The organism is Pseudarthrobacter sp. YAF2, from assembly GCF_052113345.1.
In the GTDB taxonomy this organism is placed as follows: Bacteria; Actinomycetota; Actinomycetes; order Actinomycetales; family Micrococcaceae; genus Arthrobacter.
This window is the reverse complement of record NZ_JBFRDA010000010.1, coordinates 110,421-166,761: the sequence shown is the minus strand read 5'-3', so window position 1 is coordinate 166,761 and position 56,341 is coordinate 110,421. Positions and strand designations below refer to the sequence as shown.

The following is a 56,341-nucleotide window of genomic DNA, read 5'->3' as shown; positions in this document are numbered from 1 at the left end:
CCGGCCGCGGCGTCCACCGTGGCCAGGCTGAACGCGTGTGGCTGCTGCTCCCCCGCATCCAGCGCCTCGTCCAGCCATTGTTTGAACAGCAGTGCCGGATCCTGCGGCGCGTTGTCCGGGTCGAAAGTGGGCAGGTCCGCCGGGAAGTCGGGCAGCGTGCGAAGGAACTTGCGGAACGTTTCGCTCATGGCGCCATGCTATCGGGGGCATGCCGGGCAAACGGCGCTCACCCCCCAACGCCCACCCCCAACGCCCGCTCAGATATGGCAGTGAAATTCCCAACGCCTGCTCAGGTCCTGCAGGTAAAACGCCAACGCCCGCTCACTTTCTTAGGGAAAGTGAGCGGGCGTTGCCCCGAATGGTGCAGGAAGTGAGCGGGCGTTGCCTTAGCCGGCGTACTCGCGCACGCCGGCCAGTTCGCCTTCCAGCGCAACCAGCTGGCGTTCGACGGCGGCCGGTGCCGTGCCGCCTTGGGAGTTGCGGCTGTTGAGCGAGCCCTCGGTGGAGAGGACCGTGCGGACCTCGGGCGTGAGGTGCTCCGAGATGGCGGCGTATTCCTCGTCTGTCAGGTCCCAGAGTTCGACGCCGCGGCTTTCCGCCTGCTTGACCGCGGCACCGGAGAGCTCATGCGCTTCACGGAACGGCACACCCTGGCGGACCAGCCATTCGGCAATGTCCGTGGCCAGCGCGAAGCCCTGCGGAGCCAGCGATTCCATCCGCTCCGTGTTGAACTTCAAGGTGGCGATCATGCCGGACACCGCTGGAAGCAGCAGCTCCAGGGTGTCGGCGGCGTCGAACACCGGTTCCTTGTCCTCCTGGAGGTCACGGTTGTATGCCAGCGGCAGGCCTTTGAGCGTGGCCAGCAGCCCGGTGAGGTTGCCGATCAGCCGCCCCGCCTTGCCCCGGGCGAGCTCGGCCACGTCCGGGTTCTTCTTCTGCGGCATGATGGAGGACCCCGTGGAGTAGGAGTCATGCAGCGTGACGAAGGAGAATTCCTTGGTGGCCCAGAAGATGACTTCCTCGGAGATCCGGGACAGGTCCACGCCGATCATCGAGCAGACCCAGGCGAACTCGGCGAAGACATCGCGGGACGCGGTGCCGTCGATCGAGTTGTGGGTCGCGGAGAAGAAGCCCAGGTCCGCAGCCACGGCCTCCGGGTCCAGGCCCAACGAGGAACCGGCCAGCGCGCCTGACCCATAGGGTGAAACGCCTGCGCGCTTGTCCCAGTCCTGGAGCCGCTGCACGTCGCGCAGCAGGGCCCAGGCATGGGCCAGCAGGTGGTGGCTGAGCAGGACCGGCTGGGCGTGCTGCAGGTGGGTGCGGCCGGGCATGGCAACACCGTGGTGCGCCTTGGCCTGCTCCACCAGGGCGTCAACAGTGGCCAGGACGCCACGGGCGATGATGCGGGCATGGTCGCGCAGGAACATCCGGCCCAGGGTGGCAACCTGGTCGTTGCGGGAGCGGCCCGCGCGGAGCTTGCCGCCAAGCTGGGCACCGGCCCGTTCGATCAGGCCGCGCTCCAGCGAACCGTGCACGTCCTCGTCCGACTCGGCCGGGAGGTACGCGCCGGAGGCGACGTCCTCATCCAGCTGCGTGAGGGCAGCGAGCATGCCTTCCAGCTCCGCGTCATCCAACAGCCCGGCCTTGTGCAGCACGCGGGCGTGCGCCTTGGACCCGGCGATGTCATAGCGGGCCAGCCGCCAGTCAAAGTGCGTGGACTTGCTCAGCGCCGCGAGGGCGTCCGCGGGGCCGCCAGCGAACCGGCCACCCCACAGCGCACCTGTGTTTGTAGCTTCGGTTTTTTGGGTTTCGACAGGCTCAACCACCGAAACTTACTTCCCTGCGACGCGGATGTCGCGGCCGGAGGCAACCTTGGCGGACATGCCCCACAGCTCGATGAAGCCCTTGGCCTGGGACTGGTCGAAGGTGTCACCGGTGTCGTAGGTGGCCAGCGAGAAGTCATACAGCGAGGTGTCGGAGCGGCGGCCGTTGACGATGGCCTGGCCGCCGTGCAGGGTCATGCGGATGTCGCCGGAGACGTACTTCTGGGTGTCCTCGATGAAGGCGTCCAGGGAGCGCTTCAGCGGAGAGAACCACTGTCCGTCGTAGACCAGCTCGGCCCAGCGCTGGCCAACGGTGGCCTTGAAGCGGGCCTGCTCGCGCTCCACGGTGATGTCTTCGAGGTGCTTGTGCGCGGTGATCAGCGCCATGGCGCCGGGGGCCTCGTAGATTTCGCGGGACTTGATGCCCACCAGGCGGTCCTCCACGACGTCGATGCGGCCCACGCCCTGGGCGCCGGCGCGGCGGTTGAGTTCCTTGATGGCCTGCAGCGGGGTGACCTTGACGCCGTCGATCGCAACCGGAACGCCGGCTTCGAAGGAGATGGTGACCTCATCCGGTGCCGGCGGGAACTCGGGGGTGGCGGTGTAGTCGTAGATGTCCTTGGTGGGGGCGTTCCAGATGTCCTCGAGGTAGCCGGTCTCCACGGCGCGGCCCCAGACGTTCTGGTCGATCGAGTACGGGTTCTTCTTGGTGGTCTCGATGGGCAGTCCCTTTTCCTCGGCGAAGGCGATGGCCTTGTCGCGGGTGAGGGCGAGGTCGCGGACAGGTGCGATGCACTTCAGGTCCGGACCCAGGGTCTGGATGCCCACTTCGAAGCGGACCTGGTCGTTGCCCTTGCCGGTGCAGCCGTGGGCCACGGTGGTGGCGCCGAATTCGCGGGCAGCCTTCACCAGGTGCTTGACGATGACCGGGCGGGAGATGGCGGACACCAGGGGGTAGTGGCCCTGGTAGAGGGCGTTGGCCTTCAGCGTGGGCACGCAGTATTCGTTGGCGAATTCGTCGGAGGCGTCGGCGACGTACGCCTCGACTGCACCGCAGCCCAGGGCACGCTGGCGGATGGTTTCCAGCGATTCGCCGCCCTGTCCGACGTCGACCGCCACGGCGATGACCTCGGCACCGGTGGCTTCACCGATCCAGCCGATGGCGACGGACGTGTCCAGGCCGCCGGAGTAGGCCAGCACAATGCGTTCAGTCACTTTAGATGCTCCTTGTTGGGGTTGGTTGATGATTTGTCTTCAAGCTTATTGCCCGGCTTCCTCGGCCAGTTGCAGGAAACGTGCTGCGAGGTCCGGGCCGCCCAGCGGGTCACGGGAGACCAGCAGGACAGTATCGTCACCGGCAATGGTGCCCAGGATGGACGGCATCACCGAATGGTCGATCGCCAGGGCCAGGAAGTTCGCGGCGCCGGGCGGGGTCCGCAGGACTGCGATGTTGGCGGATGCTTCTGCCGTGACCAACAGTTCGCTGCACAGCCGCGCCAGCCGCGCGTCCAGGATTTCCTGGGTTACGCCGCTCTTCGCGGCCCGTTCACCGCCCTCGCCGGGCACCGCGTAGACCAGCACGCCTTCCTTGCCGCGGACGCGGACGGCGCCCAGTTCCACCAGGTCCCTGGACAGGGTTGCCTGGGTGACCTGCACGCCGTCGTCCGCCAGCAATGCCGCAAGCTCGGCCTGCGAACGAACGGACTGCCCCGTGAGGATGGCTGTGATGCGCGCCTGCCGGGCGGTCTTGGTGGCTGGGCTGCTGCCCGGGGCGGACGGCTGGGCGGACACTAGAACGTGCTCTCCCCGGTGCCTTCAACGGGAGAGAGGCCGTCCACGAACGCGAGGCCGGACCGGTGCATCAGCCAGGCCATGAGCGCCTTCTGGGCGTGCAGGCGGTTTTCCGCCTCGTCCCAGACGATTGACTGGGGTCCGTCAATGACGTCCGCGGAGATTTCGTAGCCGCGGTAGGCGGGCAGGCAGTGAAGCACGACGGCGTCTGCCGCGGCGAGTGCCATGGCGCCGGAGTCCACGGAGTACTCCCGGAACAACTGCATCCGGGCTTCCTTCTCGGCTTCCTGGCCCATGGAAACCCAGGTGTCGGTGGCGACGACGTCCGCCCCCTGCAGGGCTTCCTTCGCATCGGAAGTGATGAGCACGGAGCCGCCGGTTTCTGCCGCCCGTTCCTTCGCGGCCGCCACGATCTCCGCGGCCGGCAGGTAGCCTTCCGGACCGGCAATGCGGACGTGCATCCCCGCCGTCACGCCGGCCAGGAGGTAAGAGTTGGCCATGTTGTTCGCGGCGTCGCCGAGGTAGCTCATGGTGAGCCCCTTCAGTTCGCCCTTGTGTTCCTTCACGGCGAGCAGGTCGGCCAGGAGCTGGCAGGGGTGGTAGTCATCGCACAGGGCGTTGATGACCGGGACCTTGGAGTTCTCCGCCATGGCCACCAGGCCGGCATGCGCTCCAGTGCGCCACACGATGGTGGAGACCATGCGTTCCAGGACCTTGGCGGTGTCCTCCACGGATTCCTTGTGCCCGATCTGCGCCTCGCCCGGATTGATGATGAGGGCGTTGCCGCCCATGTCCGCGATGCCGGTGGCGAAGGAAACCCGGGTCCGGGTGGAGGTCTTGTCGAAGATGACGGCCACTGTCTTGCGGCCGCTGCGCTCAGCGGCGAACGGCTGCACGCTGTAGGGGGCGGCCTTCATGCGCGCGGCGAGATCCAGGACCTCTGCCTGCTCGGCGGGGCTGAGGTCGGTGTCCTTGAGGAAGTGCCGGGTTGCGGTGGTCACTGGGCGTCCTTAGCTGTCTGGAGGATTGCCGGGAAAGCGGCGAGGAAGGTGTCCGCCTGGGCCGTGGTGAGGATCAGCGGGGGTGCCAGGCGGATGGTGCGCGGGCCGGGGCTGTTGACGATGAAGCCTGCGTCGAGGCCGGCCTGCACGACGGCGGGGGCGACGTCGGCGTCAAGGTCGAAGCCGATCAGCAAACCTTCGCCGCGGACTTCCGTGACGCCGGGGATTGCCGCCAGCGCGGACCGCAGGTGCTCCCCCACAGCGGTGGCATTAGCCAGGACGTTCTGGCTTTCCAGCGCGTGGAGGGTGGCCAGGGCGGCCGCGGTGGCCACCGGGTTGCCGCCGAACGTGGTGCCGTGCTGGCCGGCGGACAACAACGACGACGTCTGCTCACCGAAGGTGATCAGGGCACCGATGGGGAAGCCGCCGCCGAGTCCCTTGGCCAAGGTGACGGCGTCGGGGACGATCCCGGCATCCTCGCTGGCGAGCCACTTGCCGGTGCGTCCGATGCCGGTCTGGACCTCGTCCAGGATCAGCAGCGCTCCGGCCTTGCTGGTGGCCTCGCGAGCGGCCTTCAGGTAACCCGGCGGCAGCGGGCGGACGCCGGCCTCGCCCTGGATGGGCTCCAGGAAGACGGCGGCCACGGTTTCATCCACGGCGGCCTCCAGGGCGGCAATGTCGCCGAACGGAATATGCACCACGCCGCCGGGCAGCGGCTCGAACGGTGCCCGGTAGGCCTCCTTGGCAGTGAGCGCCAGGGCTCCCATGGTCCGGCCGTGGAAGGCGCCCTCGAGCGCGATGATCTTGGTCCGCTTAATCGCGGCGTCACCCGTGTTGCGGCGCGCCAGCTTGAAGGCGGCCTCGTTCGCTTCCGTGCCGGAGTTGCTGAAGAACACCTTGGACCCGGCAGGAGCGTGGGTCAGCTCCAGGAGTCTCTCGGCCAGGGCCACCTGGGTGGGGCTGGTGAAGAAGTTGGAGACGTGGCCAAGGGTTGCCAGCTGGCTGGCGATGACCGACGTCACGAAGGGGTGGGCGTGGCCCAGCGCGTTCACGGCGATGCCGCCCAGCAGGTCCAGGTATTCCTTGCCGTCGGCGTCCCACACGAGGCAGCCGGCGCCTCGGACCAGGACGCGCTGGGGTGTGCCGAACACGTTCATCAGCGAGGTGGAGTAGCGGGAGAGCCACTCGGAGCCGGCGTGGCCGGTGGTTTCCACCAGCTCAGTGACTGATGCCTTTTCAACCGTGTTCATGCGTTGGTCTCCTCGTCCGGGACTACCTGGGTGCCGATGCCCGCCGTCGTAAATGTTTCAAGAAGCATGGAGTGGGCGAGGCGCCCGTCCACGATGTGTGCCTGTTCAACGCCCTCGTCAACGGCCTTGAGGCAGGCGGCCATCTTGGGGATCATCCCCGATTCGAGCCTGGGCAGCATTTCCCGCAGCTCCGACACTGTGAGGGAGGAAATCAGCGAAGACTTGTCCGGCCAGTTGGCGTAGAGGCCTTCAACGTCGGTCAGGATGACCAGCTTGGAGGCTCCCAGCGCCGAGGCAACGGCGGCCGCTGCGGTGTCCGCATTGACGTTCAGGACCTGCCCTGTGGGCTGGAACCGCGCGGTCCCTGCCACGCTGTCTCCGCCGTCGACAATTTCCGGGGCGACGGTGGAAATCACCGGGATGCGGCCCGCCGCGAGGATGTCAACGATTCCGGCGGGGTCGACGCCGACCACTTCGCCCACCAGCCCGAGGTCGACGTCTTCGCCGTCCACCACGGTGCCGGTGCGGACGGCGCGCAGCAGCCCGCCGTCTTCGCCGGACATGCCGACGGCGTAGGGTCCGTGGGAGTTGATAAGGCCCACCAGTTCACGTCCCACCTGGCCGGTGAGGACCATGCGGACCACGTCCATGGCTTCGGGGGTGGTGACGCGCAGGCCGCCCTTGAACTCGGATTCGATGCCCAGCCGCCCCAGCATGGAGTTGATCTGCGGGCCGCCGCCGTGGACCACTACTGGGTGGATGCCCACATGGTGGAGGAAGACGATGTCTTCGGCGAAGGCGCGGCGGAGATCGTCGTTGACCATGGCGTTGCCGCCGTACTTGATCACCATCGTGGTGCCGGCGAACCGCTGGATCCAGGGCAGGGCCTCGATCAGGGTGGCGGCCTTGTCCTGAGCAGCGGACATGCTGGTGGTTTCGCGCGTCTGGGTGTTCATGCTCTCACTTTCCGCAGCGGTTCCTGCCGGGAGCGCGGGCTCCTAGCTGGAGTAGGCGCTGTTCTCATGGACGTAGTCGTGGGTGAGGTCGTTGGTCCAGATGGTGGCTTCGGCGTCGCCTGCCTGCAGGTCGATCTCCACCAGGACCTCGCGCGGTTCCAGGTCAACCAGGGACCGGTCGTCACCGATGCTGCCGTTGCGGCAGATCTGGATGCCGTTCATGGCCACGTTGAGCTTGTCCGGCTCGAACGCAGCGTCCGTGGTGCCCACGGCGGAAAGCACGCGGCCCCAGTTCGGATCCTTGCCAAAGATGGCGGCCTTGAACAGGTTGGAGCGGGCCACGGAGCGGCTGACCGTTTCGGCGTCGGCTTCGCTGGCGGCGTTGAAGGTGCGGATGGCGATGTCGTGGCTGGCGCCCTCGGCATCACCAATGAGCTTGCGGGCAAGCTCGGCGCACACCTGGGTGAGGCCGGCACCAAAGGCCTGGGCGGAGGGCACGGCGCCGGAAGCGCCGGAGGACAGGAGTACCACGGTGTCGTTGGTGGACATGCAGCCGTCCGAGTCCGCCCGGTCGAAGGTGACGCGCGTGGCGTCGCGGAGGACGACGTCGAGCATTTCGGCCTCCACTACGGCATCCGTGGTGAGGACCACCAGCATGGTGGCCAGTCCGGGAGCGAGCATGCCGGCACCTTTGGCGATACCGCCGATGCTGAATTCCTGGCCGTCGGCGTCGGTGCCGATGAACAGCGCCGACTTGGGTACGCTGTCGGTGGTCATGATCGCGGTGCCTGCCGCCGGACCGCCGTCGGCGCTCAAGGCTGCCGCCGCCGCCTCGACGCCCGGCAGGATCTTGTCCATCGGCAGCTGCTCACCGATCAGTCCGGTGGAGCAGACAAAGACGTCGGTGGCCGAGATCCCCAGGACCTCTGCCACTTTCTCCGCGGTGCTGTGGGTGTTCTGGAAGCCGGTGGGGCCGGTGCAGGCGTTGGCTCCGCCGGAGTTCAGGATGACTGCGTCCACGCGGCCGTCGGAGACAACCTGGCGGGACCAGTGGACGGGGGCGGCTGCCACCCGGTTGCTGGTGAACACGGCGGCGGCAGCCTTGGCCGGACCGTCATTGACCACGAGTGCGAGGTCCGGGTTGCCGGAGGCCTTGAGGCCGGCGGTGACGCCGGCGGCCCGGAATCCCTGGGGTGCGGTGATGGTCACGGGGCTACTCCCTGCAGGTTGAGGCCGTCGGTTTCCGGCAGGCCGAGTGCGATGTTCATGGATTGGACGGCGCCGCCGGCAGTGCCCTTGGTGAGGTTGTCGATCACGCAAGTCACGATCACGCGTCCGGTGTGGGCGTCGAAGGCGAGCTGCATGGCCGCGTGGTTGGAGCCCTGGACGGACTTGGTGGCAGGCCACTGGCCCTCGGGCAGCAGGTGGACGAACGGCTCGTCGTCGTACGCGTCCGTCCAGGCCTGCCGCAACTGGGCCGACGTAGTGCCGGCCTTGACCTTGGCGGTGGCGGTGGTGAGGATGCCGCGGCTCATCGGAGCGAGCGTGGGGGTGAAGGACACCGTGACCCGCTCCCCCGCCGCGTTGGACAGTCCCTGCTCGATTTCCGGCGTGTGCCGGTGTCCGCCGCCTACGCCGTAGGGGCTCATGGACCCCATGACTTCCGAGCCGATCAGGTTGACCTTGGCAGCCTTGCCCGCGCCCGAGGTGCCGGAGGCGGAAACGATGACGACGTCGTCGGGTTCCAGCAGGTGGGCGGCGAACCCGGGAGTGAGCGCCAGCAGGGCGGAGGTGGGATAGCAGCCGGGGACGGCGATACGCTTGGCGCCCTTCAGGGCCTCGCGCTGGCCCGGCAACTCCGGAAGTCCGTAGGGCCAGGTCCCGGCGTGGGCCGAGCCGTAGAACTTTTCCCACGCCGCCGGGTCTTCGAGGCGGTGATCGGCGCCGGCGTCGATGACCACCGTGCCTTCCGGCAACTGGGCCGCGATTTCAGCCGAGGCCCCGTGCGGGAGCGCGAGGAAGACGACATCGTGGCCGGAGAGGTTCTCCACGGTGGTGTCTTCCAGGATCCGGCTCGCCAGTCCATGCAGGTGCGGCTGCAGTTCGCCCAGCCGCGAACCGGCGTTGCTGTGTGCTGTGATCGCGCCGATGGTCACACCGGGGTGTCCGGCGAGGAGGCGGAGGACCTCTCCCCCGGCGTAGCCGCTGGCTCCCGAAACCGCAACAGAAATAGTCATGCTTCGACTATACAGCAATAGTTATGCATTGATACTGATATTTATGCATGCTTCATCGGGGTTGGTTGTTCCGCGTACTTGTCCTGCCGGCACGGGGTGTCCCTAGGATGGACTTCGGCAGCCGGGGCCGGAGGTACCGGGACCCGGGAAAGGAGCGCCATGACGCACGCAATCGTCGCACGGCAGGCAGGCGGACCGGAAGTCCTCGAATACGCCGGGGTTGAGCCTCCCACACCCGGCCCGGGGCAGCTGCTGTTCAAAGTGGGCGCAGCCGGCGTTAATTTCATCGATACCTACAAGCGCAGCGGCGTCTACAAGGTGCAGTATCCCTTCACTCCGGGATCTGAGGCGGCGGGCACGGTGGAGGCGGTGGGTGAAGGGGTCACCGGATTCGCGGTCGGCGACCGGATTGCCACGGCCGAAGGCATCAACTGCTACGCGGATTACGCGCTGGTGGATGAAGACGCCGCCCTGCCGGTACCGCGGGGCCTGGATGTCTTTACCGCCGCGGCGCTTCCCCTGCAGGGCATCACGGCCCATTACCTGATGAACTCCACCTTCAAGGTGGAAGCCGGCCACAAGGTCCTGCTCCACGCCGGCGCCGGGGGTGTTGGACTGCTGCTGACCCAGCTGCTCAAGGCCCGGGGTGCGGAGGTGTTCACCACGGTGTCCACGGATGCGAAGGAAGAATTGGCGCGCAATGCCGGCGCAGACCACGTGCTGCGGTACGACAGGTTCGCGGAACGCGTCCGGGACATCACGAGCGGCACCGGCGTGGACGTGGTGTACGACGGCGTGGGCAAGGACACCTTCGACGGTTCCCTCGCCGCCTTGCGCGTCAGGGGCATGCTGGTGTTGTTCGGTGCCGCATCGGGCCCCGTCCCGCCGGTCGACCCGCAGCGCCTTAACGCCGCAGGCTCCTTGTTCCTGACCCGCCCCACCATGGGCCACTACCTCCGGGACGCCTCGGAGCGGCGCTGGCGCTCGGACGAGGTATTCGCCGCGGCAGCGGATGGCAGCTTGAAGGTCCGGATCGGCGCCCGCTACCCTTTGTCGCAGGCCGCACTCGCGCACCGCGACCTTGAGGGCAGGAAGACCACCGGAAAAGTCGTCCTGGTTCCGTAGCCGCGGGCGAGGTGAACGTCGGGCAAACGCCCGGACGGCCGCAAATGGCGCGTCCGGGCGCGGCGGACACCTTTTGTTCATCTTCTCCCGGGAAAATGCTCGGGTGACCCAGCAGCAGGTCCCCTTCGGGGATGACCATCCCGGTGCAGCGCCGGCCAGCACCGTCCGCCAGGATCCTGCGGCGTCCGCAGCCGAGCCGCCGGCAGAAGACCCCGTCCAGGGCCTTGGCTTCTACGCGCCCCAGCTGCCCGGGGCCGCGGCTGCACCCCCGGCCCGGACGCTGATCGATGTCCTGCGGGACACTGCGGCCCGTTTTCCCGATGCCTCGGCGCTGGACGACGGCCGTACTTCGCTCAGCTACGCCCAGCTGCTGGATGCTGTCCGTGCCACCGGCCGCCGCCTGCACCAGGCCGGGCTGGGCGCCGGGGACAGGATTGGCATCCGGATCCCCTCCGGCACCAACGAACTGTACGTTTCCATCCTCGCCGTGCTCCTGGTGGGAGCCGCGTATGTCCCTGTGGACGCCGACGATCCCGAGGAACGTGCGCGGCTGGTGTTCGGCGAGGCCAACGTGGCAGCCGTCTTGGGGGCGGGCGGTTCGATAGAACAGGGGCCGGCCGGGCAGAGCCGCAGCGGACCATTCAACGGCGCGCGGCCCCCGGAACTTGGCGACGACGCCTGGATCATCTTTACCTCCGGTTCCACCGGAACACCCAAGGGCGTGGCGGTCCGGCACCGGTCCGCGGCAGCTTTCGTGGATGCGGAGGCCAGGATTTTCCTCCAGGACGATCCCCTCGGCCCGCAGGACCGGGTCCTGGCCGGGCTTTCGGTCGCCTTCGACGCTTCCTGTGAGGAAATGTGGCTCGCATGGCGGCACGGCGCCTGTCTGGTGCCCGCACCGCGCGCCTTGGTCCGGACCGGCATGGACCTCGGGCCCTGGCTGATCAACCACGGCATCACCGCCGTTTCAACCGTGCCCACGCTCGCCGCACTCTGGCCAGCGGAGTCCCTGGAGAACGTCCGGCTCCTGATTTTCGGCGGCGAGGCCTGCCCGCCCGAACTAGCCGGGCGCCTGGCGGTGGAAGGCCGTGAAGTCTGGAATACCTACGGCCCAACGGAGGCAACGGTCGTGGCCTGCGCAGCACCCCTGGGTGCACCCGGCCCCGTACGGATCGGGCTGCCGCTGGACGGCTGGGACCTGGCCATCGTTGACGGGAACGCGGTACCGGTAGCCGAAGGCGGAGTGGGCGAACTTATCATCGGCGGCGTTGGCCTCGCCCGCTACCTCGACCCTGCCAAGGACGCGGAGAAGTACGCCCCCATGCCCAGCCTGGGGTGGGACCGGGCGTACCGTTCCGGTGACCTGGTGCGCTTCGAGCAGGCCGGCCTGATCTTCCAGGGCCGGGCTGACGAACAGGTGAAGCTCGGCGGCCGCAGGATCGAGCTGGGCGAGATCGACGCGGCCCTCCAGTCCCTTCCCGGCGTGGCCGGTGGTGCCGCCGCGGTCCAGACCACAGCCGCCGGAAACCAGGTTCTGGTGGGCTACCTGGCGCCCGCTGCCGGGGTGGCCCTCGACCTTTCGGTTGCCCGTGAGCAGCTGATGGCAAGCCTCCCGGCCGCCTTGGTTCCCATGCTCACCGTGGTGGATTCCCTGCCGACCAAGACCAGCGGCAAAGTAAACCGGCACGACCTCCCGTGGCCCCTGGCCGGCGCAGGCGCCGCGGAGGCAAATGCCGCACCCCTGAACATCCCGGATGACGCCGCCTGGATCCTGGAGCAATGGAGCAACGTGCTCGGCAGCCCCGTGACCTCACTGGACGCGGATTTCTTCGCGTACGGCGGCGGTTCACTCTCGGCCGCCCAGCTGGTCTCGGCCCTGCGGGTGCGCTACCCCACCATCACCGTGGCCGACATCTACGCCACGCCGCGCATAGGTGCGCTGGTGGAGGTGGCACGCCAGTCCCGTCCGGGCGGTTCGGCCGGCCCGGCACCGGAGCGCTCCGTGCGGCCGACTGCCAGGAAGTCGCAGGTCTTCCAGACCCTGATGGGTGTGCCGCTGCACATCCTTGTGGGCATGCGGTGGCTGACCTACCTCATGGCCCTGAACAACCTGCTGGCCGGGATTGCCGGCCTCACTGCCGCGCCCACCGTCTCGTGGTGGTGGGTGGGGGCGTCCTGGCTGGTGTTCGTCAGCCCGGCCGGGCGGATGCTGCTGGCCATCGCAGCCGCCCGGTTCCTGCTCCGCGGGGTGGAACCGGGCATCTATCCCCGGTCCGGGCGCGTCCACCTGCGGCTGTGGCTCGCGGAACAGATCCAGGACCTCGCCGGTGCCATCAGCCTCGCCAGTGCGCCCTGGGTGCCGTATTACGCCCGGGCGCTGGGGGCGCAGATCGGCCGGGACGTCCAGCTGCATTCACTGCCGCCCGTCACGGGGATGCTGACGCTGGGCAGCGGAGCCAACGTTGAACCTGAAGTGGACCTTTCGGGCTGGTGGATCGACGGCGACGACGTCCACATTGGAGCCATCCGCATTGGCCGCGGCGCCAGCGTGGGTGCCCGCAGCACACTGATGCCCGGCGCCTCGATCGGGGCCGGGGCGCAGGTGGAAGCCGGCTCGGCGGTCCTGGGGAAGGTCAAGGCAGGCCAGCTGGCGGCAGGGTCACCGGCCCGCCGGCTGGGCAAGGCCAGGCACAGCGTGCCGGCTGCCCCGGCCCAGGGCAGGTTCGCCGCACGGGCCTGGTTCGTCGGCTTTGCGCTGGCCTCGGCGTGCCTGTCCATCATCCCGTACCTGTCTGCGGCTGCCGCTCTATGGGTCGCGTTCGCCTTCATCCAGGGCAGTACGTCGCTGACCGAAGCTCTCCCCCGGCTGTTGCCGGCCCTTGCCCCGGCATCGCTGGTGTGGTTTGCCACGAACGCCGTCCTGGTGCTGGCCGCCACGCGCCTGCTGTCGGTTGGGATCGCGGAGGGCTACTACCGGATCCGCAGCCGGGTGGGGTGGCAGATCTGGGCCACCGAGCGGGTGCTGGACCTGGCCAGGGACCTGCTTTTCCCCATTTACGCGAGCTTGTTCACACCCGTGTGGCTCCGGCTGCTGGGCGCGAAGGTCGGAAAGAACGTCGAGGCCTCCACCGTGCTGCTGATACCGAAGATGACCACGGTGGGCGAGGGCGCCTTCCTCGCCGATGACACCATGGTGGCCTCTTACGAGCTCGACGGCGGCTGGCTGCGGGTGGCACCGGCAAAGATCGGCAAGCGGTCCTTCCTCGGCAATTCCGGGATGACCGCCCCCGGCCGCAACGTCCCCAAGAACTCGCTGGTGGCCGTCCTGTCCGCGACGCCGGCAAAAGCCAAGGCGGGCACCTCCTGGCTGGGGAGCCCGCCGGTCCGGCTGCGGCGGACCGCGATCGCATCCGACGGTTCCCGCACCTTCCAGCCCCCGGCGCGGCTGAAGGTGGCCCGTACCCTGTGGGAGCTGTGCCGGTTCCTGCCGGTGATGCTCACGGTCGCCATTGCGGCCGGCACCATGCTGGCCTTCGACTGGATCGCAGCGACGTTGGGCTACGCCGCCGCGGCCCTGCTCACCGGCGTGGTCATGCTGCTGGCGGGCCTTGTCGCCGCAGCCGCGTCCGTCGTCGCCAAATGGATCCTGGTGGGCCGGATCCGCCCCGGCGAGCACCCGCTCTGGAGCTCGTTCATCTGGCGGAACGAAGTGGTGGACAGCTTCATCGAACTGGTCTCCGCACCGTGGTTTGCGCGGGCGGCTTCGGGAACACCGGCGCTGGTCTGGTGGCTGCGTGCGCTCGGCGCGAAGATCGGCAGCGGCACATGGTGCGAAAGCTACTGGCTGCCCGAGGCCGACCTGGTGACCCTTGGCCGGAACTCCACCGTGAATCGGGGCTGCGTGGTGCAGACGCACTTGTTCCACGACCGTGTGATGAGCATCGACGCTGTTACGCTCGAGGACGGGGCCACCATGGGCCCGCACGGGGTCATCCTTCCCCAGGCCAGCATCGGCGCCGGCGGAACAGTGGGGCCGGCTTCCCTGGTGATGCGCGGCGAAGCAGTTCCCGCCGCGACGTACTGGATGGGCAACCCCGTCAGTCCGTGGAGCGGCCCCGGATCGCCGTCTGCTAACCGAAGGTCCCCATGAGTTCTTCAGCATCAGCCGCCCACGGCAGCGTTTACGCGGCCGGCGGTGCTGCCCCTGATCCGTACCTGCCCGGCGCCGGGACCAATGCCTTCCGGGTGGAGCGGTACGAACTGGACTTGGACTACCGGGTGGCCAGCAACCGGCTCAGCGGCAAGGCTGTGCTGCATGGCCTCACGTGTGTGCCGGCGTCGGCCATTGTGCTGGATCTTGCAGGGCTGCGCGCCACGAAAGTGCTGCTGGATGGCCGCAAGCCGTTGCGGTTCAGCCAGCGGGCAGGACAACTTGTGGTCTCGCCGCAGAACCCCTTCGAGCCCCGGCAGGCGTTCACGCTGGAGGTGCGCTACGAAGGCAATCCGCGGCCACGGCGGGGCCCGTGGGGTGAGGTGGGCTGGGAGGAACTGACGGACGGCGTCCTGGTGGCCGGCCAGCCCAACGGGGCGCCCTCATGGTTCCCGTGCAACGACCACCTCCGGGACAAAGCCAGCTACCGGTTCACGGTGACCACGGACGCGAACTACCGCGTGGTGTGCAACGGCGTGCTGCAATCGCATACTGCCCGTTCCAGCCGGGAAACCTGGGTTTACGAACAGGCCGACCCCATGCCCGCCTACTTGGCCACCGTGCAGATCGGCAGGTATGCGCTCCTGGAACTGGACAGCGGACGGCACGGCACCCCCGTTCCGCAGACCGTGGCCGTCCCCCACGCACTCACGGACCGGGCACGTTCCGGCCTGGCACTCCAGCCGGCCATGATGCGCACGTTTAGCAGTTGCTTTGGCCCATACCCTTTTCCGGGGTACGTCGTGGTGGTCACCGAGGACGAACTGGAAATCCCGCTTGAGGCGCAGGCCATGTCCATCTTTGGCCCCAACCACCTGGGCCTGGACTGGGAGTCCCAGCGCCTGATCGCCCATGAGCTCTCACACCAGTGGTTTGGCAATGCCCTGACGGCGGCCAGCTGGCAGGACATCTGGTTGCACGAGGGCTTCGCCTGCTACGCCGAATGGATCTGGTCCGAGGAAGCCGGCGTCATGACCGTGGCGGAGCGGGCCGAGGCTGCCTGGCGCCGGCTGGCCGCCGAAGAACAGGACATCCTGGTGGGAGACCCCGGCCCCGAACGCATGTTCGATGACCGCGTCTACAAACGGGGCGCGCTGGCTGTCCATGCCGTCCGGATGGCCGTGGGCGACCTCGCCTTCTTCGCCGTCCTGCAGGACTGGACCGCCGGCCACCGGCATGGCTCGGTCACCACGCAGGACTTCATCATGGCGGCCAGCCGGACAACATCAGTGGATGCCGAATCCCTGCTGCACCCTTGGCTCTACGAGGAGCCGCTGCCGCCGCTGCCGGCGGCCTGACCAGGCCCGGAGAGCGCGACGGCGGCGGCCAGATAGGCGGGCAGCCCGGTTTCCGCGGGGCCAAGGTCGCGCAGGCCGGCACGTTCCAGGACGTCCACGGAAGACGGCGCAGTCCTGAGTCCCTCACCGATCATCTTCAGCCAGGCTTCCTTGCGGGCCCAGAGCCTGGCCCTTGCGGCGGGCAGGAGATCCGCCGTGAGGTCCCGGAGGGCCAGCCGCTCCGCGGGTGCCAGCGCCAGGGCGTCGAACCCGTCGAAACCGGTGCGGGAAGGGTCCTCGATGTCAATTCCGAGACGGGTTTCCACGGCCGCGTCCACCACAGCAGCCAGCAGCGTCCAGCCGCCGGCCCGGGACAGGCTCAGGGCCATCGGCAAGGGAGCGCCCCGATAGGTGTATCCCGGCCTGCCGTGGCCCAGCTCCGGCCCGGCACCGCAGCGCGGGCAGCCGTAGGCCGCGGCGAGGTCCGCTGCGGACACCGCCATCAGTTCGGCTGCGAAGACCCGTTGGGCCACCCGCCCGGCCAGGAAGACCGTCCCGGCGGCAGGCTCCATAGCCTTGGCCCGCGCCAGCTCGACGCCGTCCAGGAGGCGTTCCGCGTCGCTTCGCAGCGCGGCGGCTTCCCCAGGCAGCACGAAGGGCGGGACTGCACGCATTTCTTGTTGCGTCATGACCCGCCCTTCCGGAGACTGCGAACAGAAACTAGCGCTGCACGGCTCCGAAGCGTTCCGCGGCAAGGGCCACGGCGCTTTCGCGCGCGGCCGAGGCTTCGTCAGCGGTCAAGGTGCGGTCCGCGGCCCGGAAACGGAGCCCGAAGGCCAGCGATTTCTTCCCGTCCTCAATGCCCTTGCCGGCGTAGACGTCGAACAGGGCAACGTCCTCCAGCAGCTCGCCGGCGCCTTCGCGCAGGGCGGCAAGAACCTCGTCCGCCGGGACGTCGGCCGGGACCACGAGCGCCACGTCCTGGGTTGCCACCGGGAAGGTGGAAATGTGGCGGGCAACAATCACGTCCGGTGCGGCCTCGAACAGGGCGTCGGCATTCAGTTCCAGCGCCACCGAACGCGCCGGCATGTCCGAGGCTGCCAGCAGCTTGGGGTGCAGCTCACCCGCGTAGCCCACCACTTCCCCGGTGCGCAGCGCGAGCTTGGCCGTGCGGCCCGGATGGAACGCCTGGTGGCTGCCCTGGCTGACCACCAGGTCAACGCCAAGGACGTCCCCCGCAAGGCGGGCAACATCCAGCGCATCCGCCCAGTCCCACATCCGCGGGGTATGGGCAGCGGCGGCCGGAGAGTCGTGGCCCGTGAGGACCGCGGCGACGTGGAAGGGCTGGTCCGGGACGCCGTCGTAGAGTGCATCGAGCACCTCATCGGCAGGCTTGGCGCCCAGCGGCGGGATGGACGCGGTGCCCATGGTTTCGCCGGGCAGGAACACCAGGCCCGATTCGAAGAGGGCAAGGTCGCGGAAGCCGCGGGAGTGGTTCCGCTTGGCCACCTCGATCAGGCCGGGAAGGATCGAGGTCCGCAGGTAGCCCTGCTCCTCACTGATCGGGTTGGCCAGCTTGACGGCGCTCCGGGGGGCGCCTTCCTCGGCGGTGCCGAAGGTGTCGTTGGCCGCCTTGGACACGAAGGGGTAGGACAGGACCTCGGTGAGGCCGGCATCCGCCAGGGCCTGGATCAGGCGCCGGCGCTGCTGCTGGACGCGGGTGAGGCCGCGGCCGGGAGGGGCCACGGGCAGCGTGGCGGGGATCTTGTCGTAACCCACCAGCCGGGCGATTTCCTCGGTCAGGTCTTCCTTGGTTTCCAGGTCGCTGCGCCAGCTGGGCGGCGTAACGGTCCACCCGGCGTCGTTCTTCACCACGATGGCGCCGAGGTCCCCAAGCGAGGTGACGATCTGCGCTTCGGTGAAGTCGACCCCGATGCGGGCGGCGGCGAAGCCGGCCGGCAGCTCGATGGTGACGGTTTCCGGGGCGGTGCCGACGTCGGTTCCCGCCTCATCAGCGGTTCCTCCGGCCAGTTCCACCAGGAGGTCCACCACGCGCTGCGCAGCGATGCCCGCAACCTGCCAGTCGACGCCGCGCTCGAAGCGCTTGGACGCCTCGGACGGCAGCTTGTGCCGGCGCCGCGAACGTCCGATGGATACGTAGTCGAAGTGCGCCGCTTCGACCAGGACGTTCGACGTCGAACTGCTCACCTCGGTGGCGGCCCCGCCCATGACGCCCGCGATGCCGATGGCGCCGGAGTCATCGGTGATCAGGAGGTCCTCGGTGTCAAGGGTGCGCTCCTTACCGTCCAGGGTGGTGATCTTCTCCCCTGCCCCCGCGCGCCGCACCACGATGTCACCGGAGAGTTTGTCCAGGTCGTAGCAGTGCGTGGGCTGGCCCAGTTCGAGCATGACGTAGTTGGAGATATCCACCGGCAGCGAGATGGAGCGGATGCCCGCGAGCCGCAGCCGGGACACCATCCACAGCGGGGTGGGCCGGGTGGCGTCCACGCCGCGGACAGTCCGGGCCACGAAGCGGTCGCAGCCGGGCTTGCCGTAAATGGGGGCGTCGTCGTTGAGCTTGACGCCGTAGCCGCCGGACAGCTCGGCCGGGGCGTTGACCCTCTCTGCGGGGTCCGTGAAGGCGGTACCGGTGGCGTGCGCGTACTCACGGGCCACTCCGCGGATGGAGAACGCATAGCCGCGGTCCGGGGTGACGTTGATTTCCGCAGCCTCGTCGTACAGGCCCAGCAGCTCCATGGCGTCCGTGCCCACTTCCGGGTCCAGCCCGATGCGGGACAGCACCAGGATGCCGTCGTGGTCCTCGCCGATACCCAGTTCGCGGACGGAGGCGATCATGCCGGCGGAGAGGTGTCCGTAGGTCTTTCGGGCGGAAATGTGGAAGTCTCCGGGCAGCACGGCGCCCGGCAGGGTGACCACCACTTTGTCGCCCTCAACGAAGTTGTGGGCGCCGCAGATGATGCCTTGGACACCGGAGGGATCAATGCCGTCTCCGGTGAGGGTCTGCTCCTGCCCCTCGGGGACAACGCGGACCTGGCACCAGTTGATGGTTTTGCCGTTGGTCTGGGTTTCCTTGACGAGGCTCAGGACCTGGCCAACCACGATGGGCCCCCGGAGGGTGTCCGTGGGGCGGTGGACCGCTTCCTCTTCGAAACCGACCTTGACCAGCTCTGCCATGACGTCTTCGGCCGTTGCACCGGCCGGTACTGCCGCGAATTCACGCAGCCAGGAAAGTGGGATACGCACGCCTAGATCTCCATCCCGAATTGCTCGCTGAACCGTACATCGCCTTCGATCATTTCCCGCATGTCTCCTACTTCGTTGCGGAACATCAGGGCACGCTCGATGCCCATGCCGAAGGCAAAACCTGAATAGACATCCGGGTCGATACCTGCGGCGCGCAGGACGTTGGGGTTGACCATGCCGCAGCCGCCCCACTCGATCCAGCGCGGGCCGCCCTTGGCGCCGGGGTGGAAGATGTCCAGTTCGGCCGAGGGCTCGGTGAACGGGAAGTAGTTGGGCCGAAGCCGGACCTTTGCCTCGTCGCCGAACATCTGGCGGGTGAAGTGCTCCAGCGTCCCCAGCAGGTCTGCCATGGACAGGCCCTTGTCGATGGCGAGTCCCTCGAACTGGTGGAACACGGGGGTGTGCGTGGCATCGAGTTCGTCAGTGCGGAACACCTTGCCCGGGCACAGCACATAGATGGGAACGTCACGCTCCAGCATGGAGCGGACCTGCACCGGCGACGTGTGCGTGCGCATCAGCAGGTGGGCTTCGGGCGGCTCCACGAAGAAGGTGTCCTGCATTTCGCGGGCCGGGTGGTCCGGCTTGAAGTTCAGCGCATCGAAGTTGAACCACTCCGATTCGACCTCGGGGCCCTCGGCGATCTCCCAGCCCATCCCGACGAAGATGTCCGCGACGCGGTCCTGCAGCGTGGACAGCGGGTGGCGGGCGCCGGCACGACGGCGGCGCGGAGCGGCCGTGACGTCTACGGTTTCCTCGGCCAGGATGCGGGCATCGTTCTCGGCTTCCAGGACGGCGGTCCGGTCGGCGAGCGCCTTGTTGACCCGGCCGCGGGCGGCACCCAACAGCTTCCCGGCGAGCGCCTTCTGGTCCTTGGGCAACCGGCCGATCTCACGGTTGGCAAGGCTCAGCGGCGACTTCTCGCCGCTGTGGGCAAGCCGCACCGACTTCAGCTCGTCAAGGGTGGCCGCACCGGCAATGGCGGTGATGGCCTGGTCTATAGCGGCGTTGATGGCGGCCTCATCCGTGGGGTTCGGAATGGCGGCGCCCGGCAAAGTTTCAGTCATCTACTGTTCTTAGCTACGAGTCGTGGCTGCCGGCGGCCGGGGCAGCCGTACGCGGTTTCCCGCTCGGCGCGTCCGTCGCTGGCAGGTCATGGATGAATGCGCTGAACGTCAGTTCATTCAATGACCAGGTCAGGGCTCGCCGGCAGGACCGGCGGCCACTGCCCTCCAGTCTAGTTGAACCCTCCGGCTACCATGGCCTCATGACTTTGCGGCAGCGCGCGGGTATCCAACACGGCCCGACGACGGCCCAGCGGCTCAGGCGGGCAGCGAACCTCCTTAACGGGAGCACCCTGGCCGGGCTCGCCGTCGCCCTCGCCGCACGGACGCGGATGAGTCGAGGACCGCACGGCCTTGTCATTGCGGCCGGGTACCGCTGGCGGCTTCCGGCCGCCCGCGCCTTCACGCTGGGCAACGTGGTGTTGTACCGCGGTTCGGCTGTTGACCTGTTGTCCCGGCCGGCGCTGCTGGGTCATGAGGAACGGCACTGCAGCCAGTACGCCTGGTGCCTTGGCTTCCCCTTTCTCCCCCTGTACCTGGCTGCGGCCGGCTGGTCCGTCCTGCGGACCGGAAATCCGGGCACGGCGAACATCTTCGAACGCAGGGCCGGGCTGGCCGCCGGCGGCTACCCTGCTCCGGCGGGGAGTGCGGTCCTATGAGCAGGCCGGACCAGGCCCCCGGGGATACCGGCACAGTCACCGTTACAGGGACCGGCTGGGCAGAGGCGCCGCCTGACCTGGTGACGGTTTCCGTGGCGGTGGAGTGCCGCGCGCAGTCGGTGGAGGAAGCGTATGCGGCGGCCGGACAGAGCCTTTCCGCAGTGGCCGCGGCGCTCCGGGACCACGGCATTGGCCCGGCCGACCTCCGGACGAACGGGCTGTCGGTACGGGCCGACCTCGCGTGGCGGGACGGCGAAGGCCAAAAACTCGTGGGCTACGTTACTGGCGGCAGCCTCGCCGTCAGGCTGCGGGACGTCGGCAGCGCCCCGGCCGCCATCTCCAGGGCCATTGAGTCAGGCGGAGACGACGTCCGGCTCGACAGCCTGCAACTGGTCCTTTCCGATGATTCCGCCGCCCGCGCTCAGGCCAGGGAGGCCGCTTGGCAGGACGCGTTCCGCGCGGCCGCCCAGTTCGCCTCGCTCGCGTCAGCCGGCCTGGGCCGCGTGCTGTCCGTGACGGACCAACGGGGTGCTCCGGGCCCGGTACCGGTTGCCGGCTTGCAGCGGGCATCCACGGTGGAAGGGCCGGCCATCGAATCCGGCACGAACAGGGTGGAGGCCGGCGTGACGGTCACCTGGGAGCTGCTGCACTAGCTGGCGCTGCCTGCCGGATCCCTTCCACCGCGCGCCGCCCTTGACTTCCATTCGAACATGTTTTCGAATGGAGACCATGAGATGGGAAGCGCAAACACTGGTGCCGGCGCAGGATGCCACAAGCGGGGCCGCTCCGGCATTGCTGCCGCTGGCCGGCCTGGTCCGCTCCGTCACCACTCCCGAATTCGCCGGCATCACGTTCCACGAGGTCACCGCAAAATCGGTGCTCAACAGGGTCCCGGCGGGGTCGAAGATGCCTTTCGAGTGGACGGTGAATCCCTATCGCGGCTGCAGCCACGCCTGCGTGTACTGCTTCGCCAGGAAGTCCCACACGTACCTGGATTTCGACGCCGGCATGGACTTCGACAGCCAGGTGGTGGTCAAGGTCAACGCAGCGGAGATCCTTCGGAAGGAAGTGAACAAGGCGTCCTGGACGCGCCAGCAGGTGGCGCTTGGCACCAACACCGACCCCTACCAGCGGGCCGAGGGACGGTACCGTCTCATGCCGGGAATCATCACTGCCCTGGCCGATTCCGGCACTCCCCTGTCCATCCTCACCAAGGGCACCTTGCTGTCGCGGGATATCCCCCTGCTGAAGAGTGCCGCCACGCAGGTGCCGGTGGGGCTGGGAATCTCGCTGGCCATGACCGATGAAGCCCTCTCGGAGGCCATCGAACCGGGCACCCCCGGGCCCAGGGCGCGGCTGAGGCTGGTTTCCCGGCTGCGCGAGGCCGGACTGCCGTGCGGCGTGATGGCCATGCCCATCCTGCCGTGGCTTTCCGACAGTGACGAAGCCCTGGATGCGCTCTTCAGCTCACTGGCGGCTGCCGGCGCAACGGGAGTTACTGCGGGTGCCCTGTATCTGAAGCCCGGAACCAGGGAGTGGTTCATGAAGTGGATCGCAGCCCACCACCCCGAACTGGCGGGACGCTACCGGCGGCTTTACGGGACAGGGTCCTACGCCTCCAAGGAGTACCGCACCTGGCTGGCCGCCAAAGTCCGGTACTTCAAGGCACGCCACGGTTTCTCGCATTCCTCCGGCTTCAGCCACCGGGACCTGGACAGCCGCGACCTGGACGATCCCCGTGCCGAGGAAGCCCAATATCCGGCCGGCAGCATTCCCGCCCCCGCCAAGGACAGCACCCCTGACGTTTCCGCTTCCCGGCCCTCTCAGCAGGACGCGCTCTTCTAGCGGGTCCTGTTTCCAGCGGGTCCTGTTTTTAGCGAATCCTGCCCAGTGACGATGCCACCGCGTCCAGCAAAGCCCTGACGATCGGAAAATCCGCCGGGATCCACGGCAGGCCCAGGACCGCGTCCCGGTCCCGGAGGTCCACCCACAGCAGCTCGTCATGGTCTTCAAGGGGCCGCGGTTCGCCGACGCTGACTTCCGCGAACCAGACCCGCATGCTTGCCCGCTCGTTCAGCGGCCAGCCACCGGGCGCCGCGGCTGGCAGCTCGGGTCCGAGCCGGACACCGATTCCGAGTTCCTCTGACAGTTCCCGCACCAGCGCGGCCTCGGGTTCCTCGCCGGGCTCAACCTTGCCGCCCGGGAACTCCCACAGCCCGGCCAGGTGCTCCGGCGCACTCCGCCTGGCCACCAGCAGGGCCGCCGGATCGGCCAGCTTGTCTACGATGGCTCCGCCCACAACCTGAATCAGTCCAGTCACCGGCCCATTCTATGGTCCACAATGGAATGTCCCGGAACAGCGTTCCCGCCTGAGGGAATAGGTGCTGCCCGCCAGGGGTTTGCGACTCTGTCCGGACGTTCCTGCCCCGCTGCCGTGGCATCCGGTCCTTTCACCCGTACCCTCAAGAAGCAGGCTTATGAGCAGCGTTCTGTCCCAGTCCACGGCAGCCCCCGCCAAGACCCCGAATCTTGGCATGGCCATCTTTGCGCTGGCCATGGGCGGGGTAGGCATCGGCGTCACCGAGTTCACCATGATGGGCCTGCTGAGGGAGGTGGAGCAGGGCCTGGCGGTCACCACCCCCCAAGCCGGCTACCTGATCTCCGCCTACGCCCTGGGCGTGGTGGTCGGCGCTCCCCTGCTCGCGGTCGTCGGGGCCAAACTGCCCCGCAAGTACCTGGCGCTGGGGCTCCTGCTGTTCTTTACCGTTGCCAACCTGAGCTCGTTCATAGCCCCGGACTACGGGTCCATGCTCGTCTCAAGGTTCGCCGCAGGGCTGCCGCACGGAGCGTTCTTTGGGGTAGCCGCCGTGATTGCCGCTTCCCTGGTGCCGCCGACACGGCGGGGCTGGGCCATCTCCATGGTGATGGCCGGCCTCAGCATTTCCAACGTCGTTGGAGTGCCCTTCGCCACCTGGCTGGGGCAGGCCTTCGGCTGGCGCCTGCTGTTCATCCTGGTGGGATGCATCGGACTGCTGGCCCTGGTGCTGGTCTGGATTTTCGTGCCCTTCCAGAAGGCACACCCGGATGCAAGCATCCGGCGCGAACTCGGTGCGCTGAAACGGCTCCAGGTATGGCTTGCGCTCCTGGTGGGGATCGTGGGGTTTGGCGGCTTCTTCGCCACCTACACGTACATCGCCCACACCATGACCAATGTGGCAGGAATTCCCTCGACCCTGATCCCGGTGGTGGTGGCGCTCTACGGCCTGGGCATGGTGGCCGGGAACATCAGCGGCGGAAGGCTCGCCGACAAATCGGTGATGGGCACCCTCTACCGGGTCCTGCCCGCCATAGCCATTGCCCTGGTGCTCTACGCTGTGGCAGCACACTGGGCATGGAGCGCCCTGGTCATGGTGTTTGTGGTGGGGGCATCCGGTTCCATGCTGATCCCCGCCCTGCAGACCCGGTTGCTGGATGCCTCACCGGATGCGCCGTCGCTTGCATCCTCGCTCAACCACGCCGCGCTCAACGTCGCCAACGCCCTCGGAGCTTTCCTCGGCGGCCTCGTCATCGCCCTCGGCTGGGGCTTCGTGGCCCCGGCGCTGGTAGGCGCCGTACTCGCCATCCTCGGCTTCGGCGTCGCGCTGCTCAGCGGCCTGCTGGAACGCAAGCGGCCGCTGGCAGCCTGATCCCGCCCTCAGGGGCCCGGAACCGTTGCGGACGGTTCCTTTCCGCCGTCGGCCGTGCGGTGCAGGTCCGGCTCCAGGTAGATCACGCGTGCGATGGGCACTGCGGCCCGGATCCTCGCCTCGCAGTCATCGATGGCCGTGGCGATCTGCTCGCCGGTGGCGGAGCGGCTGACCGCGATCTTGGCCGCCACCAGAAGTTCTTCCGGGCCCAGGTGCAGCGTCTTGAGGTGGATGATGCGGCCCCCGTCCGATTCGATGGCAGCCCGGATCCGTTCCACGTCATCTTTCGTGGCAGATTCGCCCAGCAGCAGGGACTTCGTTTCAAGGGCCAGCACCACGGCGATGGCCACCAGCAGGAGGCCGATCATGCCCGTGCCGGCGGCGTCCCACACTCCGTTGCCGGTCAGCAGGGTCAGGCTGACGCCTGTCAGCGCGAAGAGGAGGCCGAGGAGGGCACCGAAGTCCTCGAGCAGGATCACCGGCAGTTCGGGCTGCTTGGCGCTGCGCACAAACTTGACCCAGGATTGGTTGCCGCGCGTGTGGTTCGACTCCTTGATGGCGGTCCGGAAGGAATAAGACTCGGCGATGATGGCACCCACCAGGACTGCCAGCGGAACCCACCAGAAACCGCCTTCGATGCCGTGCGGGTGCTGGAACTTCTGCCAGGCCTCGTAGAGGGCAAAAAGGCCGCCGACGCTGAACAGCACGATAGAGACGATGAAGGCGTAGATGTAGCGCTCCCGGCCATAGCCGAAGGGGTGCTCCGGGCTGGCGGCACGCTGTGACTTCTTGCCGCCAAGGAGCAGCAGCAACTGGTTTCCGGAGTCGGCCACGCTGTGGATTGCCTCGGCGAGCATCGACGAGGAGAACGTCAGCAGGTAAGCCAGGAACTTCATGACGGCGATGGCCAGGTTGGCGGCCAGAGCCGCAACTATCGCCTTGGTACCACCATTTGCAGCCACGGGGGCTTCACCTCTTCGCCGGTTCTTCGCTGTTGGATGGAGCAGGATCCCGCCGTGGCCCCATCCCGTCAATACCGTACCCGGGCGGCCCCCTAACGATGCAGCAACGGCGCCGGCCCGGCTACTGACTTTGCAGGGTGCTTATGTTAGCTTGAGGCTCATCGGGACTATTAATCCCGGTCACAATAAGGAGGAGACATGGGTTTTCTTGCTTGGATTATTTTGGGCCTGATTGTCGGGGCCATCGTTAAGGCCGTTATGCCCGGACGGGTTGGCGGCGGCTGGGTCACCAGCCTCATCCTTGGTGTTGTTGGTGCCATTGTTGGCGGCTGGATCGGCAGCCTCCTTTTCGCCAAGGGCGATATGGGCTTCTTCGACCTCGGCACGTGGATTCTCGCTATCGTCGGTGGCCTCCTTGTCGCCGGCATCTACGGATTCGTTACCGGCCGCGGAAAAGCAACCCGCGCGCCCTGACCACTCTGTAACCACATAACCAACGGGCCCCGGATCTCCGGGGCCTTTCTTTGTGCCCGGTGAGCCCGGTGCCACCCCGCCGTCGCCCATCCCTTAGCCTGCGGGGACTGGTTCCGCGGCTGTCCCGTGCCGGCGCTGGGACCTGGCGCTGGCGTACAGGCAGACGGTGGCGGCGGTCCCCAGATTCAGGCTCTCGGCATCGCCGTAGACCGGGACAGCCACCCGGTGGTCAGCCAGGTCCAATTCTTCCTCCGACAAGCCCTGTGCCTCGTTGCCGAAAAGCCAGGCGGTTGGCTCCGCCAGGTCGAACACAGAATCCGGGCCGTGTCCGGTCAGCCTGCGGCGGGCGCTCTCATCCTGGAGCACATCCAGGTCCAGTTGTCCGTAACCATCCGCGGCCAGTATGCCGATGCCGCGGGATTTGCAGGCCGCTGCAAGTTCCGCCGGGTCCACGGCCAGGACAACGGGCAGGTGGAACAGCGAACCCGCCGTGGAGCGGACCGCCTTGGGGTTGTAGATATCAACGCTGGACGTGGTGAACACGACGGCGTCCGCACCCGCGGAATCTGCTGCGCGCAATACTGTTCCCGCGTTCCCGGGGTCGCGGACCTGGCAGAGCACGGCAATCAGGCGCGGACCGGCGTCGAGCACGTCCGCCAGGGAGACGTCCACGAACCGGCAGACGGCGACGATTCCCTGCGGATTGACCGTGTCCGCCATGGCCGCCAGGACTTCATCGGTGGCCAGCCGCGCGCTGGTCCCTTCGGCAAGCTCCTCGAACTCGGGAAACCGGTCCAGGCAGCTTTCGCTGGCAAAGACTTCCATGACGATGCCCGGGGCTCCGGCCGCAAGGCGCTGCTGGTGCAGCTTGAGTGCCTCCCGCACGGCCTGTGGCCCCTCTGCAAGGAACTGGCCCCGCTTTAAACGGGCCGGGCGCCCTGCAAGCTTTGCCACGTCCCTGACCCGATCGGCTCGGGGGTTGGATAGTGGAAAGTCTTGCGGGCGCCCGGTTTCGTTCATACAAGAACTGTAGTAGCTGCTGCCACCTGTTCCTGAACCGGCCCCTCAGGCGAGGAGCAGTGCGCGGCTGCTAGGCTGCGGCGACCTTCTTGGCGGAGGTGTCGGCCGGCAGGGAGTCCTTGGCCACCTGGACCAGTGCGGCGAATGCGTTGGCGTCCGAGACGGCGAGCTCGGCCAGCATGCGGCGGTCAACCTCGACCTCAGCGGCCTTCAGGCCCTGGATCAGGCGGTTGTAGGTGAGACCGTTGGCGCGGGACGCAGCGTTGATGCGCTGGATCCACAGGCGGCGGAAGTCGCCCTTCTTCTTCTTGCGGTCACCGTAGCTGTACACAAACGAGTGCAGCAGCTGCTCTTTGGCCTTGCGGTACAGGCGCGAACGCTGTCCGCGGTATCCCTTCGCCCGCTCAAGGACAACCCGGCGCTTCTTGTGGGCGTTGACCGCCCTCTTCACACGTGCCACGTGCGTACTCCTTCGAAAATCTGATCCCAAGCATCTGTTGCCGGAAATCCGGCGGCCTGAGAAGGCTGTTTGGCAGAAGACGAACCGCCAGGGGGCGGCCCATCAATAAACTTGGAAACTAGATGCCGAGCATCTTCCGGATGACCTTGGCGTCGCCCTTGAAGACGATCTTGTCGCCGGCGAGGCGGCGGGTCAGGCGGCTGGACTTGTGCTCCAGGTAGTGGCGGCGGTTGGCCTGCTGGCGGCGCAGCTTGCCGCTGCCGGTCAGCTTGAAGCGCTTCTTAGCACCGCTGTGGGTCTTCATCTTCGGCATGGGAACCGATCTCCTTACGTTTCTGCGGGCGCTGAGGCCGGCAGTTCTATCGCGCAGCCGCCCCTGCGGGCAGCATGCTGGTTGTTGACTGCCGGAGGGCGGAACCTCCGGCAGCTGTGAACTAGTTGGTCTTCTTACCCGCCGGCTTGGGCACTGCCTTGGAGGCAGGGCGGGCGGCAGGCTTCGGTGCAGCAGGCCTGGCCACCGGCTTCGGCGGTGCAGGCACGGCAGCGGGCTTCGGCGCCGCTGCCGCCGGCTTGGCGGCAGTTGCGGGCTTAGGCGCTGCAGCAGCAGCCTTCGGAGCCTCCTGCTTGGGAGCCTCCTGCTTGGGAGCTGCAGGAGCAGCCTTCGGAGCCTCCTGCTTCGGAGCCTCCTGCTTGGGGGCGGCAGCCTTGGGCGCCTCCTGCTGGGGAGCCGGGGCAGCCTTGGGTGCTTCCTGCTTGGCGGCTTCCTGCTCGGGAGCCGGTGCGGCAGGCGCCTCGACGGCGGCAGTTTCCTCCGGAGCCGTGTCCGGTTCCGTGGAAACGGTGAACCCTTCCGGCAGGAGGTCGGCCAGTGACTGGGTCATGGGCGACTGGTCCGTGCCGGACGTGTCCACGCGACCGGCGGCCTTGGCGTCGTTCTGTGCCTTCGCCTCGGCGCGCTGGGTGGCACGGCGGGCTTCAGCCTTGGCCTCGGCTTTGTTCTTCAGCGGACCTACAACCATGACCATGTTCCGGCCATCGATGCGGGGGCTGGACTCCACCACGCCAACTTCGGCGACGTCGTCCGCGAAGCGCTGGAGCAGTCGGATGCCCATCTCCGGGCGCTGCTGCTCACGGCCACGGAACTGGATCATGGCTTTGACCTTGTCCCCGGCGCCGAGGAAGCGAAGGGCGTGGCCCCGCTTGGTCTCGTAGTCGTGGGTGTCGATCTTGAGGCGGAAGCGGATTTCCTTCAGAACGGTGTTCGTCTGGTTCTTCCGGGCCTCACGTGCCTTGACCGCGGCCTCGTACTTGTACTTGCCGAAGTCCATCAGCTTGCACACCGGAGGCTTCGCCTGAGGTGCAACTTCAACGAGATCAAGGTCGGACTCGGCAGCCAGTCGCAGGGCATCCTCAATACGGACGATTCCTACCTGTTCACCTGCAGGGCCGACCAGCCGCACCTCGGGGACGCGGATACGCTCATTGATTCTTGGCTCGCTAATGTTAAAGCTCCTGTGTTTGTTGTTGTGTCCGGCAAATAGAGAAGGCCCCCAATTGCCGGAGCAATCGAAGGCCTCAGATAGGTTGGCGAAGCTGCCCCAAAAAGGGCTGCACGCGCACGGCTCCGGCTGATGCCGGTTCCATGCCCAACCAGGTACCCGGCAACCTTTCGTCCCAGGCGGTTCACAAGGAACCTGGGAAACAGCGGCTGACGCGGGTGGGAGAGAACTCCGCTTGCAAACTGCATGCCATTCTACAGAAAAAAATCCCGCCAACGCCGCGAAGCGCTGCTGGGAACCTCATCGTTTGGAACGATCTCTGAAATAACGACATCCAGTCGGTCTGTGTCAAGCTTACCAGTATGAGCACCTCAGACAGTAATTCGTACGTTTTCGAGCCCGCTGACGCAGGCACGGACGTTTCACAGCAGATCCGCGACATCTCGGAGGTCCCCGCCATCGAGGTCATCACCACGGCCGCCGTGCACCTCATGAGCGCCGCCGCCGTGAAGCTGGGCCTCGCCGCGGAAGATAACGCCGCCGAACTCAAGGACCTGGACGAGGCCCGGAAACTGATCACCGCCCTTGCAGGCCTGGTTACCGCGGCCGCACCCGAAATCGGCTCGCAGCACGCCGGACCGTTGCGCGATGGCCTCCGGTCCCTCCAGCTTGCCTTCCGGGAGGAGTCGCTGATTCCGGATGCTCCGGGCAAGGGCCCGGGCGAAAAGTACACCGGGGCCGTGAACTAGCCCCCGGCTCCCCCACGCAACGCCCGACGGCGGGACGACCATCCGAGGTCGTCCCGCCGTCGTCGTATCCCCGGAAAGGCGGCTCCACCGCCAGATGCTGCCTTTGCTCCGGCGCTTCGGAGCCCCGGAACGACGACTACGGAGCAGTGGTACGGGCGCGCATCCCGCGTCGGCGCTGCTGGAGGGCCAGGCCCACCAGGCACAGCACGACGCCGGCTGCACCGACAGAAACGAAACCGCCGGAAGGGCCCATCAGGTCGATGAAGATGCCCGCGAGCGGCGAACCGAGGGCAACCCCGGCCGTCAGGGCCGAGCCGTACCAGCCCATCGCCTCCCCGCGCCGCTCCTCCGGGACAAGGTCCGCCACCTTCTCGGAGGCCGCCGACAGCACCGGGGCACACAGCAGCCCGGGCAGGACGGAGACGAAAGCCAGCGTCCAGGTGTCGTGGGCGAGGGCCATGGGCAGCGTCAGCGCGGCCATGCCCAGCAGCAGGAAGACGGGCGGGACGGGCCGGTGCATGGCGCCGTAGATGACACCGCCCACAACTGAGGCCGCGCACCAGAAGACGAAGACGATGCCGATTTCACTCTGGTGTCCGCCGCGCTCGAGGGCGGCGACGATCCCGACGTCGGTGCCGCTCAGGACCATGCCGGCTCCGGCGGCCACCGCGAAGAGGGCCGCCACGGTGGCGGTGAACCAGGAGAAGCCACCCGCCAGCCTGCCCCGCAGGCCCTCCTGCGGGGCAGCGGCGCCCGCGGGCGCCAGTTCTGCGGCGGCTTCCTGGACATGGGCCGGTGCGGTCGAGACGACGGCGGCCTCCGCCGCGCGCTGCTCCTCAACGGCGCGTCCCGCTCCCTGGCCCGCACTGCGGGTGGGCGGGTTGAACCACATAAGGAACAATCCGGCCAGCGACGTCGCTATGCCCACCACGGTCAAGCCAGCGGTGGTGAACCCGCTGGTGGCCACGACGGCGCCCGCCGCAGGGCCGATCATGAACACCATTTCGGTGGTGATGGCGTCCAAGGCAAAGGCGGTACGGCGCTGGTCACCCTCGGCCAGGACGCCCAGGGACTGCCGGACGACGCTGAAGATGGGAAGCGTGAGCAGGCCGCCGACGAAGACGAGCGGCAGGAGCCACTGGTAGGAAACGTGCGGCACCACGGACCAGATGAGGGTCTCCGAGATCACTGATGGGATCAGTGCCGTCCGCAGGCCCACAGTGTCAACGCGCCGGCCACGCCAGGGCGCGCCAAGGGCAATGCCAATGGTCATCACCGCCGCGGCGGCGCCGGCCGCGGCGTAGCCCTGGCCCAACGTCAGGACGATGTGAAGCGTGAGCAGGACTCCGGCGGCCGAGTGCGGGATACGGGCAACCATGCCCACCAGCAGCAGCCGGCGGATTGGCCGGACGGCAAGCAACTCCCGGTAGAGAGCGAAATTCACGAAGCGATCCTTCAGGGTCTGCCCTGGCGCGGGAGGGGGTCACCCATCCGGCCGGCAGTTAGTCGGGAGCGCGCCTGAGTTTAATTTCCAGGGAATCGACGCGCTCCCCAAACAATACATTCCGGGACCACTCCGCCTGCAGGCCGGCCACCAGTTCCTGGACCCCTGCCGCGTCCAGGCCGTCCTCAAGGTAGAGCACCACCTGGAGCTCGGGTCCGGCGCCGCCGCCGGGAACCACCGTGCCGTCGGCAGCGCCGGCGGCCACTCCCCTGCCGGGCAGGAGTTCGATGCCGCGGACGGCGGGGAACCCGGAGGCGGCACGGCCCAGTTCGCCGGCCAGCTCACGGTCCTCGTAGGAGGGGATCCAGTCATGCTGCTTGGCCAGGGCCCAGACGGCCGGGCGCCGGACCACGAAGGTGAGGTCGGCTCCGGGGTCCAGGACCAGGAGTTCGGCGCCTTCCGCGACGGCGGAGAGCGCGGCCCGGGCGGCGTACACCGCAACCGGCCGGGCCTCGGGGTGCCAGGCTGACAGCGCGGCTGCGGAGGTGAACGCCGGGAGCGCGGTCCGGCCGTCGGCGGCCTTCAGCGTGACCAGGGCCATGTCCGCCTGCTTGTCGGCGTGCAGGCCGTGCTCCGTTTCCGCCTCTTCGGCCAACTGCGCCACGATGGGAATGAACACCCTGGCCGTCGCCAGGGCGGATACCACGCCGGCTTCGCCGCCGCTCCCCTGCCGGAGCGCGGCAACGGCGGCGAGGTAGCCGGCGTCGGCCGTGCCGTCGTCGTCCTCGAAGTTGTGGATTTTGGCGTCCTCACCGGCAAGGCTGCGCCCGGCCCATGGCTGGCCCGCGGAATCCCCGGCCCCGCCTGCCCCGGCGAGGGCTGCGGCGATATGACCTGGCAGTTGACGGGCTGCGGGACGTCCCGGCTCCTCGGCGTTGGACATTGAATGGATCTTCCGTGCCTAGCGGCGACCGGCGACGTCGAGGGCTTCGGGCAGCGTGAATGCCCCGGCGTACAGGGCTTTGCCCACGATGGCGCCTTCCACGCCCAGCGGCACCAGGGAGCGGAGAACCTTCAGGTCATCGAGGCTGGAGATGCCGCCGGAGGCGACCACGGGCTTGCCGGTCTTCTCCACCATCTGGCGCAGGAGTTCAACGTTGGGTCCCTGCAGGGTGCCGTCCTTGGTCACGTCGGTCACCACGTAGCGGGAGCAGCCGGCCTCCTCGAGGCGCCCCAGCACGTCCCAGAGGTCCCCGCCTTCCTTGGTCCAGCCGCGGCCGGCCAGCGTGGTGCCCCGGACGTCCAGTCCGACGGCGATTTTGTCGCCAAAGCGCTCGATGGCCCGGCGGGTCCACTCCGGATTCTCCAGCGCAGCGGTGCCCAGGTTGACCCGGGCAACGCCCAGGTCCAGGGCCGCTTCGAGGGTCTCGTCGTCGCGGAGTCCGCCGGAGAGCTCCACCTTGATGTCCAGCCGGCCCACGACGTCGCGGAGCAGGTCCGAGTTGGAGCCACGCCCAAAGGCTGCATCCAGGTCCACCAGGTGCACCCATTCGGCGCCTTGCTGCTGCCAGTTCAGCGCCGCGTCCAGGGGCGTGCCGTAGCTGGTCTCGCTGCCGGCCTCGCCCTGGACCAGCCGGACAGCCTGGCCATTGACGACGTCGACGGCTGGCAGCAGTTCAAGGACCGGCAGGTCATGTGCGGTGGTCATACTCATCCTCAGTGTTGGTGCATCGGGGCAGGGGCAAGGGCGAACCGGCCGGCTGGAACGGCGCCGGCCGGCGGGTCAGCTGGCGGGCAGCGTGAGCAGGTAGGCGGCCAGCAGCGACATGGCGGCCAGGACGTAGAACGATACCTGGGTCCACAGCGGCTTGTGCTGCTGCCGGAACGAGATGCCGCCGCCAATCAGGATGCCGGCGAGGCCCATCAGGAGTACGGACCACATCTAGGCGCCGCTGCCGGCTTCGGCCTGGGCGGCGCCGTGGCCGGTTTCGGCCTCGGAGGCGCCGGGCTTGCGGAGGTTTTCCACCCAGTTGCGCAGGAGCCGGGCGCCGGCGTCACCGGACTTTTCGGGGTGGAACTGGGTTGCGCAGAGCGGGCCGTTCTCGACCGCGGCGATGAACGGGCCGCCGTGCTCGGACCAGGTGACCAGGGGGGGCGCCATCCGCGGCTGGATCACGTCGAAGTTCCACTCCTGCACCCCGTAGGAGTGCACGAAGTAGAACCGTTCGTTTTCGACGCCGGCGAACAGCTTGGAGCCTTCAGGCACCTTGACGGTATTCCAGCCCATGTGCGGAACAACCTCGGCGCGCAGTGCCTCCACCTTGCCGGGCCATTCACCGATGCCTTCGGCTTCGGTGCCGTGTTCCACGCCGGCTTCGAAGAGGACCTGCAAACCCACGCAGATGCCCAGCACGGGGCGGCCGCCCGCCACCCGCCTGCCGATGAGCCGGATGCCGTCCACGGCCTTGAGTTCGCGCATCACGGTTTCGAATGCGCCGACGCCGGGCACCACCAGGCCGTCGGCGTTGAGCACGTCTTCCGGTTTGGCGCTGAGGATAACCTCCGCCCCCGCGCGCTCCAGGGCGCGTACGGCGGAGCGGACGTTCCCGGACCCGTAGTCGAGTACCGTCACTGTGGGCTTCCCCTCGGGCGACGGGAGCTTCTGCGACGCGGTGGGATCGATGATTGCGCCGTCCTTGAGGACCTGGCCGCTCACAGCGCACCCTTGGTGGACGGGATGCCCTCGACGCGGGGATCGGGTTCGACGGCGGCGCGAAGGGCGCGTGCGAAGGCCTTGAACTGCGCCTCCACGATGTGGTGCGGGTCCCGGCCGGCCAGGACGTTCATGTGCAGGCAAATGCCGGCGTGCAGCGTGATGGCTTCAAAGACGTGGCGGGTCAGGGAGCCGGTGAAGTGGCCCCCGATCAGGTGGTACTCCTGGCCTGCGGGCTCGCCGCCGTGGACCAGGTAGGGGCGGCCGGACACGTCCACCACCGCGTTGGCGAGGGCCTCGTCCAGCGGCACGGTGGCCTCGCCGAACCTGCGGATCCCGGCCTTGTTCCCCAAGGCGGTCCGCAGGACTTCGCCAAACGTGATGGCGACGTCCTCCACGGTGTGGTGGACGTCGATGTGGGTGTCGCCGGTGGCCTTGACAGTCATGTCGATCAGCGAGTGCTTGCACAGTGCGGTCAGCATGTGGTCGTAGAACGGCACCGAGGTGTCGATATCGGACACGCCCGTTCCGTCGAGGTTGATCTCCACGAGGACGGAGGACTCGCTGGTGGCGCGCTCCATGCGGGCGGTCCGGGCCGCAGCCGTGTTCGATCCGGTTGAACTCATGGTGAAGGATCCTTAGTGGGAGAAGGAGTAGTTCAGGGCGTCCAGCGCCGCAGTATCAAGTCTAGGCGGGAAGCGCGGCGCGGCCGGCAAGAATGCGTTCCAGGGACGTGAGGAAGGCTGTGGTCTCGGCCTCAGTGCCGGCCGTGACCCGCAGGTGGCCGGGAATTCCCACGTCGCGGATCAGCACGCCCGCATCCAGCAGTTCCTGCCAGACCTGGTGGGGGTTGTCCAGGCCGCCGAAGAACACATAGTTGGAGTCGGATGCGGCCGGCTTCAGCCCCATCCTGGTCAACTCCGCCACAATGCGGTCGCGCTGCCGCTTGATGTCCCGCACATCGGCCATCAGCGCTTCCCGGTGTTCCAGGGCTGCCAGCGCCGTGGCCTGCGTGATGGCGGACAGGTGGTAGGGCAGGCGCACCAGGCGCAGGGCATCGGTGACCTCCGGGGCCGCGGCCATGTAACCGAGCCGGGCACCAGCGAGGGCGAACGCCTTGCTCATGGTGCGGGATACGATCAGCCGCTCCCTGCCCGCCAGCAGGGTCAGTGCGCTGGGAGTGCCGTCGTGGGCGAACTCGTGGTAGGCCTCATCCACAATGACGATGGTCTGGCTTGCGGTACCGGCCTCGTAGACAGCCTCCACGACGTCCAGTCCCAGCCCGGTGCCGGTGGGATTGTTCGGTGAGCAGAGGAACACAATGTTCGGCTGCAGTTCCCTGACCTGGCGGGCAGCGGATTCTGCGCTGAGGTCATAGCCTTCCGCCCGGACACCGGTGATGTATTCGGTGTCGGTGCCGCTCGCCAGCAGGGGGTACATGGAGTACGTGGGGGGGAAGCCCAGCGCGGTGCGGCCAGGGCCGCCGAAAGCCTGGAGGATCTGCTGCAGGACCTCGTTGGAGCCGTTGGCGGCCCACAGGTTGGTTTCGTCGAGGCCATGGCCAAGGTATTCCGCCAGGGCCTTGCGGAGATCGGTGAACTCCCGGTCCGGGTAGCGGTTGAGGCCTGCGGCGGCCTCCGTCACGGCGGCGCTGATGGCGGCGCGTACGTCCGCGGGTACGCCATGTGTGTTCTCGTTGACGTTCAACAGAATGGGGACGTCCAGTTGGGGTGCCCCGTAGGGCGTCAGCCCGCGAAGGTTGCTGCGGAGGGGTAGCCGGTTCAGGCGTTCTAGCTGGTCGTTCACCTGACCAGTTTAGTTGCCGTGGCAACTACCGGAAAATGTGACACCTGTGGCAGGCTTCCGGCGCGGCCCGCACGAGGAGCTGAAGGAAGCCTCCGAGGGGTCCGGCGTCGGTGGCAGGGCAGGGCAGGGCAAGGTAGGGCAGGGCAGGGCCTCGGCCACGTTGCGGCGACCACTCAGCGTCGGGTCAGTGGCTGGGGACGAAAAGTTGCTGCCCCGGCAGCACGGCACCGGCGGACAGGTTGTTGAGCTGGACAATGTCCGCCACGACGTCGCGTGCATCGCGGTCCGGAGCCACGGCACCGGCGATGGACCACAGGGACTGGCCGGGCTGGACGGTTACCGTCACCGTGGGCGTCACGGCCAGGTCTGCGGCGGAGTCGGAAGCCTTGGCCGGGGAGTGGAAGAGTCCCGCCAACGAGAGCAGCAGCACCGCGAGGAGAATGAGCGGCACTCCCACCAGGACGATCCGGCCCCGCCGGGTAAGCCGCAGTGGCGCCGGGGACGGCGCCCGGCCGGCGCTGGTCCGCCGGCTGCCGGACATGTGGTGTTCCCCGCTGAAGAACTGCGGCCGCGAAACGTGGGAAAGAGTTAAAGCTGACATGAACTGAGCCCTCCTGGACCTGCCGTGCTGCCCGGGTGTCCGTCCCCGCGCCGCCCTGCTCCGTCCTGCCGGAATGCCTACTCTTCCGGCCAGGTCTTCGAACAAGCCACGCACTGGTTAGAACACATATTCGAACTTTGCTACCTAAGTTTTAGCACCTATCAACGAACAATGTCGAGACTCGCTAGAACAAATGTTTGAAAAAGCATTGTGGCTGGCCTAGCTTGGAAACCAAGAACAACCACCACTGAAGTTGAACAGCAGGGTCTGACAATGACAGCGGCAACCCTTCACTCGGCGCCGGGGACGGCGCGGAGCGGAAGATCCGGCGGCAAGCGAAAGGCATTGGCGAACATGGCAGCAGCAGCCGCCGGGGGCAGGACGGCCCCGCAACCGAAGAAGACTTCCAAGGGGCTTACCCCACGGCAGAAGAAGATCCTGGAGACCATCCAGCGGTCCGTCAATGACAACGGCTACCCGCCCTCGATGCGCGAGATCGGCGATACGGTGGGCTTGGCCAGCCTGTCCAGCGTGACCCATCAGCTGTCCCAGCTGGAGAAGCTGGGCTACCTCCGGCGCGACCCGAAGCGGCCGCGGGCCATGGAGGTGCTCATGCCACTCACCCTTGATGGCGGCGCAGGGAAGGCCATCGCCGCGTCAGCGCCCCAGACGCCCGGCGGCCCCGTGACGGAACTGCCCACCGCGCTGGACACCGCCATGGTTCCGCTGGTTGGCCGGATTGCCGCCGGCGGTCCCATCCTCGCCGAGCAACTCGTTGAAGATGTCATGCCGCTCCCCCGCCAACTTGTGGGCCAGGGTGAGCTGTTCATGCTCAAGGTGGCCGGGGACTCCATGGTGGACGCCGCTATCTGCGACGGAGACTGGGTGGTGGTGCGCCGCCAGGCGGATGCCGTCAACGGGGACATCGTCGCTGCCCTGCTTGATGACGAAGCCACCGTCAAGACCTTCCGCCAGCGTGACGGCCACACCTGGTTGCTCCCGCAGAACACCCAATACGAACCCATCCTCGGTGACCACGCCACCATCATGGGCAAAGTGGTCTCGGTGCTGCGGTCCCTCTGACACCGCCTGTCACCTCCGGCCGCGGCAGGCCTCTATCCTGAGGCCTCCGCGCCGAGCCTGATGAGTGCCGCCAGTGCCTTGCTGCGGTCCGTCGTGGACCAGAACGGCGGCAGCGCGCCCCGCAGGAACCCGGCGTAACGCTCGGTTGCCAGCCGCGAGTCCAGCACCGCCACTACGCCTTTGTCGCCGGTTGACCGGATGAGCCGGCCGGCGCCCTGGGCCAGCCGGATGGCCGCGTGGGTGGCCGAAACGGACATGAAGCCGTTTCCGCCGGCCTGCGCAACGGCCCGCGACCGTGCTGTCATGAGGGGATCGTCCGGCCTGGGGAACGGAATGCGGTCGATCACCACGAGTCGGCAGGATCCACCCGGAACGTCTACTCCCTGCCACAGGGACATGGTCCCGAAGAGGCAGGTGTCCGGTTCGTCGGCGAACTGCTTGACCAGGGCGGTCATGGTTGACTCGCCCTGGCAGAGCACGGTCACACCGAGCTTGGGCCGCAGGGCGTCGGCGGCCTCCTCCGCAGCGCGCCGCGAGGAAAAGAGGCACAGGGCACCGCCACCGGATGCTTTGATGAGCGCCTCGAGCTCCTCAAGAGCTTCCGGGGATACGCCACGGCCGGGTTTGGGCAAGTGGCCCGCCACGTAGAGGATGCCCTGTTTGGGGTAATCGAAGGGTGAGCCGACGTCCACGCCGGTCCAGCTGGGAGCTCCGTCGCCTGTCAGTCCCAGTCCTCCAGCTGCCGGTTCGAACGCGGACCCGATGGCCAGGGTGGCCGAGGTCAGCACGACGGTGTGGCCGGCAAAAAGACCTTCCCTCAGCCTCCGGGCAACGGAGAGCGGCGCGATGTTGACCAGGACCGGCGCATTCTCGTCAGGCTGGGAGTAGCCTTGGCCGGGATCGAAGGTGCTGGCGCGCGAGAACCAGACCACTTCGCGGTTCTCCCGGGCCGCCAGCAGCCGTTCGCACAGCTCCAGGATGAGCATGAGCCGGGACCGGGCGAGCTGCCTCCCGCCGTCGGCCGTGGTGTTGCTGTCCCCCTTGGAATCGGACAGCGCCGCGCGGCAAGCCTCGCGCAGCTGGTCCACGCAGTCCAGCTGTTCATCGTTCAGCCCATTGGGCAGCAAGCCGTTCGGCGCCCCGGCAAGGGCCAGCTCAAGGTTGGCGGCTGCTGCGTTCAGGGCGTCAACGGTGATGGCGGTGTGTTTGCGGGCACCTGATGCGGCAGCGTGCACCATGGCTACGGACAGCTGCCCGGACACGGCCCCGGTGACGCGGTCCTGGAGTTCATGCGCCTCGTCCACTACCACGACGTCGTACTCGGGCAGGACGGCGAGCCCTTCGAAGGCGCTGACGGCCAGCATGGCGTGGTTGGTCACCACGACGTCTGCCTCGGCCGCGTCCTGCCGGGCCAGTTCACTGAAGCACTCTGCGGCCATGGGACATTTCTGGGCCCCCAGGCATTCCATGGATGTCACCGAAACCTGCCGCCACGCACGGTCGGTCACGCCGGGCAGGAGTTCGTCACGGTCGCCGGTGGCCGTCTTTTCGGCCCACTCCCGGAGCCGCACCACTTCCTTGCCAAGCTGGGAGGCCGGGCCGCCCACGGAGGCGGCGAAGTGCGGAACACTGGTGTCCTCGCCCAGGGAGAACAGCTGGCCCTCGGAAGGCTCCTCGGAGGGGAACCCGCCCTCCATCTTGTGGCGGCAGACGTAGTTGGACCGCCCCTTGACCAAAGCCACTTTGACGGGCCGGTCCAGGGCAGGGGTGATGTTTTTCAGGAGTCGGGGCAGGTCCCTGCCCACGATCTGGGTTTGCAGCGCAAGCGTGGCCGTGGACACCAGTGCGGGCTTGTTGCTCTCCAGGGCATGGGCAATGAGCGGTACCAGGTAGGCCAATGACTTGCCGGTGCCGGTGCCGGCCTGGACCAACAGATGGTTGCCCGTACTGATGGCCCGGGCAACCTGGCGGGCCATCTCGTGTTGTCCGGTGCGGCTTTGTCCGCCCATGCCGGCGACGGCGCGGTCGAGCAGTTCAATAACGAACTGCTCGCCGGCCGTCGGTGCGGCTTCCCCGGCCGCGAGGTCAGTCATTGAGGGTGAATGGTTCCAGCTCGGCTGCCAGGCCCTCCCGGACCATCACCACAGCCTTGGTACCTTCCTCAACGTGCTCGAGGTTGATGATTTCGGCGTCGGATTCGTGCAGCTTGCTGAGCAGGTCGCCCCGGTCGTACGGGATGAGCAGTTCAAGCTTGACGCCGGGCCTTGGGATGGCGTCGCTGATGGCCTTCAGCAGCTCGGCAATGCCCTCCCCGGTCCTGGCAGAGACCACCACGTGGCGTGGTTCGCGCTGTTTCAGCCGCTCAATCACAAAGGGATCAGCGGCATCGGCCTTGTTCAGCACTATGATCTCGGGCACCTTGCGGGCGTCAACTTCGCTGAAGACCTTCCGGACTGCGGCGATCTGGCCCTCGGGATCCGGGTGCGAGGCGTCCACCACGTGCAGGATCAGGTCCGAGTCGGCCACCTCTTCAAGCGTGGAGCGGAAGGCCTCCACCAGTTGGGTGGGCAGCGAGCGGACGAACCCCACGGTGTCGGCCAGGGTGTAGCCCAGGCCGTCAGCGGTTTCCGCCTTGCGGACGGTGGGATCCAGGGTGGCGAACAAGGCGTTCTCCACCAGGACGCCGGCGTCGGTGAGCCGGTTGAGCAGGGATGACTTCCCGGCGTTGGTGTACCCCGCGATGGCCACCGACGGTACCTCATTACGACGCCGGTTGGCCCGCTTGGTCTCGCGCGCAGGCTTCATCGCGGCGATCTCACGCCGCAGCTTGGCCATGCGGGTCCGGATCCGCCGGCGGTCCAGTTCGATCTTGGTTTCACCGGGGCCGCGCGAGCCCATGCCGGCAGCTGCGCCACCCACCTGGCCACCCGCCTGGCGGGACATTGACTCGCCCCAGCCGCGCAGGCGGGGAAGCAGGTATTCCAGCTGCGCCAGCTCTACCTGGGCCTTGCCCTCGCGGCTCTTTGCGTGCTGGGCGAAGATGTCCAGGATCAGGGCCGTACGGTCGATCACCTTGACCTTGACGATGTCTTCAAGGCCACGACGCTGCGAGGGTGCAAGCTCGGCGTCCACCACCACGGTGTCCGCACCGGTGGACATGACGATGTCCTTCAGTTCGAGCGCCTTGCCCGAGCCCAGGAACGTTCCGGGGTCCGGCTTGGCCCTCCGCTGCACCAGCCCGTCGAGAACCTCCGAGCCGGCTGTCTCGGCGAGGGCAGCAAGCTCACGAAGCGAGTTTTCGGCGTCGGCGAGCGTTCCGTCGGACCAGAGCCCGGCCAGGACCACGCGTTCCAGGCGGAGCTGGCGGTATTCGACTTCGGTGACGTCTTCGAGCTCGGTGGACAATCCTGCCCTGCGGCGCAGGGCCCGGCGTTCCTCGAGGTCCTGCTGGTCGCCGTCGTACGTTGAATGTTCTTCGTCAAGGCGGGAAATGGCCTGGGCCTTGCCCAGCACCGCTTTTCCGTTGCCGCTGCCTTCGCCGCGGGGTGTGCTGACATTCCGGGCCGGTACGTCCTTGGCGAGGATCCGGTCGATGACAGCCTGGATTTCCTCGGGACTCATGTCCTGGGCGGCTGGATCGGACCCGGTATTTGGCTGGCTGGTCATGGTCTCCTTTGAAGATTCGGCATTTCCAGAATAGTGCCGATTGGCTGGAAGGTGGGAAGTATTCGCGCTGGGCTGACGGCCTGCGGTCATGCAGTCCTCCTGGTGGTGGGGCCGCCGGCTGCGTTGCCGGGGCCGGGAAGCCGCGTGGGACTGGGCGGCTGTACTGGCGGAGGCCGGAGAATGGCGGGAAGCGCAGCGGAAGGCTGACGTTCGAATATTGTCCGGCGGCCGGACCTGGACGGAAGGGTCAGGTCCGGTGCACAAGCGGAAGGGAATGGAAACCTGCGTCGCTGTGGGACTGGCTGCCTCTGATGGGCAGCGTGCGGGCACGGGCGGGGCCCGCACCGGCTACTCGAAGATCAGGAACATGCCCACAAGCCTAACAGAGGGGTATGCGCACAGTTTCCCATTACGCTGCAGGGGGAACTACTCTGGCCAGTTATGGAGTCCGCTCACTATTTCAGCACGTCCCCCGCCGGGCCGTTTACCCGCAAGCCCCTCACCGTGGAATTGGCCGGTGAGACGCGCAGGCTCCAGACCTCCGCCGGCATTTTCAGCCCGGACGGCATCGACAAGGGCACGGCGGTACTCCTGGCGGAGGTGCCTGCCCCGCACCCCCACGGAAACCTGCTGGACATCGGCTGCGGCTGGGGACCGGTAGCCCTCACCATGGCTCTGCTGGCGCCCCAGTCAAGTGTCTACGCGGTGGATGTCAACGAACGTTGCATCACCCTGACCAATGAGAATGCCGAGGCGCTGGGCCTTTCCAACGTCGTCGCCAGCACGCCTGAGGCCGTGGATGCCGACGTGCGTTTCGACACTATTTGGTCGAACCCGCCCATCAGGATCGGCAAGGAAGAACTGCATGCCCTGCTGAAGCTGTGGCTTCCGCGCCTGGCTGAGGGCGGGACGGCATGGCTGGTGGTGCAAAAGAACCTGGGCTCGGACTCACTGCAGCGCTGGCTGGCCGCCGAGCTGGACAGTTCGTTCACCGTAACGCGTGAATCGACCTCAAAGTCCTTCCGGATCCTGAAGGTCAGGAAAGCGTCCCGCTTGCCACGATGACTGCGGGGCCGCTGAGCTCGACATGCTCGTGGCCGCCTGGTCCGGCGAAGAACTTGACTCCGACAACCCCGCCGGGAACGTGGACGCGCCATACGTCCGGAGCTTCTGCGCCGGCCCAATGCCGGATGGCGACGGCGGCCGCGCAGGCGCCCGTGCCGCAGGACTGTGTCTCCCCCACCCCGCGCTCATGCACCCGCATGGTTACCGATCCGACGCCGTCGTGCACGAGGGGCTCCGCCGGAACCACGAATTCCACGTTGGTTCCGTTGGCCGGGACGGGGTCGACTTTCGGCGCGGTGAAAAGACGGGTGCCGGCAAGTTCGGCGAGCTCGGCGAGGGCCACCACGGTGTGCGGGTTGCCCATGCTCACGGACAAGGCCGGGCGGGGAACTTCCAACCCGTCGGCAGCGACCAGGGAATCCATGGCCTTGGCACTGGCTTCGCCGGGGAAAATGAACTCCCAGGGCCCCATGTCCACCGCGTAGTCGTTTCCGGTCCGGACCACGGTCTTAACCCCGCCGCGCGTGCCAATGGCCAGTGAACTGCCGTCGGGCAGGTCGATCAGTCCCTCGGTGCGCAGGAAGTGGACGAAGACCCGGACACCGTTCCCGCACATTTCGGAGAGCGAACCGTCCGCGTTGCGGTAGTCCATGAACCATTCCGCGCCGGGGGTATCCACGAGCAGTTCGCGGCCTTCGGGCAGGAAGCGGGAGGGTACGGCCCGGATCAGGCCGTCGGCGCCGATTCCCTGATGCCGGTCGCACAGGGCCGCAGCCTGGTGGGCGTCAAAGCTGTGGGTACCCTCAGGATCGGCCACCAGGACGAAGTCGTTGCCCGTGCCGTGCCCCTTGGAAAAGTGGAGGCCGCCCATGGCACGAAGGGCGGATCCGGACGTTTCGGCGGGGGTAGCATTCATGGTCCCAAGCGTAGCGGGGGATGCCTCTGCCACCGAAACCGCGGTTACCTGCAGAGCCGCGCAGCCTTGCCGGCAAGTTCCGGATCCTGCCAGTCCAGCCACGTGATGCGGGGGTCGGCGCGGAACCACGTGAGCTGGCGGCGGGCAAACTGCCGGGTGCCCACGATGGTTTCCTCCGCGGCGTCCGCCACCGTTGAGTCGCCGTCGACGACCCGCAGGAATTGCGCATAGCCAAGGGCGCGGGAAGCTGTCTTCCCGCTCCGCAGGCCCTGGGCGTCGAGCCTCCTGACTTCTGCCAGCAGGCCGGCGTCGACCATCCGGTGCACCCGGGCTGCCAGGCGCTCCCGCAGGACGTCACGGTCCACGCTGAGGCCCACCTGGACGGCCGGCTGGTGGTACTCCCGGCGGGGCATGAAGGAGCTGAAAGGCCGTCCGGTGAGTTCATGGACCTCCAGGGCGCGGATGATCCGCCGGGCGTCGGAGAGCCGCTCCGCGGACACCGGATCCACAGCCCGGAGCCTGGCCAGGAGTTCCGCTGTGCCACGTTCGGCGTGTTCCGCCTCAAGCCGTGAGCGCAACGAGGGGTCCGTGCCGGGGAACTCCAGCACGTCCAGTGCAGCCCGTACATACAGCCCCGAGCCGCCGGCCAGTATGGCCCTCTTGCCGCGGGCGTGGATGTCCGCAATCACGCCCCGGGCCTGCTCCTGGAAGTCGGAGACACTCGCCTCCTGGGTGACATCCATGATGTCCAGGAGGTGGTGCGGTATGCCCCTGCGCTCGGCAACGGAGATCTTTGCGGTGCCGATGTCCATGCCTCGGTAGAACTGCATGGCATCTGCATTGATGACCTCGCCGTCCAGTTCCAGGGCAAGGTTGACGGCAAGATCGGACTTGCCGGAGCCGGTGGGACCGACGACGGCGATGACGGGTGGGGCAACCACCGGTCAGCGCGTGCGCAGCGGCAGCGAGGGCATGCCCAGGGAGACACCCTTTGGGCCCGCTCCGCTTCCGGGCACCGGGGCTCCGCAGGAGTCGGCCTGTGACCGGTCCCAGGCGTCACCGGCGCGCGACCTGCGCAGGCTGTAGTCCTGAGGCGTGGGGTCCGCCACCAGGTGGAAGGCAGCGGCTTCGGTGATGGTGACGGTTACGAGGTCACCAGGCCTGGGGGCCAGTGCGCCTTCCGGAACCGAGAAATGCACCAGCCTCTGGTCCCGGGACCGGCCGGAGAGCCTGTGCGTTTCCTCCGACTTGCGGCCCGACTGGGCTGTGACCATGATTTCCAGGCGGCGGCCGAGCTGCTTCCGGTTTTCCTCGGCAGCGATCCGGTCCTGCAGCGCGGTGAGCCGTTCGAACCTTTCCTGGACCACTGCCTTGGGCAGTTGGTCCGGCAGGTCCGCGGCAGGGGTCCCGGGCCGCTTGGAGTACTGGAAGGTGAAGGCGGTGGCAAAGCGCGACTTCTCGACGACGTCGAGCGTGGCCTGGAAGTCCGCTTCGGTCTCGCCGGGGAAGCCAACGATGATGTCGGTGGAGATGGCGGCGTCCGGAATCTTGTCACGGACCTTGTCCAGGATGCCGAGGAACTTGGTGGACCGGTAGGACCGCTTCATGGCCTTCAGGATGCTGTCGGAGCCCGACTGCAGCGGCATGTGCAGCTGGGGCATGACATTGGCTGTTTCGGCCATGGCCTCGATGACGTCGTCGGTAAACGCCGCCGGGTGGGGGCTGGTAAAACGGACCCGTTCGAGTCCTTCGATATCGCCACAGGCGCGGAGGAGCTTGGAGAAGGCCTGGCGGTCACCGAATTCCACCCCATAGGAGTTGACGTTCTGGCCGAGCAGCGTGACTTCGATGGCGCCGTCGTCCACGAGGGCCTGGATTTCAGCGAGGATGTCGCCCGGGCGGCGGTCCTTTTCCTTGCCCCGCAACGCAGGCACGATGCAGAACGTGCAGGTGTTGTTGCAGCCAACGGAGATGGACACCCAGCCGGAGTACACGGAGTCGCGCTTGGTGGGGAGCGTGGACGGAAACACGTCCAGGGACTCCAGGATCTCCAGCTGTGCCTCGTTGTTGTGCCGGGCCCGGTCGAGCAGGGCCGGGAGCGCACCAACGTTGTGGGTGCCGAAGACGGCATCAACCCACGGCGCCTTCTTGAGGATGGTTTCCCGGTCCTTCTGGGCCAGGCAACCGCCCACGGCGATCTGCATCCCGGGGTTCGCCGCCTTGACCGGAGCCAGGATACCGAGGTTGCCGTACAGCTTGTTGTCCGCGTTCTCCCGCACAGCGCAGGTGTTGAACACCACGACGTCGGCATGCTCGCCTTCCGCGGGAACGTAGCCGGCGTCCTCAAGGAGTCCCGCCATCCGCTCCGAGTCGTGGACGTTCATCTGGCAACCGAAGGTCCGCACCTGGTAGGTCCGCGGCAGGGTTTCGTGCTGCGGCCCCGTCCCGGGTTCGACGGAAGGGGTAGCACCGGAATGGGGGGAAGGAATGGTCAAGCTCACCCGTTAAGGGTACCGGCTCTGGGGCGGGCCACCGTCGGAATCCTGGATGGAACTGAGCACCTCATTGACGATCCGGAACGCTTGGGCGGGCTGGTAGCCCTTTCGGGCCAGCATGGACGCCAGCCGGCGGACTGCTTTGTCCCGTTCCGCCGGTTCCGACAGGTTTGATCCGGGGCGAAGCTTGCGCTCCACCAGGGTCCTGGCGGCTGCTTCTTCGTCGGCGTCCGTCAATTGCTCCAATGCCGCAGCTGCGGTTTCGGTGTCGATGCCCTTCTCCGACAGCTCGCGGCGGAGGGCACCCTTGGCGAGCTTGCGGGACTGGGAGCGGCTCCTGACCCACATGTCGGCGAATTCGGCGTCATCAATCAGGCGGACTTCCTGGAATTTGTCCAGCACCGCCTCGGCGACGTGTTCCGGGATGTTCCGTTCGGCCAGTTTCCGGGCAAGTTGCAGCCTGCTCTTGGGCGAGGCTGTCAGTTGTCGATAGACGATGGCCGTGGCCACGCTGGCGGGATCCGGCTCGGCATCCTCGGTCTGGGGGTCGCCGGGGACGACGGCCCGCTCCGCTGCCCCGGGGACAGTGTTGGTGGAGCGGCGCCGCCGGGAACCGGCTTTGGGTGACCGAGCTTCAGGAGGATGTGCCTCGGGAGACCAGGTCAAGGGCTAGAACCCGTCGACGGCTTTCAGCTTCGGCGTGTCCTTGGACTCGTCTTCAGCCGGCTTCACGCCCACGCCGAGCTTCTCCTTGATGAGGCGCTCCAGTTCGGCGGCGAGCTCGGGGTTGTCGCGGAGGAACCGGCGCGAGTTCTCCATACCCTGGCCCAGCTGGTCGCCGTCGTACGTAAACCAGGAGCCGGACTTCTTGATGATGCCGTGCTCGACGCCCATGTCGATGATTCCGCCTTCGCGGGAGATGCCCTGGCCGTAGATGATGTCGAACTCGGCAACCTTGAAGGGCGGGGCCATCTTGTTCTTGACGATCTTGGCCTTGGTCCGGTTGCCGACCGAGTCAGCGCCTTCCTTCAGGGTCTGGATGCGCCGTACGTCGATGCGGACCGATGCGTAGAACTTCAGCGCCTTACCACCGGTGGTGGTTTCGGGGGAACCGAAGAACACACCGATTTTTTCACGAAGCTGGTTGATGAAGATGGCGGTGGTCTTGGTCTGGCTCAGGCGGCCGGTGATTTTACGCAGTGCCTGGCTCATGAGCCGTGCCTGGAGGCCGACGTGGCTGTCTCCCATGTCACCCTCGATTTCAGCCCGCGGAACCAGTGCGGCGACGGAGTCGATGACGACGATGTCCAGCGAGCCGGAACCCACCAGCATGTCCATGATTTCCAGGGCCTGCTCACCGGTATCCGGCTGGGAGACCAGGAGGGCATCGGTGTCCACGCCGAGCTTCGCGGCGTAGTCCGGATCCAGGGCGTGCTCGGCGTCGATGAACGCCGCGATGCCGCCCAGCCGCTGGGCGTTTGCCACCGCGTGCAGTGCCACGGTGGTCTTACCGGATGATTCCGGCCCGTAGATCTCCACCACACGACCACGGGGCAACCCGCCAATGCCGAGTGCGACGTCCAGTGCGATGGACCCGGTGGGAATGACTTCGATGGGGGCACGGACTTCGTCGCCCAGGCGCATCACCGAGCCCTTGCCGAACTGCTTGTCAATCTGGGCAAGTGCTGCTTCCAGCGCTTTTGCACGATCCGGGGCTGCCGCCATGGTTGACACCTCTAATGCTTTCTCGATGGTGGCCTCTGCGGCCGTCTTGTTGGTCATCTCTGACGCTAAGGGGACCCACTGACATTCCGGCCTCAGGACATCGGCTATGTGGATAAACCCAATAGAAAAAGCATAGCGTTATCCGAACAGGTATTCGAAGAGGAAGGTGTCGCGGCGTGTCAGGCAAGGGATCCTCGGGACGGTCCCCGCGAAGCCGGCGGAAGGGTCCGCCCCGCGGAAGAGTCAGTCGCGGCGGGGGGCTATGTCCCGGCCGAGGCGGCGCTCCGCCGGCACGTCCTGGAGGTCGCAGACTGCAAGCCAGACCTTGCGCGGCTCCACCCCGGCAGCCAATGCCTGGTCGGCGGTGCGGCTGCCAACCCCGGCAAGGACCAGGGTACTGCTCAGCACTCGGGAGTAGCCCGCACCGAACTCATCATCCATGAGCCGCCAGTAGTCGCTGATTCGCATCGGTAAATCCTCTCATGATTGGGGACCCTAGAATTGTTGCCATGAGCAACTCCCCCGATGGCACGCCACCAGATGACGCAGTTAAGGCTGCCGCCGACACAGCCCTGCAGAACGTCGAGCACCAGATCAGTCTTTTTTGGCGGCGGGCCCGGGCCATCTCGAACCAGCTCTCCCGGCAGGTGCACCCGGACATGGAGCCTGCCGCGTACGGGCTGCTGACGGTGATCCGCCGGGAGGGGCCCATCCGGCTGACCGAACTGGCAATGAACATCGGGGTGGGCAAGCCCTCCGTCAGCCGCCAGATCGCGTTCCTTGAAGGCCTGGGACTGGTTTCGAAGGAAGCCGATCCGCTGGACCGGCGGGCGCAGTCCATTCGGCTCACCCCCAAGGGGGAGGAAAAGATGCACCAGGTCCAGGACGCCCGGCGCCAGGTCTTCCAGGAACGGCTCCGGGAATGGCCGGTGCAGGACCTGCAGGAGCTTGCCCGCTACATGGCCAAGCTGAACTCCACCTACGAGCCTGACGGGTTTCCCAAAGAAGCACCGGGCCCATCTCCTGCACGGGAGAACTAAGCGCCTGGACACAAGGAAGCCCCCGGCAGTGCCGGGGGCTTCCTTGTTCCACGGCCCACCAAATGGTGGGGGCTACCCTTAACGGGCGCCGGAGAGAAGGCCTGTGGAGAGTTCGTCGTTCAGTTCAGCGTTGAGGTCGCGTTCCAAGTCACGGCCGTAACGCTGGGAGAATTCCTGCGGTACGGTGTCCGGAACTGCAACGCCCTCGGCTACCGCCACCCGGTCGCTGACCTCCCGAAGCATGCTGGACAGCGGAACGTCCAGCGCCGAGCAAATCGAGGACAGGAGCTCTGACGAGGCTTCCTTCTGGCCGCGCTCCACTTCGCTGAGATATCCCAGGGAAACACGGGCGCTGTGCGAAACTTCACGGAGCGTACGCCCCTGACGCTGGCGGACGTCGCGCAGCACATCACCAATTTCGTGACGAAGTACCACCATCTTGCGCTCCTTCTGTTCGCTCTTAGCCTGTTCGGCGAGGCCCACATCCTTCCAGCGGACAACGCCGTTTACGGATACGGGCTGCTTTACCATCTGTATCGCCTTGCTCCCTCATTGGTCAGGTCCCCCGAAAGGCGGACCGTCTGGTCGTTTCATCCTAGGCGCCTCCGCTCTCCGGAAGCGACACAATGTAATAACTAATCGGTACCGGCTTTTGTTCCCGGCAACTTTACGTGCGGTAACTTGGGCGGGCAAGCCTCAGGCGGAGAGTGCCTCGAGGAGCCTTTCAAGGGCTGCAGCACACGCCTGGGCACGGATGTCAGGCCTGCTGCCGGCGAAGGAATATTCAAACGCCGCTGTCCCGGCCGCTGTGGCGATTCCCACATAAACCCGCCCTACCGGTTTGCCGTCGTGCGCCTCCGGACCGGCCACGCCGGTGGTGGATATCCCGATATGGCCGCCGAGGACGTCGCGGGCTCCTGCTGCCATGGCCCGGGCGACGTCCGGATCAACGGAGCCGGCACGCGCCAGGAGCCCGGCGGGGACACGCAGCACCCCTTCCTTGACCGAGTTCTGGTAGGCCACGACGCCGCCCTGGAGCATGCCGGAGGCCCCGGGGGTATCGGCAAGCACAGCGGAGACCATGCCTGCGGTTAAGGACTCTGCGGTGGCAACGGTCAGTCCCGCCTCAAGCGCCTGCCGCACGGCCTGTCCGGCCAGATGGTGGAGGTTGCTCACGGTTTCTGCCCTTTCGCCGTTCCCGCCTGCCGGCCCTTTGCGCGAAGGCGCAGGGACTCGATGACATATTCCACGCCGGTCCACACTGTGATGGCCACCGCGGCCATCATGACGGCGAACGCGACCCACACCAGCCAAGGCGCGAAGGCACCAAAAGGCAGGAGATAAAGGAAGATCGCCGCAGTCTGCACCACTGTCTTGAGTTTGCCGCCGCGGGAGGCGGGAATGACTCCATAGCGGATGACGAAGAATCGCAGGGCCGTGATTCCCCATTCCCGGACCAGGATCACCAGCGTTGCCCACCACGGCAGTTCACCCAGCAGGGACAACATGACCAGGGCGGATCCGGTGAGCAGTTTGTCGGCGATGGGGTCGGCGATCTTGCCGAAGTCCGTGACCAGGTTCCGGCTCCTGGCGATGTCGCCGTCGAGTTTGTCCGTGTAGATGGCGACGGCGAACACCGCCACCGCGGCCCAGCGCCACGGCCCGGCCTCGCTGTGCAGGCCGGGGGCGTCCGCCACGAGGAACCAGACGAAGAACGGGACCAGCGCGATGCGGATCATGGTCAGGACATTGGGAAGGTTCCAGACCCCGGCACGGCGCGGGCCGGCGGCGGTGGCATCGGTGCTAGTCACGTTCCTAGGCTACCTTCCCGGGGCTGCCGCAACGCCGCCCGGGCCCTACCGTCCGGTGAGCGACCAGGCGTCCTCGGAGCCGTCGTCGTCATCGCCATACCCGCCGGGCGCGGAATCGGAGCCGTCGTAATATTCGACGTTCTGCTTGCGCTTGTCCAGGTCGGCGGCCACCAGGTCCTCGGCGTAACCACCTTGGGCGATGTTGGCGTTGGCATTATCGCTGAGCGCGGCGGTCTGTGAGTCAGGCGCCGCAGGGGCCTCCTGGCCCTTCATGGCGGCGAGGACGGCGGCGAGGTCATCCGGCTTCACCAGCACGTCGCGGGCCTTGGAGCCCTCGGACGGGCCCACCACGCCGCGCGACTCGAGCAGGTCCATGAGCCGGCCTGCCTTGGCGAACCCGACGCGGAGCTTGCGCTGCAGCATCGAGGTGGAGCCAAACTGCGTGGTGACCACAAGTTCGGTGGCCTGCAGCAGCACCTCGAGGTCGTCCCCGATGTCGTCGTCGATCTGTTTCTTTTCCGCCTCTGGGGCGACGTCATCCCGGTACACGGCCTTTAGCTGGCCCTTGACGTGTTCCACCACTTTGTGGATCTCGGACTCGGTGACCCAGGCGCCCTGGACGCGCATGGCCTTGGAGGCGCCCATGGGCAGGAAGAGCGCGTCACCCTGGCCAATGAGCTTTTCGGCGCCCGGCTGGTCCAGGACCACGCGGGAGTCGGTGACGGAGGACGTGGCGAAGGCCATGCGGGAGGGCACGTTGGCCTTGATAAGGCCGGTGACAACGTCCACGGATGGACGCTGGGTGGCCAGCACCAGGTGGATGCCGGCGGCACGGGCAAGCTGGGTGATCCGCACGATCGAGTCTTCGACGTCACGGGGTGCCACCATCATGAGGTCCGCGAGCTCGTCCACGATAACCAGCAGGTACGGGTAGGGCCGGATGACGCGCTTGGACCCCTCGGGCGGGATCACCTTGCCGGCCCGTACCGCTTTGTTGAAGTCGTCAATGTGCTTAAAGCCGTAGTTGGCAAGGTCGTCGTAGCGCGCGTCCATCTCGCGCACTACCCACTGCAGTGCCTCGGCAGCCTTCTTGGGGTTGGTGATGATCGGCGTGATGAGGTGCGGGACGCCCTCATAGGCTGTCAGTTCAACGCGCTTGGGGTCCACCATGACCATGCGGACTTCGTCAGGGGTGGCACGCATCAGGATGGAGGTGATCATCGAGTTCACGAAGGATGACTTACCGGCACCGGTGGCACCGGCCACCAGGAGGTGCGGCATCTTGGCGAGGTTGGCCACCACGTAGCCGCCCTCGACGTCCTTGCCCACGCCCATGACCATCGGGTGGTCCGTGCGCCGGGCATTCTGGCTGCGCAGCACATCGCCCAGGGAAACCGTTTCGCGGTCGGTGTTGGGGATCTCGATGCCGATGGCCGATTTGCCCGGAATAGGGCTGAGGATGCGGACGTCGCTGGAGGCCACGGCATAGGAAATGTTCTTGGACAACGCCGTGACGCGTTCCACCTTGGTTCCGGGCGCCAGCTCGATTTCGTACCGCGTCACGGTGGGGCCACGGCTGAAGCCGGTGACGGTGGCGTCGACGTTGAACTGCGTCAGGGTGTCGGTCAGGGCGGCGACGACGGCGTCGTTGGCTTCGGTGCGTTCCTTCGGGATGGACCCGGGGGTCAGGTAGTCCGAGGCAGGAAGCGTATAAGTCACGTCCCCGGCGAGGGAGAGTTGCTCGGTCCGCTGCGGGATGGGAACAGGTGGCGGGGCCGGCGCCACCGGGTTGGCGGGCACGGTGGGGGCGGCGGAGCCGGCAGCACCGTGCGCCGCAGCGGCGGGGATGACCAGCGGGATTGCCTCCGTGGCGTTCTCTGCGGGGGGCGCCGCACTGGTTCCCAGTCCCTGGGCCGCCTTGATCTTCTCGACGGCGATCTCCGCCTGGGTGGGCCGTCGTACTCCCGGCGCGGGCCGGGCAGGCTCCGGCTCGTCGTCGTCGATGACGGCATGCTCGAAGGCTTCGTCGCCCACGTAGCCCTCCAGGCCGGCGTCTGACTCGTGGTCCTTGCCGAACAGCTTGCGCTTCCTCTTCTTGGGCGCTGCGGGTGCCGGGCGTTCGAGGTAACTGCGGTCGTGCGCGTCGCCGGGTTCCTGGTCCATCAAGTCGATGCCCATGAGGTGTTCGTAGGCGCCGCGGAGCCGCCGCGGGATGGCTGTGAAGGGGGTGGCCGTGATGATCAGCAGCGAAACGAAGGCCAGCAGCCCGTACAGCGCCACCGGCACGGCTGGATGGATGGCTGCCAACGGGGTGGCGGCCAGGAATCCGAGCATGCCGCCGGCTTTGCGGAGGCCGTCGAAACCATCGGCGACGGTGGGCTGTCCGCCGAGGATGTGCGCCAGCCCGCACCCGGCGAAGGTCATGATGAGGAAGCCGATGCCCACCCGGTTGTTGCCGCGGCCGTCCGAGGGGCGCCTGAACAGCCGGAACGCGCAGACAAAGAGCATGAGCGGGAGCAGCAGGGAGAGCCAGCCGAAGGTGCCGTTGACCACGGCGTAGACGGCGTCCGGGAACCAGCCCGTCAGGCCCCACCAGGCGAAAGTGGCAATGAAGACGCCGAGGGCCAGGTTGAACAGCGCGGCACCGTCGCGGCGTTCTTCCGCAGGCAGGTCGCTGACGTCATGGCCTATCCTGCGCACTCCCCCGCCCACCAGGTGCCCGATTCCGAGCCACGCCCCGCCCACCACGCGCAGCAGCCAGGGCTGGTGGTGTTCGACGGCGGGAAGCTGGCGGGTGCGTGCGGTGCTGGAGGAGCCGCCGCGGCCCGTCTTGCTGGCGGTGGAGCCGGTTCCGCGGCCTGTGGAGCTTCCGGCTTTGCTGCCGGAGCTGCCCCTGCCGGTACCTTTGGGCGCGGAAGTAGTACGTGTGGCCATAGTAGCCACGCTACCGGAAGCATGCCGTGATTCCGGGGATATCGGGGCCGCCGGGCGCCCTGCGGGATGCCCGGACACACCCGGCCGGGCGCGCGAAAAGGCCCGGTCCACCAGGAACCGGGCCTTTCGGATCTGCCGCAACTGGCCGCCAATGGAGGTCCGCGCAGGTCAGGTCTTCGCGGGCTGGCCGCGCGGGTGTTCTCAGGCCTCGAGCACCACCGGGATGATCATCGGCTTGCGGCGCAGCTTGCGGTTGACCCAGGTGCCCACGACCCGGCGGACCACCTGCTGGAGCTGGTGGCTGGTGTGGTCTGCGTGATTCTGGACTGCTTCCTCCAGGGCCGCGTTGATCTTGGGGATGATGTCGTCGAAGACCGAATCGTCCTCGGCGACGCCGCGGGCATGGATCTCGGGCCCGGACACCACCTTGCCGGTGGCACGGTGGACGACCGTAATGATGGAAATGAAACCTTCATCGCCCAGGATGCGGCGGTCCTTGAGGTCGGCGTCGGTGATCTCGCCCACGCTGGAGCCGTCAACGTAGACGAAGCCCACTTCCACCTGGCCCACGATGTCTGCCTGGTGGTCCCGGAGGTCGATGACCGTGCCGTTATCCGCAAGGATGACGCTGGCCTCGGGCACGCCGGACTCGATGGCGATCTTGCCATTGGCAATCAGGTGCCGGGTCTCACCGTGAACGGGCATGGCGTTCAGGGGCTCAAGGATGTTGTAGCAGTAGAGCAGCTCACCGGCGGCGGCGTGGCCGGAGACGTGGACCTTGGCATTGCCCTTGTGGATTACGTCGGCGCCGAGCTTGAGGAGGCCGTTGATGATCCGGAACACTGCATTCTCGTTGCCCGGGATGAGGCTCGAGGCCAGGATGACGGTGTCGCCGTCACCCACCACCACTCGGTGGTCGCCGTTCGCCATCCGCGACAGCGCCGCCATTGGTTCGCCCTGGGACCCGGTGGACATGAGCACCACCCGGTTGTCCGGCAGGTTGTCGATGTTCTTGATGTCCACGATCAGCCCGGCGGGGACATCAAGGTAGCCCAGCTTTTCCGCGATGGCCATATTCCGGACCATGGAGCGGCCCACGAAGGCCACCTTGCGGTTGTGCTTGGCGGCGGCATCGAGGACCTGCTGCACGCGGTGGACGTGGGAGGAGAAGGAGGCCACGATGATGCGTTTGGTGGCCTGGCCGAAGAGGCGCTCCAGGGTGGGGCCGATTTCCTTCTCGGCCGTGGTGAAACCGGGCACGTCGGCGTTGGTGGAGTCGGACATGAAGAGGTCCACGCCCTCCTCGCCCAGCTTGGCGAAGTGACGGAGGTCGGTGATCCGGCCGTCCAGCGGCAGCTGGTCCATCTTGAAGTCGCCCGTGTGCAGGACGGTGCCGCCCGCGGTGCGGATGAACACGGCCAGGGCGTCCGGGATGGAGTGGTTGACTGCCACGAACTCGCATTCGAAGGGTCCGAACTTCTCCACCTGGCCCTCTTCGACGGTCAGCGTGTAGGGCCGAATGCGGTGCTCCTGCAGCTTGGCCTCAATCAGGGCGAGGGTCAGCTGGGATCCCACCAGGGGGATGTCGTTGCGCAGGCGCAGCAGGTACGGCACAGCGCCGATGTGGTCCTCGTGGCCGTGCGTGAGGATGACGGCCACGACGTCATCCAGCCGGTCCTCGATGTAGGAGAAATCGGGCAGGATCAGGTCAACGCCGGGCTGGGTTTCCTCGGGGAAGAGGACGCCGCAGTCCACGATCAGCAGCTTGCCGTCGATTTCGAACACGGCCATGTTCCGGCCGATCTCCCCCAGTCCGCCCAGCGGAACGATCCGGAGCGTGCCTTGGGGCAGGCGCGGAGGGGTGACAAGGCCGGTAAGGGCAGTTTGGGTCATAGTGCACTACTTTCCAGGCGGAAGGGTGCCGGTCTTAGCCTCAGGAGAAGACCAGCCCCGCTTCCGCCAAATCCCCGCGGATGGTTTCGATCTCGGTTTCGTCCGGCTCCACGAGGGGCAAGCGGACAATCGAGTTGGGCAGGACTCCCTGCCATTTAAGAATCTGTTTGGCCGCCACAGCCCCTTGGACACGGGTCATGGTTGCGCGGACCACCGGCTGCAGCTCGAAGTTGATTTTGCGGGCGGTGCCCAGGTCATTGGCATTGATGGCGTCGATGAGTTCGCGGAAGCGGCGCGTGGCCACGTGGGTGGTGACGCCCACCAGGCCGACGGCGCCCAGTGCCATCCAGGGAAGGGTGAGTCCGTCGTCGCCCGAGTAGAACAGGAGGTCCGTTTCCGCCATGACGCGGGTTGCCGCAACGAAGTCCGCCTTGGCGTCCTTGACGGCCACGATGTTGGGGTGCTGGGCCAGCCGGATCATGGTGTCGGGTTCGATCGCAATGGACGACCGGCCCGGGATGTCGTACAGCATGACGGGTACGTCCACGGCGGAGGCGATGGTCTCGAAGTGGGCGCGGACACCGGCCTGGCTGGGCTTGTTGTAGTAAGGGGTCACCAGGAGGAGTCCGTCGACGCCGAGGGCGGCGGCCTGCTGGGAAAGGTGGACCGAGTGCGCGGTGTCATTGGTGCCGGTACCGGCGATGATGGCCGCACGGCCGCCCACGGCGTCCTTCACCGCGCGGAACATGCCAAGGTTCTCTTCGTCCGTCAGCGTGGAAGTTTCACCGGTGGTGCCGGTGACCACCAGGCCGTCGCAGCCGTCGTCGACCAGCTTGCCGGCCAGCGCTGCCGCCTGGTCATAATCCACTGCGCCGTCCTTGGTAAACGGCGTGACCATGGCGGTCAGGAGGGTACCGAGGGCAGGGATGTGCGCGGAAGAATCAGCCATGGAAAAAACGTTACCCTGTCCCCGCCTGGTTAGGACAATGCCACGGGCGTGACGAGCGTCAAATAGCTTGGCGGCCGGGCCGCGGTGCGCCGGTTCCGGCGTGGCAATAGCGGCCGACGGCGGCCTGCCGCAAGTCCTCCGCCCAGGCGGCGAGCCGCTGCGCCGCCCGCACGTAATGGAACAGCTCCGTGGGCGTCAGGGCGTCGATATCGGTTTCCGACAGCCGCCGCGCGAGTTCGGCTCCCTCCGGCTGGGCAGCGAGGGTGATGCCCTCGCGCTCCCACTGGATGTCTTCTGCCGGCCGTCCGGACACCAACTGGCGGAACAGGTAGTCCACCACACCCGGGCTCATTGCCTTCAGGGGCAGGTTCGTTGACTGGGTACTTTCGGGCTGCAGGCTTTCCCGCCCGGCGGGGGCTCCGAATGATGGCGTGTCCATTCCGCCATATTATTCGAACATATATTCGAAACACAAGGGTGTGCTTCAGTCAGGCCGGCACGGCCAACGGTTGGCGGGCACCGTGCGCCCTTGCCTGGCGGCATGCCTGCGCGGGCATGTGAGACGATCGGGTCATGACGTCCCGCACCCCGGCCACCCGGTCCCGAAAGACCCCCGGGCGGGCCCAACCGGGCCGTCTCCGCGGCATCGATGCGGCCCGCGGCGTCGCGCTGCTGGGCATGATGGCCACGCACCTG

The 56,341-nt window shown here is 67.3% G+C and carries 54 protein-coding genes (2 of these 54 only partly in view); 13 read left to right on the top strand and 41 right to left on the bottom strand.

Annotated features, from left to right (window positions below; translation table 11 throughout):
* The 9 genes from AB4Y79_RS12560 to argC all read right to left on the bottom strand — a co-directional run.
* On the bottom strand, positions 1–188 hold the beginning of the coding sequence (locus AB4Y79_RS12560) for a pyridoxine/pyridoxamine 5'-phosphate oxidase (protein WP_441862146.1). Its footprint begins 361 nt before the window's first position; 188 of the gene's 549 nt are visible here — the first part of the coding sequence; it begins with the start codon at positions 186–188; its stop codon lies beyond the left edge, outside the window.
* A gap of 198 nt (positions 189–386) precedes the next feature.
* Entirely contained in the window at positions 387–1,826 is a 1,440-nt protein-coding gene (argH, locus tag AB4Y79_RS12555; protein WP_441862144.1) for an argininosuccinate lyase, read from the bottom strand.
* Between the two features lie 6 nt (positions 1,827–1,832).
* Positions 1,833–3,038: an argininosuccinate synthase gene (locus AB4Y79_RS12550; RefSeq protein WP_056338239.1), complete on the bottom strand. Its 1,206-nt coding sequence runs from the start codon at positions 3,036–3,038 to the stop codon at positions 1,833–1,835.
* 45 nt (positions 3,039–3,083) lie between these two features.
* Positions 3,084–3,614, bottom strand: coding sequence for an arginine repressor (locus AB4Y79_RS12545; RefSeq protein ID WP_441862142.1), 531 nt, complete (start codon positions 3,612–3,614; stop codon positions 3,084–3,086).
* Positions 3,614–4,615, bottom strand: a complete 1,002-nt coding sequence (argF, locus tag AB4Y79_RS12540; RefSeq protein WP_441862139.1) for an ornithine carbamoyltransferase — start codon at positions 4,613–4,615, stop codon at positions 3,614–3,616. Before argF ends, AB4Y79_RS12545 begins: the two co-directional genes overlap by 1 nt.
* Entirely contained in the window at positions 4,612–5,865 is a 1,254-nt protein-coding gene (locus tag AB4Y79_RS12535) for an acetylornithine transaminase (RefSeq protein WP_441862137.1), read from the bottom strand. Before AB4Y79_RS12535 ends, argF begins: the two co-directional genes overlap by 4 nt.
* Positions 5,862–6,821, bottom strand: a complete 960-nt coding sequence (gene argB / locus AB4Y79_RS12530) for an acetylglutamate kinase (protein ID WP_441862135.1) — start codon at positions 6,819–6,821, stop codon at positions 5,862–5,864. Before argB ends, AB4Y79_RS12535 begins: the two co-directional genes overlap by 4 nt.
* Before the next feature lie 42 nt (positions 6,822–6,863).
* Positions 6,864–8,030, bottom strand: a complete 1,167-nt coding sequence (argJ, locus tag AB4Y79_RS12525; protein WP_441862133.1) for a bifunctional glutamate N-acetyltransferase/amino-acid acetyltransferase ArgJ — start codon at positions 8,028–8,030, stop codon at positions 6,864–6,866.
* Positions 8,027–9,058, bottom strand: a complete 1,032-nt coding sequence (gene argC, locus AB4Y79_RS12520) for an N-acetyl-gamma-glutamyl-phosphate reductase (RefSeq protein ID WP_441862131.1) — start codon at positions 9,056–9,058, stop codon at positions 8,027–8,029. Before argC ends, argJ begins: the two co-directional genes overlap by 4 nt.
* A 159-nt stretch (positions 9,059–9,217) precedes the next feature.
* On the opposite strand from argC, the gene AB4Y79_RS12515 reads away from it, so the two are divergent.
* The 3 genes from AB4Y79_RS12515 (at position 9,218) to AB4Y79_RS12505 (ending at position 15,691) form a co-directional block, all read left to right on the top strand.
* On the top strand, positions 9,218–10,183 hold the full coding sequence (locus AB4Y79_RS12515) for a quinone oxidoreductase family protein (RefSeq protein WP_441862129.1): 966 nt from the start codon (positions 9,218–9,220) through the stop codon (positions 10,181–10,183).
* A 244-nt stretch (positions 10,184–10,427) separates the two neighbouring features.
* The gene (locus tag AB4Y79_RS12510; protein ID WP_441862186.1) at positions 10,428–14,333 is read left to right on the top strand and encodes a Pls/PosA family non-ribosomal peptide synthetase; all 3,906 of its coding nucleotides are present in this window, start codon (positions 10,428–10,430) and stop codon (positions 14,331–14,333) included.
* Positions 14,330–15,691, top strand: coding sequence for a M1 family metallopeptidase (locus tag AB4Y79_RS12505; protein ID WP_441862127.1), 1,362 nt, complete (start codon positions 14,330–14,332; stop codon positions 15,689–15,691). The genes AB4Y79_RS12510 and AB4Y79_RS12505 overlap by 4 nt, the downstream gene beginning before the upstream one ends.
* Here the strand turns inward: AB4Y79_RS12505 and AB4Y79_RS12500 are convergent.
* From AB4Y79_RS12500 to pheS, 3 genes are read right to left on the bottom strand one after another with little or no spacing between them, the layout of a single operon-like run.
* Positions 15,655–16,359: a 4'-phosphopantetheinyl transferase family protein gene (locus tag AB4Y79_RS12500; protein WP_441862125.1), complete on the bottom strand. Its 705-nt coding sequence runs from the start codon at positions 16,357–16,359 to the stop codon at positions 15,655–15,657. The two genes, AB4Y79_RS12505 and AB4Y79_RS12500, sit on opposite strands and share 37 nt — an antisense overlap.
* A gap of 31 nt (positions 16,360–16,390) precedes the next feature.
* Positions 16,391–18,934 carry a phenylalanine--tRNA ligase subunit beta gene (gene pheT, locus AB4Y79_RS12495; RefSeq protein WP_441862123.1) on the bottom strand — a complete coding sequence of 848 codons (2,544 nt, stop codon included), beginning with the start codon at positions 18,932–18,934 and terminating at the stop codon, positions 16,391–16,393.
* 2 nt (positions 18,935–18,936) lie between these two features.
* Entirely contained in the window at positions 18,937–19,998 is a 1,062-nt protein-coding gene (pheS, locus tag AB4Y79_RS12490; RefSeq protein WP_441862120.1) for a phenylalanine--tRNA ligase subunit alpha, read from the bottom strand.
* Between the two features lie 200 nt (positions 19,999–20,198).
* Between pheS and AB4Y79_RS12485 the strand changes: the two genes are divergently transcribed.
* From AB4Y79_RS12485 to AB4Y79_RS12475, 3 genes are all read left to right on the top strand, one after another.
* A complete protein-coding gene (locus tag AB4Y79_RS12485; RefSeq protein WP_441862118.1) occupies positions 20,199–20,654 on the top strand; it encodes a hypothetical protein in 456 nt (151 codons plus the stop codon).
* Entirely contained in the window at positions 20,651–21,307 is a 657-nt protein-coding gene (locus AB4Y79_RS12480; RefSeq protein WP_441862116.1) for an SIMPL domain-containing protein, read from the top strand. Before AB4Y79_RS12485 ends, AB4Y79_RS12480 begins: the two co-directional genes overlap by 4 nt.
* 76 nt (positions 21,308–21,383) lie before the next feature.
* Complete coding sequence (locus AB4Y79_RS12475; protein ID WP_441862184.1) at positions 21,384–22,499, top strand: Rv2578c family radical SAM protein; 1,116 nt, start codon at positions 21,384–21,386, stop codon at positions 22,497–22,499.
* Between the two features lie 28 nt (positions 22,500–22,527).
* Here AB4Y79_RS12475 and AB4Y79_RS12470 read toward each other — a convergent pair whose 3' ends face one another.
* The gene (locus tag AB4Y79_RS12470; protein WP_441862114.1) at positions 22,528–22,974 is read right to left on the bottom strand and encodes a (deoxy)nucleoside triphosphate pyrophosphohydrolase; all 447 of its coding nucleotides are present in this window, start codon (positions 22,972–22,974) and stop codon (positions 22,528–22,530) included.
* A gap of 157 nt (positions 22,975–23,131) precedes the next feature.
* Here AB4Y79_RS12470 and AB4Y79_RS12465 point away from each other — a divergent pair, with 157 nt between their 5' ends.
* Complete coding sequence (locus tag AB4Y79_RS12465; protein ID WP_441862112.1) at positions 23,132–24,340, top strand: MFS transporter; 1,209 nt, start codon at positions 23,132–23,134, stop codon at positions 24,338–24,340.
* Between the two features lie 8 nt (positions 24,341–24,348).
* On the opposite strand, the gene AB4Y79_RS12460 is transcribed toward AB4Y79_RS12465, so the two are convergent.
* Positions 24,349–25,302 (bottom strand): cation diffusion facilitator family transporter, encoded by a 954-nt coding sequence (locus AB4Y79_RS12460; protein ID WP_441862110.1) that lies wholly within the window; start codon positions 25,300–25,302, stop codon positions 24,349–24,351.
* Between the two features lie 198 nt (positions 25,303–25,500).
* Between AB4Y79_RS12460 and AB4Y79_RS12455 the strand changes: the two genes are divergently transcribed.
* Positions 25,501–25,776, top strand: a complete 276-nt coding sequence (locus tag AB4Y79_RS12455; protein WP_308931416.1) for a GlsB/YeaQ/YmgE family stress response membrane protein — start codon at positions 25,501–25,503, stop codon at positions 25,774–25,776.
* A 93-nt stretch (positions 25,777–25,869) separates the two neighbouring features.
* On the opposite strand, the gene AB4Y79_RS12450 is transcribed toward AB4Y79_RS12455, so the two are convergent.
* From AB4Y79_RS12450 to infC, 4 genes are all read right to left on the bottom strand, one after another.
* Positions 25,870–26,796 (bottom strand): TrmH family RNA methyltransferase, encoded by a 927-nt coding sequence (locus tag AB4Y79_RS12450; RefSeq protein ID WP_441862107.1) that lies wholly within the window; start codon positions 26,794–26,796, stop codon positions 25,870–25,872.
* 70 nt (positions 26,797–26,866) lie between these two features.
* Positions 26,867–27,256, bottom strand: coding sequence for a 50S ribosomal protein L20 (gene rplT / locus AB4Y79_RS12445; protein ID WP_018763610.1), 390 nt, complete (start codon positions 27,254–27,256; stop codon positions 26,867–26,869).
* A 118-nt stretch (positions 27,257–27,374) separates the two neighbouring features.
* Positions 27,375–27,569, bottom strand: coding sequence for a 50S ribosomal protein L35 (gene rpmI, locus AB4Y79_RS12440; protein WP_009358635.1), 195 nt, complete (start codon positions 27,567–27,569; stop codon positions 27,375–27,377).
* Between the two features lie 121 nt (positions 27,570–27,690).
* The gene (infC, locus tag AB4Y79_RS12435) at positions 27,691–28,716 is read right to left on the bottom strand and encodes a translation initiation factor IF-3 (RefSeq protein WP_441862102.1); all 1,026 of its coding nucleotides are present in this window, start codon (positions 28,714–28,716) and stop codon (positions 27,691–27,693) included.
* 401 nt (positions 28,717–29,117) lie between these two features.
* Here infC and AB4Y79_RS12430 point away from each other — a divergent pair, with 401 nt between their 5' ends.
* The gene (locus AB4Y79_RS12430; protein ID WP_441862100.1) at positions 29,118–29,504 is read left to right on the top strand and encodes a DUF1844 domain-containing protein; all 387 of its coding nucleotides are present in this window, start codon (positions 29,118–29,120) and stop codon (positions 29,502–29,504) included.
* 136 nt (positions 29,505–29,640) lie between these two features.
* Here AB4Y79_RS12430 and AB4Y79_RS12425 read toward each other — a convergent pair whose 3' ends face one another.
* From AB4Y79_RS12425 to AB4Y79_RS12390, 8 genes are all read right to left on the bottom strand, one after another.
* Positions 29,641–30,948, bottom strand: a complete 1,308-nt coding sequence (locus AB4Y79_RS12425) for an MFS transporter (protein ID WP_441862097.1) — start codon at positions 30,946–30,948, stop codon at positions 29,641–29,643.
* A gap of 58 nt (positions 30,949–31,006) precedes the next feature.
* A complete protein-coding gene (locus AB4Y79_RS12420) occupies positions 31,007–31,891 on the bottom strand; it encodes an SseB family protein (RefSeq protein ID WP_441862095.1) in 885 nt (294 codons plus the stop codon).
* 18 nt (positions 31,892–31,909) lie between these two features.
* Positions 31,910–32,656, bottom strand: coding sequence for a bifunctional 1-(5-phosphoribosyl)-5-((5-phosphoribosylamino)methylideneamino)imidazole-4-carboxamide isomerase/phosphoribosylanthranilate isomerase PriA (priA, locus tag AB4Y79_RS12415; RefSeq protein WP_441862093.1), 747 nt, complete (start codon positions 32,654–32,656; stop codon positions 31,910–31,912).
* A gap of 75 nt (positions 32,657–32,731) precedes the next feature.
* On the bottom strand, positions 32,732–32,890 hold the full coding sequence (locus AB4Y79_RS12410; protein WP_018763616.1) for a hypothetical protein: 159 nt from the start codon (positions 32,888–32,890) through the stop codon (positions 32,732–32,734).
* The gene (gene hisH / locus AB4Y79_RS12405; RefSeq protein WP_441862090.1) at positions 32,891–33,664 is read right to left on the bottom strand and encodes an imidazole glycerol phosphate synthase subunit HisH; all 774 of its coding nucleotides are present in this window, start codon (positions 33,662–33,664) and stop codon (positions 32,891–32,893) included.
* Positions 33,661–34,287: an imidazoleglycerol-phosphate dehydratase HisB gene (gene hisB / locus AB4Y79_RS12400; protein ID WP_141160952.1), complete on the bottom strand. Its 627-nt coding sequence runs from the start codon at positions 34,285–34,287 to the stop codon at positions 33,661–33,663. Before hisB ends, hisH begins: the two co-directional genes overlap by 4 nt.
* Before the next feature lie 61 nt (positions 34,288–34,348).
* The gene (locus AB4Y79_RS12395) at positions 34,349–35,467 is read right to left on the bottom strand and encodes a histidinol-phosphate transaminase (protein ID WP_441862087.1); all 1,119 of its coding nucleotides are present in this window, start codon (positions 35,465–35,467) and stop codon (positions 34,349–34,351) included.
* A gap of 184 nt (positions 35,468–35,651) precedes the next feature.
* Positions 35,652–36,008, bottom strand: a complete 357-nt coding sequence (locus AB4Y79_RS12390) for a LysM peptidoglycan-binding domain-containing protein (RefSeq protein ID WP_441862181.1) — start codon at positions 36,006–36,008, stop codon at positions 35,652–35,654.
* A 414-nt stretch (positions 36,009–36,422) separates the two neighbouring features.
* On the opposite strand from AB4Y79_RS12390, the gene lexA reads away from it, so the two are divergent.
* Positions 36,423–37,151: a transcriptional repressor LexA gene (gene lexA, locus AB4Y79_RS12385; protein ID WP_441862084.1), complete on the top strand. Its 729-nt coding sequence runs from the start codon at positions 36,423–36,425 to the stop codon at positions 37,149–37,151.
* Between the two features lie 32 nt (positions 37,152–37,183).
* On the opposite strand, the gene AB4Y79_RS12380 is transcribed toward lexA, so the two are convergent.
* Positions 37,184–39,244 carry an ATP-dependent DNA helicase gene (locus AB4Y79_RS12380; RefSeq protein ID WP_441862082.1) on the bottom strand — a complete coding sequence of 687 codons (2,061 nt, stop codon included), beginning with the start codon at positions 39,242–39,244 and terminating at the stop codon, positions 37,184–37,186.
* Positions 39,237–40,817 (bottom strand): GTPase HflX, encoded by a 1,581-nt coding sequence (hflX, locus tag AB4Y79_RS12375; RefSeq protein ID WP_441862079.1) that lies wholly within the window; start codon positions 40,815–40,817, stop codon positions 39,237–39,239. The genes AB4Y79_RS12380 and hflX overlap by 8 nt, the downstream gene beginning before the upstream one ends.
* 441 nt (positions 40,818–41,258) lie before the next feature.
* On the opposite strand from hflX, the gene AB4Y79_RS12370 reads away from it, so the two are divergent.
* On the top strand, positions 41,259–41,882 hold the full coding sequence (locus AB4Y79_RS12370) for a class I SAM-dependent methyltransferase (protein ID WP_441862077.1): 624 nt from the start codon (positions 41,259–41,261) through the stop codon (positions 41,880–41,882).
* On the opposite strand, the gene dapF is transcribed toward AB4Y79_RS12370, so the two are convergent.
* The 6 genes from dapF to AB4Y79_RS12340 all read right to left on the bottom strand — a co-directional run bounded on the left by dapF (position 41,854) and on the right by AB4Y79_RS12340 (position 47,486).
* Positions 41,854–42,798 carry a diaminopimelate epimerase gene (gene dapF / locus AB4Y79_RS12365; protein ID WP_441862075.1) on the bottom strand — a complete coding sequence of 315 codons (945 nt, stop codon included), beginning with the start codon at positions 42,796–42,798 and terminating at the stop codon, positions 41,854–41,856. The two genes, AB4Y79_RS12370 and dapF, sit on opposite strands and share 29 nt — an antisense overlap.
* A 44-nt stretch (positions 42,799–42,842) precedes the next feature.
* Entirely contained in the window at positions 42,843–43,739 is an 897-nt protein-coding gene (miaA, locus tag AB4Y79_RS12360; protein WP_441862073.1) for a tRNA (adenosine(37)-N6)-dimethylallyltransferase MiaA, read from the bottom strand.
* Positions 43,740–43,742: 3 nt separating this feature from the next.
* Positions 43,743–45,299: a tRNA (N6-isopentenyl adenosine(37)-C2)-methylthiotransferase MiaB gene (gene miaB, locus AB4Y79_RS12355; protein ID WP_441862071.1), complete on the bottom strand. Its 1,557-nt coding sequence runs from the start codon at positions 45,297–45,299 to the stop codon at positions 43,743–43,745.
* A 3-nt stretch (positions 45,300–45,302) separates the two neighbouring features.
* Positions 45,303–45,803 carry a regulatory protein RecX gene (locus AB4Y79_RS12350; RefSeq protein ID WP_441862178.1) on the bottom strand — a complete coding sequence of 167 codons (501 nt, stop codon included), beginning with the start codon at positions 45,801–45,803 and terminating at the stop codon, positions 45,303–45,305.
* Between the two features lie 159 nt (positions 45,804–45,962).
* Positions 45,963–47,018 carry a recombinase RecA gene (recA, locus tag AB4Y79_RS12345; RefSeq protein ID WP_026265110.1) on the bottom strand — a complete coding sequence of 352 codons (1,056 nt, stop codon included), beginning with the start codon at positions 47,016–47,018 and terminating at the stop codon, positions 45,963–45,965.
* Positions 47,019–47,261: 243 nt separating this feature from the next.
* Complete coding sequence (locus AB4Y79_RS12340) at positions 47,262–47,486, bottom strand: DUF3046 domain-containing protein (protein WP_441862069.1); 225 nt, start codon at positions 47,484–47,486, stop codon at positions 47,262–47,264.
* A gap of 41 nt (positions 47,487–47,527) precedes the next feature.
* Here AB4Y79_RS12340 and AB4Y79_RS12335 point away from each other — a divergent pair, with 41 nt between their 5' ends.
* Positions 47,528–48,058, top strand: coding sequence for a MarR family winged helix-turn-helix transcriptional regulator (locus AB4Y79_RS12335; RefSeq protein ID WP_441862067.1), 531 nt, complete (start codon positions 47,528–47,530; stop codon positions 48,056–48,058).
* Between the two features lie 78 nt (positions 48,059–48,136).
* Here the strand turns inward: AB4Y79_RS12335 and AB4Y79_RS12330 are convergent, their stop codons facing one another.
* From AB4Y79_RS12330 to AB4Y79_RS12300, 7 genes are all read right to left on the bottom strand, one after another.
* Positions 48,137–48,589, bottom strand: coding sequence for a helix-turn-helix domain-containing protein (locus tag AB4Y79_RS12330; protein WP_018763632.1), 453 nt, complete (start codon positions 48,587–48,589; stop codon positions 48,137–48,139).
* Between the two features lie 165 nt (positions 48,590–48,754).
* Positions 48,755–49,234, bottom strand: a complete 480-nt coding sequence (locus tag AB4Y79_RS12325) for a CinA family protein (protein ID WP_441862064.1) — start codon at positions 49,232–49,234, stop codon at positions 48,755–48,757.
* The gene (gene pgsA, locus AB4Y79_RS12320; RefSeq protein WP_441862062.1) at positions 49,231–49,869 is read right to left on the bottom strand and encodes a CDP-diacylglycerol--glycerol-3-phosphate 3-phosphatidyltransferase; all 639 of its coding nucleotides are present in this window, start codon (positions 49,867–49,869) and stop codon (positions 49,231–49,233) included. The genes AB4Y79_RS12325 and pgsA overlap by 4 nt, the downstream gene beginning before the upstream one ends.
* A 45-nt stretch (positions 49,870–49,914) precedes the next feature.
* A complete protein-coding gene (locus AB4Y79_RS12315; protein ID WP_441862060.1) occupies positions 49,915–52,803 on the bottom strand; it encodes a DNA translocase FtsK in 2,889 nt (962 codons plus the stop codon).
* A gap of 201 nt (positions 52,804–53,004) precedes the next feature.
* Positions 53,005–54,696 carry a ribonuclease J gene (locus AB4Y79_RS12310; protein WP_441862058.1) on the bottom strand — a complete coding sequence of 564 codons (1,692 nt, stop codon included), beginning with the start codon at positions 54,694–54,696 and terminating at the stop codon, positions 53,005–53,007.
* A gap of 40 nt (positions 54,697–54,736) precedes the next feature.
* Positions 54,737–55,645 carry a 4-hydroxy-tetrahydrodipicolinate synthase gene (dapA, locus tag AB4Y79_RS12305; RefSeq protein WP_441862055.1) on the bottom strand — a complete coding sequence of 303 codons (909 nt, stop codon included), beginning with the start codon at positions 55,643–55,645 and terminating at the stop codon, positions 54,737–54,739.
* A 58-nt stretch (positions 55,646–55,703) separates the two neighbouring features.
* The gene (locus AB4Y79_RS12300) at positions 55,704–56,084 is read right to left on the bottom strand and encodes a hypothetical protein (RefSeq protein ID WP_441862053.1); all 381 of its coding nucleotides are present in this window, start codon (positions 56,082–56,084) and stop codon (positions 55,704–55,706) included.
* A gap of 134 nt (positions 56,085–56,218) precedes the next feature.
* On the opposite strand from AB4Y79_RS12300, the gene AB4Y79_RS12295 reads away from it, so the two are divergent.
* Positions 56,219–56,341, top strand: the 5' end (the start) of a protein-coding gene (locus AB4Y79_RS12295; RefSeq protein ID WP_441862051.1) for a heparan-alpha-glucosaminide N-acetyltransferase domain-containing protein. 1,128 nt of this gene lie beyond the right edge of the window; only the first 123 of its 1,251 coding nucleotides appear in the window; it begins with the start codon at positions 56,219–56,221; its stop codon lies off the right edge, out of view.

Bases quoted from the DNA above. Each gene is read 5' to 3' on its own strand.
- AB4Y79_RS12535 (WP_441862137.1), bottom strand. From the start codon at position 5,865: ATGAACACGGTTGAAAAGGCATCAGTCACTGAGCTGGTGGAAACCACC.
- argB (WP_441862135.1), bottom strand. From the start codon at position 6,821: ATGAACACCCAGACGCGCGAAACCACCAGCATGTCCGCTGCTCAGGAC.
- argC (WP_441862131.1), bottom strand. From the start codon at position 9,058: ATGACTATTTCTGTTGCGGTTTCGGGAGCCAGCGGCTACGCCGGGGGA.
- AB4Y79_RS12515 (WP_441862129.1), top strand. From the start codon at position 9,218: ATGACGCACGCAATCGTCGCACGGCAGGCAGGCGGACCGGAAGTCCTC.
- AB4Y79_RS12505 (WP_441862127.1), top strand. From the start codon at position 14,330: ATGAGTTCTTCAGCATCAGCCGCCCACGGCAGCGTTTACGCGGCCGGC.
- AB4Y79_RS12500 (WP_441862125.1), bottom strand. From the start codon at position 16,359: ATGACGCAACAAGAAATGCGTGCAGTCCCGCCCTTCGTGCTGCCTGGG.
- pheS (WP_441862120.1), bottom strand. From the start codon at position 19,998: ATGACTGAAACTTTGCCGGGCGCCGCCATTCCGAACCCCACGGATGAG.
- AB4Y79_RS12485 (WP_441862118.1), top strand. From the start codon at position 20,199: ATGACTTTGCGGCAGCGCGCGGGTATCCAACACGGCCCGACGACGGCC.
- AB4Y79_RS12480 (WP_441862116.1), top strand. From the start codon at position 20,651: ATGAGCAGGCCGGACCAGGCCCCCGGGGATACCGGCACAGTCACCGTT.
- AB4Y79_RS12475 (WP_441862184.1), top strand. From the start codon at position 21,384: ATGAGATGGGAAGCGCAAACACTGGTGCCGGCGCAGGATGCCACAAGC.
- AB4Y79_RS12465 (WP_441862112.1), top strand. From the start codon at position 23,132: ATGAGCAGCGTTCTGTCCCAGTCCACGGCAGCCCCCGCCAAGACCCCG.
- AB4Y79_RS12455 (WP_308931416.1), top strand. From the start codon at position 25,501: ATGGGTTTTCTTGCTTGGATTATTTTGGGCCTGATTGTCGGGGCCATC.
- AB4Y79_RS12450 (WP_441862107.1), bottom strand. From the start codon at position 26,796: ATGAACGAAACCGGGCGCCCGCAAGACTTTCCACTATCCAACCCCCGA.
- rpmI (WP_009358635.1), bottom strand. From the start codon at position 27,569: ATGCCGAAGATGAAGACCCACAGCGGTGCTAAGAAGCGCTTCAAGCTG.
- AB4Y79_RS12430 (WP_441862100.1), top strand. From the start codon at position 29,118: ATGAGCACCTCAGACAGTAATTCGTACGTTTTCGAGCCCGCTGACGCA.
- AB4Y79_RS12420 (WP_441862095.1), bottom strand. From the start codon at position 31,891: ATGTCCAACGCCGAGGAGCCGGGACGTCCCGCAGCCCGTCAACTGCCA.
- priA (WP_441862093.1), bottom strand. From the start codon at position 32,656: ATGACCACCGCACATGACCTGCCGGTCCTTGAACTGCTGCCAGCCGTC.
- AB4Y79_RS12410 (WP_018763616.1), bottom strand. From the start codon at position 32,890: ATGTGGTCCGTACTCCTGATGGGCCTCGCCGGCATCCTGATTGGCGGC.
- hisB (WP_141160952.1), bottom strand. From the start codon at position 34,287: ATGAGTTCAACCGGATCGAACACGGCTGCGGCCCGGACCGCCCGCATG.
- AB4Y79_RS12390 (WP_441862181.1), bottom strand. From the start codon at position 36,008: ATGTCCGGCAGCCGGCGGACCAGCGCCGGCCGGGCGCCGTCCCCGGCG.
- lexA (WP_441862084.1), top strand. From the start codon at position 36,423: ATGGCAGCAGCAGCCGCCGGGGGCAGGACGGCCCCGCAACCGAAGAAG.
- AB4Y79_RS12380 (WP_441862082.1), bottom strand. From the start codon at position 39,244: ATGACTGACCTCGCGGCCGGGGAAGCCGCACCGACGGCCGGCGAGCAG.
- hflX (WP_441862079.1), bottom strand. From the start codon at position 40,817: ATGACCAGCCAGCCAAATACCGGGTCCGATCCAGCCGCCCAGGACATG.
- AB4Y79_RS12370 (WP_441862077.1), top strand. From the start codon at position 41,259: ATGGAGTCCGCTCACTATTTCAGCACGTCCCCCGCCGGGCCGTTTACC.
- dapF (WP_441862075.1), bottom strand. From the start codon at position 42,798: ATGAATGCTACCCCCGCCGAAACGTCCGGATCCGCCCTTCGTGCCATG.
- recA (WP_026265110.1), bottom strand. From the start codon at position 47,018: ATGGCGGCAGCCCCGGATCGTGCAAAAGCGCTGGAAGCAGCACTTGCC.
- AB4Y79_RS12340 (WP_441862069.1), bottom strand. From the start codon at position 47,486: ATGCGAATCAGCGACTACTGGCGGCTCATGGATGATGAGTTCGGTGCG.
- AB4Y79_RS12335 (WP_441862067.1), top strand. From the start codon at position 47,528: ATGAGCAACTCCCCCGATGGCACGCCACCAGATGACGCAGTTAAGGCT.
- AB4Y79_RS12330 (WP_018763632.1), bottom strand. From the start codon at position 48,589: ATGGTAAAGCAGCCCGTATCCGTAAACGGCGTTGTCCGCTGGAAGGAT.
- AB4Y79_RS12315 (WP_441862060.1), bottom strand. From the start codon at position 52,803: ATGGCCACACGTACTACTTCCGCGCCCAAAGGTACCGGCAGGGGCAGC.
- AB4Y79_RS12310 (WP_441862058.1), bottom strand. From the start codon at position 54,696: ATGACCCAAACTGCCCTTACCGGCCTTGTCACCCCTCCGCGCCTGCCC.
- dapA (WP_441862055.1), bottom strand. From the start codon at position 55,645: ATGGCTGATTCTTCCGCGCACATCCCTGCCCTCGGTACCCTCCTGACC.
- AB4Y79_RS12300 (WP_441862053.1), bottom strand. From the start codon at position 56,084: ATGGACACGCCATCATTCGGAGCCCCCGCCGGGCGGGAAAGCCTGCAG.